Below are 57,671 nucleotides of genomic sequence, written 5' to 3' on the forward strand. Positions count from 1 at the left end.
CTGGTGGCGCCGCTTGACGAACGGCAGGGCGCCCTCGAAGGCGGTGGTGTACGAGCGCTCGCGGCCGTAGCGGTTGCGGTAGCGCACGTCGATCTGGGTGCGGTGGCCGTTGAGGACGGCCTTCTTGGCGCGCTGCGGCAGTCCGGCCCACGGGATGTCCGTACGGAATCCGAGGGCGTCGGCGAGCGCGCCGACCAGGCGGCCGAAGTACTCCTTGCTGTGGCCGTGCGACCAGGGGTGGACGGCACCCTCGTCGAGGGACTTCTCCTCGTCCGGGACGATCAGCTCGGGGTCGACCTCCATGCGCGTACCGATGCCGGTGCAGTCCGGGCAGGCGCCGAAGGGCGAGTTGAAGGAGAACGAGCGGGGCTCCAGCTCCTCGAACGACAGGTCGTCGTACGGGCAGTACAGGTGCTCCGAATACATCCGCTCGCGCTGCGGGTCGTCCTCGTCCAGGTCGACGAAGTCCAGGATGACCATGCCGCCGGACAGACCGAGCGCGGTCTCGACGGAGTCGGTCAGCCGCCGCTTGGCGCTGTCCTTGACGGTCAGGCGGTCGATGACCACCTCGATCGTGTGCTTCTCCTGCTTCTTGAGCTTCGGCGGGTCGGAGAGCTGGATCGTCTCCCCGTCGACGCGAGCGCGGCTGTAGCCCTTGGTCTGGAGGTCGGAGAAGAGGTCGACGAACTCCCCCTTGCGCTCGCGCGCCAGCGGGGCCAGCACCTGGAAGCGGCTGCCCTCGGGCAGCTCCAGGACCTTGTCGACGATGGCCTGCGGTGACTGCCGGGCGATCGGGCGCCCGCACTCGGGGCAGTGCGGCTTGCCGATGCGGGCGAACAGCAGGCGGAGGTAGTCGTAGACCTCGGTGATCGTGCCGACCGTGGAGCGCGGGTTGCGCGAGGTCGACTTCTGGTCGATCGAGACCGCGGGGGACAGGCCCTCGATGAAGTCCACATCGGGCTTGTCCATCTGCCCGAGGAACTGCCGTGCGTAGGAGGAGAGCGACTCGACATAGCGACGCTGCCCCTCGGCGAAGATCGTGTCGAAGGCGAGCGAGGACTTGCCCGACCCGGAGAGCCCCGTGAAGACGATGAGGGAGTCCCGGGGGAGGTCGAGCGAGACGTTGCGCAGGTTGTGCTCGCGAGCGCCACGGACGATGAGACGGTCGGCCACGCCGGTCGGCACCTTTCTGGAGAGAGGGGCAGGAGGCCGCGACTCAGCCGGCACGGCCCGTTTCGACGGCGGCCGGGCGGCCCGGTCGTCCGGGCGCCGAGCCGGTGGGCACGGAAGCTGAGCGGAGCCCCCGCCCCAGGGTATGGGGGCCGCCGCGGCGATGTCTTATTGATGCCACACACGAGCCTATAGCACGCGCATTCGAATTACGGTCGTCATCGACCCGCTTCACCCGAACGTGTGGCCGCTTCTTGTCAACACTCGGCGACCCGGCTCTCTTCCTGCCGATCATCGACAGGCCCCACCCACCTTCACCCACGCCTCTCCGGCGCCCCCGGTTCCCTCTCTCACCGGGGCCGCCGGGGCGGAAATCGGCACCGGGGGCGACGGTGTCCGAAGTCACGGCCGGGGCAGCCGCGTCCGGGTTCCGGGCAGCCCCCTCGCCCTCCCCGCTGATCGCCCGCCCTACACCACGCGCGACAGCACTTCGAACGCATGCCGCAGCAGCTCCCCCTCTTCCGCGGCGATCTCCTCGACCGGGACACCGGCGAGCTGCCGGCGGATGACCGTCGCGTACACGGAGCGGTACGCGGCCACGGTCAGCGCCGCGGCCAGCCTCGGCCGGTACTCGTCCGGCCCGGCTTCCCCGGCCTCCGCGAACAGCCCGGTGAGCGTGGCCTCGAACTCCTCCATGGCCTCGCGCCCGCGGGCCAGCAGGGCCGGCGACTCCACCAGCACCTGCCACCAGTGGCGGTCCCAGAACCCCACACCGGCGAGCGGGTGCCCCTGTTCCAGCAGGCCGAGCGCGAGGCGGTGCAGCGCCTCCAGCGGCCCGACGCCCGCGTCCCGCTCGCGTACGGCCCGCGTGACCAGCTCGAAGATCTCGGGGACCCGGTCGAGGAAGAGGTCTTCCTTACGGGGGAAGTAGTTGAAGACCGTCATCGTCGAGACCTCGGCGGCGCGGGCGATCTCGGCGACGGTCACCTGGTCGAAGCCGCGCTCGACGAAGAGCCGGGTGGCCTCGCCGGAGATCCGCTCGCGGGTCCGGATCTTCTTCAGCTCCCGCAGGGAGAGCCCGTCACCGTCCGCGACCGCCCGGCCGCCGCCGCTCCGTCCGCCGTTGTCCGCACCATCAGCCATGACCAGAATTTTAGCCGAAACAAAATTTTAGTGACTACAATCTGCTGCATGGATCTGAACCACACCAGGGGAACCGGTTCCCGGACGGACGTGCTGATCGCCGGCGCCGGACCCGTCGGCCTGATGCTCGCCTGCGAACTCGCCTTGCGCTCGGTGCGGGTGACCGTGCTGGAGCGCCTGGCCGAAAGGGACGAGACGATCAAGGCGGGGGGCATCAACACGCCCTGCGCGGAGGCCTTCTACCGCCGCGGGCTGCTGCCCGTGCTCGCCGATGTCCAGAAGGAGGCCATGGGCCGGTTCCACTCCTACATGCGGCAGCGGACGGCGGCCGGGGCGAGCGCCGTCCGCCCGGCGCCGAAGTTCGCCGGGCACTTCGCGGGCATCATGCTGCACCGCGACGCCCTGGACGAGTCCGATCCCGACCTGCACCGCGCCGGACCGGCCGGTGAGGTCGGGTTCGTACCGCAGCAGGCGCTGGAACGGCTGCTCGCCGAACGCGCCGCCGAACTCGGCGTCGACGTGCGCCGGGGCGTGGAACTGACCGGCTTCGACACGGCCGCGGACGGGGTGACGGCGCACGTCCGCGCGGTCGCGGGGGCCGATGACGCGGACGGCGGGACGCTGCGCGCCGGCTGGCTGGTGGGCTGCGACGGCGGGCGCAGTACGGTTCGCAGGATCGCCGGGTTCCCCTTCCCCGGCACCGAACCGGAGATCACCGGCCGGCAGGCGCTGGTGGAGATGACCGGTACCGAACAGCTCGGCATGGGCTGGAACGAGACGGAGCACGGGATCTACACCCACGGCCCGCTCCCCGGCCGCATCCTCACCGTCGAGTTCGACGGTCCGCCCACGGACCGCGACGCCCCCATCACCCTGGACGAGCTGCAGACCAGCCTGCGCAAGGTCTCGGGGGCCGACGTCACGGTCACCGAGGTGCACACCGCCACCCGCTTCACCGACAACGCCCGGCAGGTCCCCGAATACCGCCGCGGCCGCGTCCTGCTGGCCGGTGACGCGGCGCACGTGCACTCGCCGTTCGGCGGCCAGGGGCTCAACCTGGGCATCGGGGACGCGATGAACCTGGGCTGGAAGCTGGCCGCGACGATCCACGGCCACGCCCCGGAGGGGCTGCTGGACACCTACACCGCCGAGCGGCACCCGATCGGCGCGTGGGTGCTGGAGTGGACCCGCGCCCAGATCGCGCTGATGCGGCCGCAGCCGCACGCCCGCGCGCTGCGCAAGGTGGTCACCGAACTGTCCGGCACGGTCACCGGCACCACGTACTTCGCCAAGAAGATCTCCGGGGTGTGGCAGCGTTACGACCTGCCCGGCAACCACCCGCTGACCGGCCGCAGCGCCCCCGACCTGGAACTCGCCGACGGCACCCGCCTCGGCGGCCACCTCCACGACGGACGCGGGCTGCTGCTCGTCCTCACCGACGACCCGGAGACGGCCGGGCGGGCCACGGAGCACGCCGCCGGGTACGAAGGACGGGTGCGCGTGATGACGGGCCGCTGCCCGAGCCGACCGGACCTGGCCGGGCTGCTGGTGCGGCCGGACGGGTTCACGGCTTGGGCGGCCGGTACGGACGCAGGGCTGGACGGGGCCGGGGTAGCGCCCACGGCCTGGAACGGACAGGCCGGAGAAGCTGCCACGGTCCGGAGCGGCGAGGCCGCTGCGGACACGGCGCGGAGCGCGGAGGCGGCCTGCGGGGATGCCGCCCGTGCCCGTACGGGCGCCGTGGCGACCGCCACCCGAACGGCAGCGGCAGCCACCTGCACGGAGGACGAACTGACCGCACTCGGCGAGGCCTTGCGCCGCTGGTTCGGCGCTCCTGACGGGTCGGCCGGGTAACGGCCGCGGCCCCGACCGTCCCCCTCACGGGGCCGGTCGGGACCGCCTCACGCCCCGTACGCCGCCCGCGTACGCCCGGATCCGTGCGGGCCGACTCCCGCAGACGCCAAGGCGGCGCTAGCTTCGGACCATGACCGACAACGTGCCCGACTCCGCGCCGGGTTTCGCACAGGACACCGCCTCCGTCCGCGAGGCGACCGACCGACTGCTCGTCGACGTGGGCAAGTTGGACGACGAGGCGATCGGAGAACCGTCACTGCTGCCCGACTGGACCCGCGGCCACCTGCTCGCCCATGTCGCGCGCAACGCCGATGCCCTGGTCAACCTGCTGACCTGGGCGCGTACCGGCGTCCGTACCCCGATGTACACGAGCGCCGAGGCCCGGGACGCCGACATCGCCGAAGGCGCCGACCGGCCGCTCGCCGTGCACCTGGACGACCTGCGGTCCAGCGCCGAGCGCTTCGACGCGGCGGCGGCGGCGCTGCCGCCCGCCCGCCACCGGTTCGAGCTGGAGATGCGCAACGGCGTCCTCGAACGCGCCGACCGGCTGCCGTTCCGCCGGCTGGCCGAGGTCGAACTGCACCGTATCGACCTGGGCGTCGGGTACGGCATCGAGCAGCTTCCGGCCGCCTTCGTCGACGCCGAACTGGCCTTCCTGACGGGCAAGAAGTTCGCGGGGCACGTCGACGTACCGGCCGTGGAACTGCGCACCCCCGACGGGCGGCGGTGGCGCACCGGCCATACGGACCACACGGGCGCGGTCACGGAGGACACGGGTGACGTGCCGTACCTGGTGGTGTCCGGGTCCCCCGCCGAACTGGTCGGCTGGCTCACCGGACGGGCCAAAGGCACCGGACTCGACACCCGGGGCGGCCCCCTTCCGGCCCTCCCCCCGCTTTAGGGTGGCCTCATGAGCTACACGGGAGCAGTGAAGGTCGGCGGACCGGCCGACGTGCACGAGCTGGCCGACCTGATGATCTCCAAGGTCGCGGTCGGCCCGATGGACAACAACGCCTATCTGCTGCGCTGCCGCGCGACCGGCGAGCAGTTGCTGATCGACGCCGCGGCCGAGCCGCACACCCTCCTCAGCCTGATCGGTGACAGCGGTATCGCCTCCGTGGTGACCACCCATCGGCACGGTGACCACTGGGGTGCGCTGCGCGAGGTCGTGGACGCGACGGGCGCCCGTACGTACGCGGGCCGGTACGACGCCGAGGGCATCCCCGTACCGACCGACGTGCCCGTCGAGGACGGCGACACCATCGCTGTCGGCGAGGTCCGGCTGACCGCTCGCCACCTGGTGGGCCACACCCCCGGCAGCATCGCCCTGGTCTACGACGACCCGCACGGGCACCCGCACGTCTTCACCGGCGACTGCCTCTTCCCGGGCGGCGTCGGCAACACGTGGGGCGACCCGGAGGCGTTCGCCGGCCTCCTCGACGACGTCTCGGCCAAGCTCTTCGACCGGCTGCCCGACGAGACCTGGGTCTACCCGGGGCACGGTTCGGACACCACGCTCGGCGCGGAGCGCCCGCACCTCGCGGAGTGGCGCGAACGCGGCTGGTGACGGACGGGGGCGGGCGCCGGGCGGGCGCCCCGCCGGCCCATGGGGGCGGCCGGGTCGCGGCCCGGCCGCCCTGGGCACCCTGGGCGCCCGTCAGCAGTTCACGTAGGACCCGCGCGCGTTGTTGTAGCCGCAGGTGTCGACGCGCGCGCCGGACGGCTTCTTGAGGGTCGCGGTGTCCTTGGTGTTGTTCCACACGTAGGCACGGCTGTTCTGGTAGCGGTGGGCCGCGGTGTCGCGTCCCTTGCCGGTGTGCACCGTCACGGTCTTCCCTGCGCCCAGGCTGTACGTACCGAAGGTGTACGTGTGCCCGGAGGCATCGGCCAGTTTCCAGCCCTTGAGGCCGACGGCACGCGAGGTGGAGTTCTTGATCTGCACCCACTCGGCGTTGAGGCTGGCGTTGGAGCCGTTGTCGCTGCCGGGGCTGTTGTAGTAGATCTTCGTCAGATGCACGGACCCGGCGGCGGACGCCGGTGCCGCCGTGATGAGTCCTCCGGCCGCGGTGGCTATCGCGAGTGCGGCTGCGGCCGCCTTGCTGAGATGACGCATGGTCCCCTCCCCGGGACAGTGCGCGCCGCGGAGGCCGTGCCCGGTCGGGCGTCGTCTCCGTCCGGGCGCGCGACCAACGATGCGCGCACTGTACGGGCTTGCGGGCCGCATTCGGGCGGTGTTCGGGGCGCGTTCGGGCCGCAAGGGGCATATGTGACGTACGCATATGCCCCGTAACGGGGCGGGAGGCCCCGCGGTGTACCCGCGGGACCTCCAGGAACGCGTCGGGGCGGGGCGGCCGCCCGTCAGGACGGCCGGTCAGACGTCCACGGCGTCTTTGGCATCTTCCTTCGCCCCGGCGGCCGCGGCCTCCGCGCGGGCCTGCTTCTTCGAGGCCCACAGGCTCGTGATCGTCGTGACGACGAGGACGGCGCAGATCACGCCGAGCGAGACCGGGATGCTGATCTCCGGGACGCTCACGCCCGACTCGTGCAGGGCGTGCAGCACGAGCTTCACACCGATGAAGCCGAGGATGACCGACAGGCCGTAGGAGAGGTGCACCAGCTTCTTCAGCAGCCCGCCGATGAGGAAGTACAACTGCCGCAGCCCCATCAGGGCGAAGGCGTTGGCGGTGAAGACGATGTACGGGTCCTGGGTGAGGCCGAAGATCGCGGGGATCGAGTCCAGCGCGAACAGCACGTCGGTGGTACCGATCGCCAGCATGACGATCAGCATCGGCGTCATCAGGCGCTTGCCGTTCTCGACGACGAACAGCTTGGTGCCGTGGTAACGGTCGGTCGACGGGAACCGCTTCTCGACCAGCTTCAGGAAACGATTCTCCTCGAACTCCTCGTCCTGCTCCTCCGCGCGGGCCTCCTTGATGAGCTTCCAGGCCGTCCAGATGAGGAACGCGCCGAAGATGTAGAAGATCCACGAGAAGTTGGCGATGATCGCGGCACCCGCGCCGATGAACCCGGCGCGCAGCACGAGGGCTATCAGCACACCGATCATCAGCACCCGCTGCTGGTAGATCGTCGGCACCGCGAACTTCGCCATGATCAGGACGAAGACGAAGAGGTTGTCGACGCTCAGCGACTTCTCGGTGATGAAGCCCGCGAAGAACTCGCCGGCCGGCTGCCCGCCGCCGAAGACCAGCAGGCCGAGGCCGAAGAGCGCGGCGAGGGCGATCCAGACGGCGGTCCAGACGCCGGCCTCCTTGATGGAGACCTCGTGCGGTTTGCGGCCGCCGATGAAGAAATCGGCGGTGATCAGGGCGCACAGACCAACGATGGTCAGCACCCACAGGGTCAGGGAAACGTCCACTGCTCCTCCGGCAGAGTCGTACGGCACTAACAGCGTCGTCGCTGCCGGAGGTCTCTTCCACCCGAGAGCGCTGATACCGCGCTCCCCGAGATGGGCCGACGCCCCGGGATCTGGTCAGTGGTGATCCGTGATGACGGGTACGTCGCGCAGGAATACTCCCCTCCGCACTCATGAGCGTAAAGGAAAGGAAAGAGATAGTAAAGATTTGGATAAAAGCGCTGGTCAGACGGGGTGGCGCAGAGGGAGGGCGGGGGACGGGGGTGGCCGCGGGCGGCGCGAGGGGCGCGGACCCGGGCGGCTACGGAGAGGGCCGCGGGGCGGGCCGACGCCCTGGTACGGGCGCCTGCCCGGCCCGGCGGCACTCAGCGCTCGCGGGACCGGGTGTGCCTCTGCGAACGGCGGGCCTCGGCCACGTCGGCCAGGACCTTGCGCAACACCTGGCTGCCGTCCGGCACGCGCGACGGCTCGTACGTCCAGGCGTGCCCCACCCACGGGTCGGCGAGGTGCGCGTCCGGCACCGGCGTCATGCGCAGCAGCGAACGCCACAGCGGGTCCAGGACCGATCCGTACTCCCGCGCCTCGGCCCGGTCGGCGATCATCAGCAGGTGCACGCCGACCGACGGGCCCTCGTCCGCCAGGTAGCGGAGCTGGTTGACGGCGCGGTCGTCGAAGCCGTGCGGGAAGTCGTGGACGATCAGCAACTGTTCGGCGGTGTCCAGGTCCGGCGGCAGCGCTTCCGCCGCCTGATTGCGGACCGCCATCTGTACGAGGTCCACGCGGCGGGTCAGTTCGCCGAGCACCGCGGTCACGCCCTGCGCCCCGGCGGCCGGGGGCTCGCGGAGCGCGCCCGTCTCCAGCAGCGGCGCCAGGGCGGGCGCCGCCGAGCCGCCCGGGTCGATGACGTGGACGGTCAGTTCGCCGGCCGGGTGGGCGGCCAGCAGGCGGGCGGCGAGCGTGACGGCCGTCTCAACTGCCAGGCGCCGCACCTCGGCCGCGTCGAACGGCTCGCCGCCGTCCGGGCCGCCGTCGAGAGCGCCGAGCCCGAAGGCGTTCGCGAACGCGTCGTCGGCGCTCCCCGCACCGGCGAACGTCTGCGGCTGCCCGCTGTCGATCCACAGACCGCGGTCCATCGGCAGCCGTACGAGCATGGGGATGCGCAGGTCAGGGCACTCCGGCAGGCGCAGGTCACCGAGCCGCACCGCCGTCGGGTACTCCTCCGGGGGCCGATGGCCCTGCCAGACCGGACTGCTCCAGGAGGCGAAGGCCGGAGGCAGGGCGGGCTCGACGACCTCGGCCTCGGCGGTGAGCTGGGCGAGGTCGCGGTCGAGCACCTCGCGGGCCTGGGCCGCGAGACGGGCGTGCTTGTCGTGCGCGGCGGCATGCGCGGCGTCGGCGGCCGCTCCCACACGGTGGCGGGGATCGGCGTTGACGGCGTCCAGTTCCTTCGCCAGGCGGGACTGGGCGAAGTCCATGGCGCTGCGGTAGGCGGCGACCGTCCGCGCCAGGTCCTCGAACATGCCCCAGACCTGGTTGTAGAGCCGCTCTTCGAAGGTCCGGCCGGCAGCGTCACCGGCGACGGGGGCGTCGGGTTGTGCCTCACCGGGGGTGGGGGTTCGGGGGGCGGGCGCGGTGGAGGCGGTGGGAGCGTCCTGGCTCGGCTTCGGGGGTGAGGGGCGGCGCTTCGGGTGCCGGTAGTCGATGGGGTCGCTGTTGGTGGTGGTACGGGGGCCGGGGGTGGTGCCCGGGCGGTCGGTGTCCAGACGGTCGGTGTCCGGGCCGACAGCACCTGGGCGCGCAGCGTCCGGAGGGCGGGGGTCCGAGCCGTCGGCGCCTGGCCGGGTGCCCTCCAGGTGGTCGGCGGACGGGGCCGCGGCCGCGGCCTGGCCGGATGTCGGTACGCCGGGGACGGGCGCGCCGGGGGCCGGGACCGAGCGCGCGTGGCCGCCGCGTACCGCTTCCTGGATCTCGGTGGCCAGTTCGGCGGCCATCGGCAGGCCCTGGTCCTGGAGCAGCGCCGCGAGCCCGGCCGCGTACCCCTGCCCCACGGCCCGCACCTTCCAGGCACCCTGCCTGCGGTACAACTCCACCGCCACCACGGCGGTTTCGGCGCTGAGGTCTACGAGCGTGTAGGTGGCCAGCTCCGTACCGTCGAGGCCCGTCACGGCGACGAACGGAGCCGCCGCCGCGCCGAAGGACGCCGGGCCGCCGATGCCGACCGGCAACGCGAGCAGCACGCCAGCCCGGTGCACGGCGGCGGGCAGGGCGTCCAGATCCACCGCGATCCGGTGCTCGGCGGCGGCCTGCCGGGGCACCTCGACGCCCTCGCGACGGGGCGCACCAGGATGGGCGACCGCTTCGGCGCCCGCGAGGCCGCCCTGTTCGTCGGCGAGCGTCACCCCCGCGACGACGGGCCCGCCCGCCGCGATCCTGATCTCCAAACGGGTCCGGTCCAGTGGATGGTTCTGCCCGCGGACAAGCTCGGCCGTCATCGTCGTTCCCCCGAAGTGTCGTGCGCCCCGTGCTCACCGACGAGGCCGGATGCGTGGTGCCTGGTGCGTGCTTACAGGTACGGCAGTATCGCCGGGACCACGTCCTTGAACGTACGGCCGTTGGACGGCTCGCCGATCGCGGTCATCTGCCAGCCGCTGCCGGAGCGGTGCACCTTGCTCATGATCTGCGCGGTGTAGTCACCGCCGCCGGTGAGGGTGTAGCGGGCGAGTTCCTGGCCGGTGGTCTCGTCGACCAGGCGGCAGAAGGCGTCCTGCACCTCGGCGAAGGACTGCCCGGTGAAGGAGTTCACGGTGAACACGATCTGGTCGATGTGCACCGGCACCCGCGACAGGTCGACGAGGATCGCCTCGTCGTCCCCGCCCTGCCCCGCGCCGCCGACCACGTTGTCGCCGGTGTGCCGCACGGACCCGTCGTCGCTGACGAGGTGCTGGAAGAAGACGACGTCCATCGGCTGCTTGTCGGCGAACAGCACCGCCGAGGCGTCGAGGTCGATCTCCCGGGTGCGCGATCCGAACAGGCCGCGGCGGGGCGCCGAACGCCAGCCCAGCCCCATCCGTACGGCGGTCAGCGTCCCCCCGTCGGACTTCGCCAGACTGATGCCCTGCCCCTTGGACAAGTTGACCGACACTGCCGTCCCCTCTCGCTCTGTTCACCCCGTTGCCGCCTCCCCGACGGCCTCCCCCGACCCTATGCACGGCCGGGCCCCCGGCCCGCATCCACCCCGCTCTTTGTGGCGTTCCTGCAACACAGCCATACCTACGGCCTGCACCAGAGCTACGGCCTGCGCCACGGCCACGCCCCGAAGCCCCCGCGCAGAAACTCCTCGACGACAGGGGGCCCCTCCGGCCACGGGGCCGGCGGCAGCCCTGCCCCGACCCGACGGCCCCTCACACGACCGGGGTGGGCCGGCCCGGCCTCCGTGCAACCGGGCAGGTCGCCCCTGCGTACGGCCGGAGCGGAGCGGCGGGAAGGCCGGGGCGGGCGGCCCTTCGTACGGCTGGGGCGAGGTGGGGCGGCCGTACGGCCGGGGCGGGCGGCCCTTCGTACGGCTGGATGGGGTGGGCCTTCGTACGGCCGGGGAGGCCCCGGCGGGGCGGCCGAACAGCCAGGGCGGGCGGCCCTTCGTACGGCCGGAATGGGGCGGCCCCTCGTACGGCCGAGGCGGGCGGCGGGGCGGCCCCTCCGTACGCCAGGGCGGAGTGGGCCACCCATCAGCCCACCCCGGCTCCTCCCCTCAGCGCAGCCCCGCTTCCTTCATCTGCCGTAGTTCCTTCTTCAGTTCGCCCACCTCGTCGCGCAGCCGGGCGGCCACCTCGAACTGGAGCTCCGCGGCAGCGGCCCGCATCCGGTCGGTCATTTCCTCGATCAGCTCGGCCAGTTCGGTGGCGGGCCGGTCGGTGGGCGTGGCGCTGCCCTTCGCCGCCTTGCCGCCCTTGGCCGTCTTCCCGCCCAGCGCGGGCACCGGCGCCTTGCCCTTGGCGTCCTTGCCTTCGGCCGCCTTGCGGTAGCCGGTGCCCAGCAGCTCCTGGGTGTCGATCTCCTCGCGCGCGAGGGTCGCGACGATGTCGCCGATCTTCTTGCGGAGCGGCTGCGGGTCGATGCCCTTTTCCTTGTTGTACGCGAGCTGCTTCTCCCGGCGGCGGTTGGTCTCGTCGATGGCCCTCCGCATCGCCGGGGTGATCTTGTCCGCGTACATGTGGACCTGGCCGGAGACGTTACGTGCGGCGCGGCCGATGGTCTGGATCAGGGACGTGCCCGACCGGAGGAAGCCCTCCTTGTCGGCGTCCAGGATCGCCACCAGTGACACCTCGGGCAGGTCGAGGCCCTCCCGCAGCAGGTTGATGCCGACCAGGACGTCGTATTCGCCGGCCCGCAGCTCCCGCAGCAGCTCCACGCGCCGCAGGGTGTCCACGTCGCTGTGCAGATAGCGGACCTGGATGCCCAGCTCGACGAAGTAGTCCGTGAGGTCCTCGGCCATCTTCTTGGTGAGGGTGGTGACCAGGACCCGCTCGTCCTTCTCCGTACGCATACGGATCTCGTGCACCAGGTCGTCGATCTGGCCCTCGGTCGACTTGACGATCACCTCGGGGTCGACCAGGCCCGTCGGGCGGATGATCTGCTCCACATAGCCGTCGGAGCGCGACAGTTCGTACGAGCCGGGCGTCGCCGACAGGTAGACGGTCTGGCCGACGCGCCCCAGGAACTCCTCCCACTTCAGCGGGCGGTTGTCGAGGGCGGACGGCAGCCGGAAACCGTGCTCGACCAGGGTGCGCTTACGGGAGGCGTCGCCTTCGTACATCGCGCCGATCTGCGGCACGGTGACGTGCGACTCGTCGATGACGAGGAGGAAGTCGTCCGGGAAGTAGTCCAGGAGGGTGTTCGGCGCGGTGCCGGGGGCGCGGTCGTCCATGTGCATCGAGTAGTTCTCGATGCCGGAGCACGAGCCGACCTGGCGCATCATCTCGATGTCGTAGGTGGTGCGCATCCGCAGCCGCTGGGCCTCCAGGTGCTTGCCCTGCTTCTCCATCGTGGCGAGGCTCTCGGCCAGCTCCGCCTCGATGCCGGCGATGGCCTTCTCCATACGCTCGGGGCCGGCGACGTAGTGGCTGGCCGGGAAGACGTACAGATGCTCGTCCTCGCTGATGACCTCGCCGGTCAGCGGGTGGAGCGTGGACAGCGCCTCGATCTCGTCGCCGAACATCTCGATGCGGACGGCCAGCTCCTCGTAGACCGGGAAGATCTCGATGGTGTCGCCGCGGACGCGGAACGTGCCACGGGTGAAGGCCACGTCGTTACGGGTGTACTGGATGTCGACGAAGCGGCGCAGCAACTGGTCGCGGTCGATCTCGTCCCCGACCTTGAGCGGCACCATGCGGTCCACGTACTCCTGGGGCGTACCCAGGCCGTAGATGCAGGAGACCGAGGCGACCACGATCACGTCACGCCGCGTGAGCAGGGAGTTCGTCGCGGAGTGGCGCAGCCGCTCGACCTCCTCGTTGATCGAGGAGTCCTTCTCGATGTAGGTGTCCGACTGCGGGACGTACGCCTCGGGCTGGTAGTAGTCGTAGTACGAGACGAAGTACTCGACGGCGTTGTTGGGCAGCAGCTCGCGGAACTCGTTGGCGAGCTGCGCCGCGAGGGTCTTGTTGGGCGCCATGACGAGGGTGGGGCGCTGCAGCTTCTCGATCATCCACGCGGTGGTCGCCGACTTGCCGGTACCGGTCGCGCCGAGCAGGACGACGTCCTTCTCACCACCGCTGACGCGCTGCGCCAGCTCGGCGATGGCCGCCGGCTGGTCGCCGCTGGGCTGATAGGGGCTGACGACCTCGAAAGGCGCCACCGTGCGTTCGATCTTGGAAACGGGCCGCATGGAAACAACCGTACGTCGCCCCACTGACAACCGGCCGGAAAACGCTCCGACCAGCGGCTCCGTCGACGGGAGCGGTGGAGCGCGGCGACCGGCGCGGGCCCGGGCGGCGGCCGGCAATGCCGGGGCGTGGTGGGCGCAAGACCGGAACCGGTCACCCGGGCCGGGCGGGCCGTTCTCCCGGCCGACGGGCCCGGAGGCCGGGACTCCGCCCCCCGCGCCGGGCCCGTCACGTACGGCTGTTGCGTGCTCTGTGCGGAGATCACCGAGCCGAGGCGTTCAAACTCAGGGCACCGGACCCTTCTCGTTCAATTTCTGTCCATCAGACGCCTGTCTTCCGGTACACCCCAACTGCGACCCTCTGCGCGTCCCACCCCGAATCCGCCGCGTTTCCCGTAAGGGTGCCGGTTCCGCTCCCGGTCGCACCGAGGCCGGGTACGGCAGCCGGGTACCCGGCTCCGGCCCGGCCCGCCCCGGCGGGCCCCGGTTCGCGCCCGCCGTCACGTCGTCACCAGGAGTCCGTATGCGTATCCGTCCTGTCGCCACTGTCGCCGGTGTGCTCGTGGGTCTGGCCGCGTCCCTGCTCCCCACCACCGGTGCCCGGGCCACCGACGGCCACCACAGAGTGCTGACCATCGCTCACCGGGGCGCCTCCGCCTACGCGCCCGAGAACACCCTCGCCGCCGTCGACGCGGCGGCCGGCCTCGGCTTCACCTGGGTGGAGAACGACGTCCAGCGCACCAAGGACGGCGAGCTGGTCATCGTGCACGACACCTCGCTCGCCCGGACGACCGACGCGGAGCAGGTCTTCCCCGACCGTGCGCCCTGGAACGTCGCCGACTTCACGCTCAAGGAAATCGAGCAGTTGGACGCCGGGAGCTGGTTCGGCCCGAAGTTCGCCGGCGAGCGCGTCCCGACGCTGGAGGACTACATGGACACGGTCGAGGACAACGACCAGAAACTGCTGCTGGAGATCAAGGCACCCGAGCTCTATCCCGGCATCGAGCGGCAGATCCTGAAGGAGCTGCGCGAGGACGGCTGGCTGGACCGCCACCACGTCAAGCACCGGCTGATCGTGCAGAGCTTCAGCGCCGAGTCGGTGAAGAAGGTGCACGGCCTGCGCTCCGACGTCAAGACGGGCTTCCTGGGGACGCCCAGCGTCGCCGAGCTGCCCGCGTACGCGGCCTTCGCCGACCAGATCAATCCTCAGTACAAGTCGATCAGCACCGGGTACGTCGCGTCCGTGCACCAGGTCAAGGGCCCGCACGGCCGGCCGCTGGAGGTCTTCACCTGGACCGTCGACGACGCCGCCAACGCGGTCAAGGCCGCCCGACAGGGCGTGAACGGCATCATCAGCAACAAGCCGGACGTCGTCCGCGACGCCCTGGAGAACAGCGGCCACTAGGCAGCGAGCGCGGGTCCAGCCACTGCCGCTGCCCCTGGACACGGTTCCGGGGGCGTTGTCAGTGGCAGGCCATAGGCTGCTGCCGTGATGAACGCAGAGCGTGATCAGCGGGCCGAAGAGGCCGTCCGGGCCGGTCAGCCGGAGCCGTCCGGACCGGACGAGCTGCCCGCGCGACGGGAGCCGCTCGGGCGGAAGGAGCCCCGCGACTGGGCCTGGCGCGTGCTGGACAGCCCCATCGGCCCGCTGCTGCTCGCGGCGACCCGTGAAGGACTGGCGCTGGTCGGCTTCCACGCCGACGAGCGGACCACCCGCCGGACGCTGAGCCGTCTCCGGCAGGCGTTCGGCCGGGAGCCCCTTCCGGAGATACCCCACCTGACCACGGCGTCCGACGAGCTGGCCCGGTATTTCGACGGCGCGCTGCAGGCCTTCGGTGTCCCCCTGGACTGGTCCCTGTCCTCGGGCTTCAACGAGCGGGTGCTGCGCGCGCTGGCCGCCCACGTCGCGTACGGCACGGTGGTCGGCTACCAGGATCTGGCCGACCGGGTCGGCGAGCCGGGAGCCGCCCGCGCGGTGGGCGCGGCCATGGGTTCCAACCCGCTCCCGGTCGTCGTGCCCTGCCATCGGGTGATCGCCAGCGACGGCGGCATCGGCGGTTTCGGCGGCGGCCTGGAGACCAAACGCCGGCTGCTGGCCCTGGAGGGCGTCCTCCCGCAGCCCCTCTTCTGAACTCTCGGGGGCGGCCAGACCCCCCGGAGGCGGCCAGACCCCCCGGAGGCGGCCAGACCCCTCGGCAGCGGCCTGAACCGTCGGAGGCGGCCTCGCGACGCCCCCGCTCCATAAGAGCTGACAGCCGGGCCCTCGCCCCCCGTCTTCCCACCCGTACCTCCAGTTACTCCGCCCCTCCGATCCGCCAACCCGCCCATGCGCCACTCCGCCGATCCGCCGATTTTCCTCCGGCCCTTCACACGAAAGACGCGTATCTGCCATGTCCCGTCAGGTAGCCCTGCTTCGCGGCATCAACGTGGGAGGCCACAAGAAGTTCCCCATGGCGCAGCAGCGCGCGCTGTTCGCGTCGCTGGGCCACACGGACGTGACCGTCCTCCTGCAGACCGGCAACATCGTCTTCGCCGACCCGGGCACACCGCCCGCGCAGACCGCGCGCCGTATCGAGGCCCGGATCGCCGACGACCTGGGCTTTGCCGTCCCCGTGCTGGTCCGGACGCGCGACGAGCTGGCCGCCACGGTCGCGGCCAATCCTTTCCCGCAGGCGGTGGCGGAGCCGAAGACCTTGCACGTGACGTTCCTGTCCGACGCCCCCACCGACACGGCCCCGCTGGAGGCGCTGGACTCCGACGCGTACGCCCCGGACCAGTTCCGGCTGGTCGGCCGTGAGCTGTACCTGTGGTGTCCGAACGGAATCGGCCGCTCCAGACTCGCCGAAGCGGTCTCCCGCGCGCGGCTCGGCGTGACGGCCACGGCCCGCAACTGGAACACGGTGACCAAGCTGCTGGCCCTGGCCGACGCCGGACGCTAAGGGGCCGCGCGGGCCCTCCTGGTCAGTGGAGAGACGTGTCGGCCGCGCCGGTCGCGAAGCGGATGAACCGTACCCGCAGGCCGGACCGCTGCGGCGAGCAGCAGAACGGCCCGGCGAACGCCTTCGCGTCCCGGGCGAGGGGCGCCAGCCGCACCATGCGCCACGGCTCCTGCTCACGCCGCGCCCGTACGGTCAGCGCGTCCCCGCTGCGGCTCGCGCGCACCGTGACCTCACGCCCCGCCCAGGCCGGTACGGGCGCCAGCGACCAGTCCGACCACTCCCGGGTGACCACCGCGCCCAACTGGGGAACGCCGTCGCTCATTTCCACCCCCGCCTTGACCCAGGTGCGCTCGTCCACCCGCACCAGCACCCCGGCCTGGTCGTACAGTTCGTCGAAAGCGGCGATGAAGGACACCTCGACGGCCGAGTCCGCGGGGAAGGCCGTCAGCAGCGCGTGGCCGGTGTCCCGGACGAAGCCGTAACCGGTCCGCCGCCAGAAGTCGCTTCCCTCGGCACTCGTGACGACCAACGGCCCGCCGCCCGACGGTCCCGGCTCACGCACCACTTCCGGTGGTGGGTTCAGCCACCGCGCCGCGTCCGTGTCCCAGTCGATGTCCTCCATGTGCCGCGGCCTCCCGGATTCCCGCCCGTCATGGTCGTCGGCCCACGCTATCCGGCGCCGTCCTCGGCCGTGCCGGGTTGTCAGCGACGGGCCGGCCCGTCGCGGCAACGGCAACGGCAACGGCAACGGCAACGGCAACCGGGACCGCCGGGTCAGCCGGCTCCGTTCCAGGCCGGGCGGTTCGGATCGTCCGCCTTCACGACGACATCGGCGGCCTCCTCGGGCCGCACCTCGTCCTCGTACCGCGCGAAAGCGGGCAGCGTCCACCGCTCGTCCTGCGGAGTGCGGCGGGCCAGCGCGGCGGGCGACAGCTTCAGGTGGACCGACAGGTCGAAGGGGAACCAGTGCCCGAACAGCAGCGGGCCGTGCATCAGCAGTACGCCGCCCGGCGGCAGTTCGACATACGGGCTGCGAGTGGCCCGGTCAGCCCGGGGGTCCCACAGGTCCGGCAGCACCCGGCCCGTACCGCCCGGATCGAGCGGCGTGAACACCTCCCGCCAGAGCGCCTGCCGGTCGAACCACTCGTCGTAGTACGCGTCGGGGTCTTGCTTCCCGTACTCCAGGCGGAGGGAGGCGGGGCGCAGGAAGCCGTCGGACGCGACGACGTGTACGGGCCTGCCGCGCAGCCGCAGCGCTTCGGCGAGCTGTCCGGCGACGTCCGCGGTGCGGGCGACCGGCGCTCCGTCGACGGCGACGCGCGGCCACAGGCCGCCGTCCGCCGGCACTGTCGCGCCGATGCGCTCGGCGAGCGCGTCGGTCAGCCGGTCCCAGGTGATCGCTTCGAGCCGCACGTCTTCATTCTGCCGGGCGCCCCGGACGGGCGGGCACACCGGCTAGGGTGACCGGTCAAACCAGGAGTGAAGGGTGAGGCGTGTGGGGGAAGCGGTCGCGGACGGGCCGAGGTGGCTGCGGGTTCCGGTCGGCCCGGAGGCGGCGCAGTGGTCCACCCGGGCCGGAACCGCGCGCGTCCTGTTCGTGGTGCACAACGTCACCTCCGCCACCCGGCTCCTGGACGTGCTCCCGCTGTTCGACGCCGACCCCCGCGTCCAGTGCCTGGCCACCTGTACCGGCTCCTCGCCGTACCTGCACGGCGTACCGGAACTGCTGGCGGACGCGGGGCTGCCCGTGCTGCCCTGGGACCAGGCCGTGGAGACCCCGGTGGACCTGGCGGTCAGTGCCAGCTACGGAGGTGAACTGGAGCGAGTAAAAGGCAAGTTGGCCATCCTGTCGCACGGCATTGGCTATAATAAAAGGCTTTCTACACCGGACACCGGACACCGGACACCGGACACCGGACACCGGACACCGGACACCGGGAGCCGGGAGCCGGGGGCGGGGCCGGATGCCGTGCGGGCGCCGGTTTTCGGGCTCTCGCCGGAGTGGCTGCTGCGGGACGGCGAGCCCATCGCGACGGCGACCGTGCTGTCCCACCCCGAGCAGCTCGCACGCCTGCGCTACGCCTGCCCGCCCGCGGCCCGTACGGCCGTACTCGCCGGTGACCCCTGCTTCGACCGCCTGCTGTCCGCGCTCCCGCACCGCGACAGCTTCCGCCGCACGCTCGGCGTGTCCGCCGGCCAGCGCCTCGTCGTCGTCAACTCCACGTGGGGCCCCCGCTCCCTGTTCGGCGACGCCAACGACGTCCTGCCCTGGCTCCTGGAGAGCCTCACCCGCGAGCTGCCCGTGGACTCCTACCGCCGCTGCGCCGTCCTGCATCCGAACATCTGGCACGGACACGGCCCCGGTCAGGTGCGTGCCTGGCTGCGCCACGCCGAACGGGCCGGGCTGACCGTCGTACCTCCGCTCGGGCCGTGGCGGCAGGTCCTGGCGGCAGCCGACGCCGTCATAGGCGATCACGGCAGCGTGACGTACTACGCGGCCGCCATCGGTACGCCCGTACTGCTCGGCGCGTTCCCGGAAGAGGACCTCGACCCGGCGTCGCCCGTCGCCGAACTGGGCCGTATGGCTCCCCGGCTGCGCCCGTACGAACCGCTGCCCCGCCAGCTCGACGCGTTGCTGGCCCGCCACCACCCCGACCGGTACGCCCAGCTCACCGCTCTGGCCAGTTCTTCTCCGGGCGCCTCGGCCGCCCTGCTCCGGCGCACGTTCTACGGCCTCATGGGCCTCGCCGAGCCCGGCCCTCCGGCATACCTGCCGCGTCTGCTCGACCCCGCGTACGGGGGCCGGGCCTCCGAGATCCCGTCCGCCGCCCCTCTTCTGGCTCCCCTCCACGTCCTGACCCACGTACGCGACCGTCGCCCCGCCGCGCCTCCCCGGATAGCCGTCACCCGCCACGCGGACGGCCTCGGCACGGCGGCGTACCCGGAACCGGCCCCGAACCCGTCCGCGGATCCGGCCGCCGACCACCCCTCGCCCCAGGCCGCCGCTCACACCGCCGTCCACGAGGACACCCCGGATCCGACCCGGCTCGCCCTCGCCGATCTGGTGCTTCACGACTCCCGGACCGAACCCGAGGCGTGGACGCGGGCGGCGATGCGCCGCCACCCGCACTGCGCCATGGCCGCGTGTGTCACCGCGCCGGACACCTGCCTCGTCCGCATACCGGACGGCCGTCTCGTCACCCTCACCGCGGCGCCCGGCGCGGACGGCCACCGCGACCTGTGTGATCCGGCCGTCTACGCCTCTGCCCTCTACGCCTGGTACGAGCGCGGCAAGCCCATCGATGAGCTTCTCGGCGGCCTGGTCGTGGTGACGGGCCGCACCGACCACCACCTTCAGGTGACGATCACTCCTCCTCCCTGACCTCTCCGCACGAAGCCGCCCTCCCCCGGGCCGCTCCCACCCGTTCGAGCCGTGCCCGTACGGCACCGGTCCTGGGCGAGCCCGTCCTCTCGTGGCCGTCGAGCGCAGCCCGCAGATACCTGATCTCGTCCGCGGTGTCCCCGGCCCGGCCAGCCCGGTCGGCGCGCAGCTCCGCCAGGTCCGCCTGCTGGACGACCGAGCCTTCCGCCGCCATGACCGACGCGGCCCGGACGAGCGGCTCGTCGGCCTCCTCGACACGCCCGGCGTCGAGCAGGGCCCGCCCGAGGCTCATCAGGACCCTTGCCTCGTTGTACGGATCGGGCAGCGCGCGTATCAGCTCCTGAGCGTGCCGCAGTTGCCCGATCGCCTCCTCATGGCGGCCCATGCCCTGAAGCGACCGCCCCAGGTGGTGTTCGAGCAGCGCCAGCGCACGCGGGTCACCGACCTGCCGGGCCAGCTCCCTGGCCGACCGGAAGCACTGGGCGGCTTCGCCCCACCGTTCTTGCTTCAGATGCAGCAGCCCCAAGGACTCCACCGCCGTCGCCGCACCCCGTATGTGACCGGCACGCCGGTCGGCCGCGGCCGCTCCCTCGAACTGCTCCTGTGCCTGCCCGTACTCCGCCAGCCCCAGGTAGGCGAAGCCGAGTTGGGCGCGCATCCGCCCCTCGGCCTCGGGGCACTCCTCCGCGCTGCGGACAGCGGCCTCGACGCCGAGCCGGTGAGTGGCGACCCACTGCTGGTGGAACCCGAGCCGTAGGTGCAGCCCCCACATGGCCTCGCACAACTGCCACGTCAGGTCGTCGAGCCCGTGATCCGCCGCGGCTCGTACCGCCTCGGCCAGGTTCTCCCGTTCGTCCCGCAGCCAGGCCAGCGCGCCGAGGCCGTTCTCGAAGGCGGCGGGCCGGCCCGTCGACCGCGGGTACGCGGGGCCCAGATGCCAGCGGCCCGGCAGCACACAGGCGTCGGCCGCGGCCGCGGCACGTACGTACCAGAGCAGCGTCCGGCGGACAGCCGCCGCGGCTCCCGCGATGCCGTCCTGTGTCAGCGCGCGCCGTTCCGCATACTGCCGCCACAGGTCGTGAAACCGGTAACGCGCCTGGTCAGAAGCGTCGGCTCGGCCTGCGGCCCCGGCTTCGGCCGTCCCCTCACCACCGGCCACGTACTCCAGCAGCCGCGCGTCGGCCAGTTCGGCGAGCGCGGTACTCGCCGCATCCTCGGGGACTCCCGCCGCGGCCGCGGCGGCGCCCGGCGTCACATGCCGCCACGGTCGCAGGCTCGCCAGCCGGAACAGCCGGGCCGCGGTCTCCGAGAGGCTCCCGTACGAGGCGTCCATCGCGCGACGCATCGGGGCATCCGACGCGGTGGGCAGCTCGTCGGACGGAACATCGATCGGCGGGTCGGTCGATACGTCGGTCGGCGCGTCCTCGCCATGCGGCGTACGCGATGGCTCGCCAGAGGGGCGCCGCCCGGTACCCGCCGCACCCCGGCCGCCTTCCCCGGCCCCATCTCTCCCGGGCCCGTCACCCTCGTGTGGGCCGCTGTCGCCCCCATGGGCGCTGTTGTCGCCCCCGTCGGCGGCGTGGGCGCTGATCCGTCCGCTGTCGTCCTCGTCGCTCGCGCCCAGCTCGCGCTCCAGCAGTTCCCAGTCAGGCTGTGGCCTGCCCGCGGCGCGTGCCCCGACCGCGCACAGCGCGAGCGGCATTCCGCCGCACCGCCGCGCCACCGCCTCGACTCCCGGTCCCGTACCGCCCAGCCGGGCGAGCAACCCCACGGCGTCGGGCGTGCGCAGCGGCCCGAGCCGTATGACGTGCGCGCCGTACTCGATCGCCAGGCGGCCCAGGTCGGTTCGGCTGGTCACGATCGTCAGAGAGGCCGGGGACGCGGCCAGCAGCGGCCGTACCTGGGCGGCCGAATGTGCGTCGTCCAGCACCGTGAGGATGCGCTTTCCCGCCGTCACGCTGCGGAACGTGCTCTCCTGGACGTCGGGCTCCACCGGTATCCAGGCGCGGTGGACACCGAGGTCGCGCAGGAAGCGCAACAGCACTTCGGATGGGCCGGCCGCCGTCGCGGCGGACGCCCCGCGCAGGTCCGCGTACAGCTCGCCCTGCTCGAAGCGCCCGCGCAGCGCGGCGGCCAGGCGCAGAGCGGTGGCCGTCTTGCCCACGCCGCCCGGGCCCCACAGGACGACCACGAGAGGCGCGCCGATGTCCCCCGTGCCTTCGGCGCCGCCTGTCGGCAGCGCCTCGTCCAATAAGCGCGTCACCTCGGCCAGTACCGCGTCGCGGTTGACGAAATGGCGGGTCCCCGGGGGCAGCGTACGGGGCACCGGCGCGCCCGGCATGATCACCGGTGCGGCCTCCTGGATCGTCAGCGAGCCGATGGTCCGGGCCTGTACGGCGGCTCCGTACACCGTGCCGCTGATGACGTTGCGCACACCGAAAGCCGCCCGGCCGGACACGGCCGGATCGGTGGTGTCCGAATCGGCGATGGGCGAATCAGCGATCGGCGAATCGGCGGCAGCCGGATCGGGCGCGGAGGAAGGGTCGGGGCCGCCGGGCCCCAGGTCAGCCACGGGCGGGCCCTTCCCCGAGGCCGCTACCACGGGCGTCCAGCCTGTTGACCACGCCGGCCTGAATGGTCGTCCCGCTGTGCGTCCCGCCGCTGATGGTGTTGTGCACCTCTCTCACCTCGACCCTGACGCCCTCGTCCGGCCGCAGCTCCGCCAGCAGCCGCCGCAGTTCCTCGGCCGCCGCCGGGTCGTCGCGCAACGCCCGCCGCAGCCTCACCCGCCACTCGGCAGTCACATCGGCCGCGCCGTCCTCGTCGCCGTTGCGCTGCGCGGCCACCAGCTCCGCTCGCGATACCTCCAACTCCCCTACGAGGGCTTCCTCCTCGCCCCCGCCCCGGCGCCGCGCGAAGAACTCCGCCACCCGCTGCCGCGCCTGTGTCCATCCCTCGGTCACCATCTGCTGCACCAGCGCCGTCGCTCCCGCCGCCGCGAGTGTCGCCAACTCCGCGTCCATCGGTCCCCCTTGTCCCGCCGTACGAGATGTACGGACGTGCGTCGCTGCCACGGTAGGGGATGACGTCCCCCGCCCGGCCAGGCCGGATGGAGTCCTCCGACGGCTCTCGTCCGCCTCTCCGACTCCTTGTTCCCCAAAGCTACTTGACCTCACTGACAGTCACCGCCGTTCGCTCCGCTCATCACCCCCGAAAGGAGCCGTTGAGCGAGAGCCAGGGGCGTGGTAGCGGGGCCGGACGAGCTGACGCTGGTGCGGTGTCCGGCGAGGCGTTCGACGGACGCGGTACCGGTCTCGGATTCGAGTGCGGGGGCGTAACCGGCGCCGCGGAGCACTTCGAGTGTCTCAGCGGGCGGTCGGGCACTGACGAGGACCGTGGGAGCGATGGTGCGCAGGCCGAGGGTCTGAAGGGCGCGGTGGGCGGCGAGTTCGCGGATCAGTGCCTCGTCGTCGGAACGGATGCAGCAGGCGGTGGGCAGTACGCGCATCCGGCCGTGGGCCCGGGCGGCGTCCTGGACCAGATAGGTCAGAGGCTGCGGCAGAGGGCCAGCCGCCGACACCTCGGCGAGGGCGGCTAGCAGGTCCGCGGCTCCACGTCCGGTGTCGAGGGCCCGGCGTACGGAAGCCGGGGTGAACCGCCAGGTCACTGCATGGCCCTCGGATTCGCGGTCGGCGGCCGAGGACAACAGGTCGGCGAGGACCGCGGACGGGGGCCCCGGCACGACGGCCGTCAGGTCGGCCTGGAAGTGGGCCTGTTCGACGGGCGGCGGAAGGAGCTCCCGGAGGGCGGCGCGGAGCACTCCGGGGTCCGCCGGAGACGCCGCGAGCAGGGCATGTCCCAGCGGGGTCAAAGCGCCGTGTGCGGTGAGCGCGAGAAAGGCCGCCTCGTCGAGGAGGTGGGCGGCGCGGTCCTCGGCCAACGGCTCGCCGACCACGGCCAGCGGACGGTGCCAGGCCGCGGCGTCGAGGAGAGCCGGCAGGTCGGGCCGACGGTCCGGCATCTCGGACGGCCGGGCCGAAAGGGGCGTACCCGTCGACAACCGTGCGGGCCGCACACCGGCCGGGGCGGTGGCCAGTGCTTTGAGGAGGGCGTGCCGCAGGGCCGGAGCATGCCGGTCTTCGCCGCGTACCAGGGCGGTGGGGGTCTCACCGAAGGGCGTGTACGTGGGGATGGCCCAGAGGGTGGCCCAGGCGGTGAGGACCGGGGCCAGCCGCTCACCGGGCGCCATGGCCAGCCACGCGTCGTACGCCCCGGTGGGCACTGCCGTGATACCGGCAGGGGTCCGGGTCAACGCGATGAGGTCGGCGGCGAGCACGAGGTCGAGCAGGAGCCGGGCGCGGGGCTCGGTCGTCCCCGCCGCCTTGGCCAAGCGCTTGATCTCGCGCAGCGCCAGGCCACCGGTCTTGCGGAGGGCCGCGGGCTGGGCGGCGAGCGCGGCGAGCAGCCGGTCCAGGGTGGCGGCGAGGGTGGACGCGGCGGCCTGGGACTCGTTCCGGAGCGCGGCCGCGGCGGAGGCGACCGCTTCGGGTGCGGCGGCACCGGGCGCGCCGGTCACGGGCGCGCCGGTCACGCCGGTGTCCGCCGCGGCAGCTTCCCGTGCGGCGGGTACCCGGGCGGTGGATACCGATGCGGCGGTTCCCTGGGCAGTGGAAACCGACGCGCTGGCCCCCGAGGCGGTGGAAACCGACGCGGCGGTTCCCGGAGCCGGAAGATGCGGGGCGACCGGGGTGAAGGTCCCCAGGTCATGGGCGGCCAGGAGTTGCGGCGTACGTGGCGGCACGACGATGGCACCGTCCTCGGTGGGGGCGGCGAGTCCGTCCGCGTAGAGGAGTTCCAGGGCGGCGGTGACGGCGTCGCGGGCCGGGCCGGGAGCGGTGGCACCGAGGGCCCGGTAGGCGTCGTCCGGCGGGACCGGTTCGGTGGCCAGGTCCGGGAACGAGAGCCGGTGCGCCATCAGCGACTGGTAGTCGGCTCCGGCGGCGGGGGCCGCGGGGACGGGGGCGGCGCTGCGGGCCAGGTCCTGGCTGATGCGGGCGGTGGTGGCGAGGAGGTGGAGGCGGGGGTGGTCGAGGTGGAGGACGGTGTGGTGGAGGGTTTCGTACGACCACAGGGCACCGGCCAGCTCGCGGAGCCTGGTGGGCGCGGGCCTGCGGGAGAGCGGTTCCGCATGGCGGGCGAGCAGGGCGGCCAGCTCTTCGGGGGTGCGCTGTGCGAGGGAGCGGGTGAGTGTGTCGAGACCTTCCACGGCTCCGAGGTTAGTCATGGTCCGAGCAGCGCGGTCAGGGCCCCTACGGGGTCGGCGTCGGCGCGGCCGGTGGGCCACCAGTCCTCGGTGCCGGGGTCGGATTCGTACGGGTACCAGCGGTTGTCGCGGCCGAAGCGGAGCTGGATGCCGCGGGCGGGGTCGGAGAGGTGGTTGTACCGGGGCTTGAGGGCGGGCAGGTCGGCGGCGATCAGGGCGCTGCGGGCGCGGTCGAAGTCACCGGCCGGCGGATTCCAGGTGGTGTCGAGCAGCGTCAGTCCTTCGAGGCCGCCCTGTCGCCAGGCCGCGACGGCGCGGGCCACGTCCGTGACGGTGCGGCCGGTGGCCGCGGCGAGGTCGCGGTAGAGGGCGCGGGTGGTCGAGGTCAGGCCGGCGGTGGGGTGGGCGGTGGCGGCCAGCCGGATGCCGTCCTGCCAAGGCGTGAGGGCGGGGAACGGGGACCGGCCGGACGTCTGGGGTAGCCCCCGCCCGGCCGGGCGGGACACCGGGGAGCGGGGGCCGCCGGCCTGTGGTTCCGGGCCGATGGCCGGTATGGAGCTGAGGTAGGCGTGGGCTCGGGCGGTGGCGTCGGTGGCGAGGAATTCGAGGGCGCCCGCGTCCAGCGGAAGGCCGTCGGCGTCCGGGAGGGCAGGAGCGTGCCCCGGGTGTGGCGGCAGGGGCATGGGTGGCGGAAGGGGCGGCAGCAGCCGGTCGGCGAGGGCTGCACGGGCGAGCACACCGCGCGGCGGGCGAAAGTTTCCGGCCGGACCCGACAGCGCGTACTCCGCCTTCGTACTATCGCTCGACCTGCCCGCCTCGGAGGCCGCCGAACTCGCCGGCGCAGCGGCGGTCCTCGCCGCCCTGGCCGCGGCAGCCGCCGCCCGTGCGTCGGCGCGAGGACCGCTGCGGGCGTCGGCCGACGGGCCGGCAGCCGTGTCGGGCGGCGCGAGTTGAGCGCTGCGGGATTCACGGGCGGTCAGTGTCGCGTTTCGGCGTGACAGCTCGTCGAGCAGCTCGCGTTCGCCGCGGCCGCGCAGGAGGAGCAACACGAACGGATCGGCGTCCAGCAGCCGCGCCACCTGGAAGCAGACGGCGGCGGCGTGCTTGCAGGGATTGCCGTGGTCGGGGCAGGAGCAGCGCGGTACGAGGTCGCCCGGGCCGGGCAGCAGCCGTACGCCCGCTTCGGCGACGGCCTTCGGCAGCTTCTTGGCCAGGAGGGCGGTGAGCTGAGCCGGATCGGCGGCGACCGATTCCAGGAAGGCGGTCCACTCGTCGCCGGCGAGCTGCTGGAGGCGGATGACGACGTTGTACGGGCGCGGCCTGCTGCCCCGTACGGAGGCGGCGATGCGCCCGGGGGTGATGTTGATGGTGTCAACGTTGCCGTCCCGCGCGTAGGTACGGCCGCGGGCGAGGCGGGCGGTGTCCAGGGCCGAGGTCTCCAGTGCGTCCAGCCAGGCGCTTCCCCACCACGACTCGGCGAACAGCCCCCGGGCGCCGGAACGCTGCGGCAGCGGCGGGAACGTACGCGAACGGTCGGAGCGGTCCATGGCCCCCGCCCGCCCGTCCTGCCCGGGGCCGCGGCCGGGGCGGGCGGCCGGGGACGCGGCGTTGCCCGGCGGCGGGAAGCGGTCGGCGCCGTCTCCGGGGAAGGGGTGGGGGCGGGGGCTCATCCGGCCCTCCTCAGGGAGACGAGGTCGGCGAGCTGGGCGTCGGTCAGTTCGGTGAGGGCGGTCTCGCCCCCGGAGAGGACCGCGTCCGCGAGGGCCCGCTTGGCGGTGAGCAGTTCCGCGATGTTGTCCTCGACCGTCCCCTCGGCGATGAGCCGGTGGACCTGGACGGGCTGGGTCTGGCCGATGCGGTAGGCGCGGTCGGTGGCCTGTTCCTCGACCGCAGGGTTCCACCACCGGTCGTAGTGGATCACGTGGCCCGCCCGGGTGAGGTTGAGTCCGGTGCCGGCGGCTTTCAGGGAAAGCAGGAACACCAGTGTGCGGCCCGACTGGAACCGGTCGACCATCTCCTCGCGGAGCTTGACGGGCGTACCGCCGTGCAGAAGGGCGTTGCCGATGCCGCGCGCGGTCAGGTGCTTCTCCAGCAGCCGCGCCATCTCCACGTACTGCGTGAAGATCAGCGTCGCGCCGCCCTCCGCGAGGATCGTGTCGAGCAGTTCGTCCAGCAGCTCCAGCTTCCCCGATCGGGCCGCCAGGCCGGGCGCGGCCTCCTTCAGGTACTGCGCGGGGTGGTTGCAGATCTGTTTGAGGGCGGTCAGCAGCTTCATCACGAGTCCGCGGCGGGCGATGCCCTCGGCCGCTTCGATACGGGCCAGGGTCTCGCGGACGACCGCCTCGTACAGCGCGGCCTGCTCACGGCCCAGCGCCACCGGGTGGTCCGTCTCGGTCTTGGGCGGCAGCTCGGGGGCGATACCGGGGTCGGACTTCTTACGGCGCAGGATGAACGGGCGGACCAGCCGGGCGAGGCGCTCGGCGGCTTCCGGGTCCTCACCACCTTCGACCTCGCGGGCGTACAGGGCGCGGAAGGTCTTCAGGGAGCCGAGGAGGCCGGGGGTGGTCCAGTCGAGGAGGGTCCACAACTCGGACAGGTTGTTCTCCACAGGGGTGCCGGTGAGAGCGATGCGCGCCGGGGCCTTGATGCCGCGCAGTGCCTTGCCCGTGGAGGACCGCGGGTTCTTCACGTGCTGCGCCTCGTCCGCGACGACCCACGCCCAGGGGCGGGCGGCCAGTGCGGTGGCACTGGAACGCATCGTGCCGTACGTGGTCAGGACGAAGCCGCTGTCCAGGTCGTCCAGGCTGCGGCCGGTGCCGTGGAAGCGACGCACCGGGACGCCGGGGGCGAAGCGCTCGATCTCGCGCTGCCAGTTGCCGAGCAGGGAAGCCGGGCAGACCACGAGGACGGGGGCGGCGGGCCGTTGGTGGAGGTGAAGGGCGATGACCGTGATCGTCTTGCCGAGGCCCATGTCGTCGGCGAGACAGCCGCCGAGCCCGAGGGACGTCATCCGGTCCAGCCAGGCCAGACCGCGGAGCTGGTAGTCGCGCAGGGTCGCGTTCAGCCCGGCGGGCTGCGGTGGGACGGGCGCTTCCCGCGTCAGACGGGAGCGCAGGGCGGCGAGGGCGCCCAGGGGCACCACCTCGACCTCCTCGCCGTCCACCTCGGTGGTGCCGTTCAGCGTCGCCGCCAGGGCGTCGACCGGGTCCAGATAGCCCAGTTCGCGTTTGCGGGCCTTGCGGACGAGCGCCGGATCGACCAGCACCCACTGGTCGCGCAGCCGCACCACGGGCCGGTGGGCCTCCGCGAGGGTGTCCATCTCCGCCTCGGAGAGCGGCAGGCCGTCCAGAGCCACCTGCCAGCGGAACTGCAGCAACTTCTCCGTGTCGAAAAAACCGAATCCGTCGGCCGCCGAGCCGGGAGCCGGGCGGATCACGGCAGCCGCGGTCAGCCCTCTGGCCAGCTCCTTCGGCCAGTGCACGGCGATGCCGGCGGCGGCCAGGCGGGGCGCCGCGTCACCCAGCACCTCGTACAGCTCCTCCTCGGTCAACGGGAGGACGTCGGGCACCGGCCGTGCCAGGAAGCGGGACAGCGGGGGCCAGACGCGGGCGGCCCGGCGCAAGGCCAGGAGGGTGTCGACACGGGCGCGCGGGCCGAAGTGATCGGAGCCTTCGCCCTCCCACAGGTGTACGGCGTCGGTGACGAGGGTGGGGTCGGTGAGGCTGTGCACCTGAAGCACGGCCGCAGCGGCACTGCGCTCTTCCGCCGCGGCACGGTCCGGGGCGGTCTCACCGGAGGTGCCACCCGCTTCCTCGTCCGCGGGCTCCTCCCGCATGTCGAAGAGCCCGTGGGCGGCCAGATCGAGCCGCAATGACAGCCGCACCCCGGCATCGGCCCCGGCCGCCACTTCGGCAGCCCAGTCCCGTGCGGCCGGCAGATACTGCGGCTCGGTCGCCGCGAAGGGCGCGCCCGTCAGGTGCGCCGCCGCGGGCGTACGGGGCAGCGCGTCCGCCACCGCGTCCACAAGAGCCCTGACCAGCAGCACCGGATCGTGGACCTGGAGAGGACTGGTGTCGGGCAGCGGAACGGCGTACGCCTCGGGCGGCATGGCGGCGGCGACCGCCCGCAGGTGCGCGACATCCTCGGGCTCCAGCGGTCCGGCGCGCCAGGCGTCGTTGTCCTGCGCGGTCAGCCCGGGCAGGAGCCGGCCACGGGCGGTCAGATGGAGAGCATGGAGAACGGCCGCGCCCCAGCAGGCCGCGGCGGGCTGAGCGGACGGGTCGTGCCGGGCGCGGGCCAGCAGCGGCACCGCCTCGGCCAGGGAAAGCAGCACCGCGGGGACCGCACGTCTGCGGGCACCGTTGCCGTGCCGACGCGCGACCGTGAGCTCGACGGCTCCCGCCGCGCCGGTCGTGATCGCCGGGTTATCCGTCCCCGCCGCGCCGACCATGACCGCCGAGTCACCCGTTGCCGAGTCAACCGTGCCCGCGGCGTCCGCCGTTCCCGGCTCCGCCACCCCGACGTGGGCGCCCGCGGATTCCTCTCGCCCAGCCGTGGGCGTACTCGGGAGAGGGCCACCGTCCGGGCGCCAGAAAGCGAACCGGCCCGCCCGGGGCGGCTCGGCAGGCAGGAAGACCACGGCACAGCGGACGAACGCGGAATCGTCCGCACTCCCCCGCTCTTCCCACCCCGCCCGGCCCGCGGCATTCCCGGCGGACGGCAGGTCGGCCGCGGGCACCCACTGCCCTGCCGCCCCGCTGCTCTCCGCCATACCGCTGCCTTTCCCTCGCGCCCGTCGCGCTCGTCGCGCCTGCCTCGTCGGCGCCGCTGTACCCGTCCTCGTCCCGGCACCTGCCGTTCGCCGCTCGCGTCTCGGCTGTCCCGCGCCCCGACCCGCGAGTTTACGGTCGTCCACGCCCACCCCTCCCTTCCGCAGCCGGCCGGTGACGGTGACGGACCGGAGCCGCAAGCGCGCCCGCAGCACCGCGACCGAGCCCCGGAACCGCTCGAACCACGTGAGATCGATGGAAGCAGACGGCACTGACAACGACCCCGCCGGCAAGCGCCGGGGCGAAGTTATCCACAGGCCGCGAGAGAAATCCCACGGCCGGCTCGCGATCGGCTACCGTCGATTCCGTCGTCACGCACAGTGACGAAAAAGCCACGGCGCGAGGAGCAGCCATGCACCGTCCGACCCTCACCGTGACCCGACCGACAGCCGAGCAGACCACCGCCGCGGACGCCTTCCGCACAGGCGACCATCTCGTGATCCAGGCCGGCGCCGGCACGGGCAAGACCACGACGCTCGCGATGCTCGCCCACCGCCCACCGCCGCGCGGTCACCCACCGTGCGGACAGGGCCGCTACATCGCTTTCAACAAGGCCATCGCGCACGACGCCTCCCACCGCTTCCCCCGCCACGTCACCTGCAGTACGGCCCACGCGCTCGCGTACGCGTCCGTCGGCAAGAACTACCAGGCCCGGCTGAACGCGCCACGCCAGGCGGGCTGGCGCATCGGCGCCGCCCTGGGCATCGACACCGACATGGCCGTACGCATCGGTGCCCGCCGGATCGGCAACAGGGCACTGTCGTACTCGGCCCTGCGCACCGTGACCCGGTTCTGCCGGTCCGCCGATCCGGATCTCACGGACCAGCATGTGCCACGGCTGCGCGGAGCCGAGGCGGACGTGCTGCACGAGCAGTTGACGGAGATCGTCCTGCCGTTCGCCCGCAAGGCCTGGGCGGACCTCCAGCACCCCGAGCGGGGCAGCGTGCGCTTCGAGCACGATCACTACCTGAAGATGTGGGCTCTGAGCGAGCCGAAGATCACGGCGGACTTCCTCCTCCTGGACGAGGCCCAGGACACCAACCCCGTGGTCGAGCAGATCTTCACCGCGCAGCGCGCGCACGCCCAGTTGGTCATGGTCGGGGACTCCGCACAGGCCATCTACGGCTGGCGCGGTGCGCGCGACGTGATGAGCACCTTCGACGGCAGACAGCTCGCCCTCTCCCGTTCCTTCCGTTTCGGCCCCGCGCTGGCCGTGGAGGCCAACCGCTGGCTGGCCATCGTCGGCGCCCCGATCCGGCTCGACGGCTCACCATGGCTGGCCACGGAGCTGGGAAAGGTCCCGAGACCCGACGCGGTCCTGTGCCGGACCAACGCCGGAGCGATGGTGGAGGTCATACGGCAGCTCGAAAAGGGCCGCCGGGTGGCGCTGACGGGTGGCGGCGGGGCGCTGGCCGCGCTGGCGCAGTCCGCGCACGACCTCAGGTCGGGTCGCCGCCCGTCCCACCCCGAGCTGATGCTCTTCGAGACGTGGGAGGAACTGCGGGAGTACGCGGAGTGCGACCCGTCCGGGCGAGACCTCCAGCCCTTGATCGAACTGGTCGACGAGCACGGCACCGAGGCCGTGCTGCAAGCGCTGGACCGCTTGTCGGAGGAAGAAGCAGCCGAGGTCACGGTCTCGACGGCCCACCGGTCCAAGGGACGGGAGTGGCCGACGGTCCGGATCGCGGACGACTTCACCGGCCCCGACGACCTCGACGAGCGAGACGCGGACGGAGAGCCGCTCCCCGGCCCCATCGATCTCGCGGAGGCACGCCTGGCCTACGTGGCGGTCACACGGGCCCGGACCCGTCTCGACATCGGCGGCCTGACCTGGCTGAACAGCCACCCGGCCGGCGACCCCCGCCCGGACCTGCCTGGGGACTCACCGTAAGCGCCGCACATCAGGTGCCGGGCGAGGCTGCAATCAGATGAGAAGGCGAGACCACGGGCGACATGACGCGAACCACGGATCGGGAGGACCCTGGGAGGAGAGACGCGACGCAGCAACGTGACACAGACGGCCTCTGCGCACGATCGGCGCTCGGCACCGGATGCAGGCTCAGTGGTGGCCGAGACAAGGGTCAGCCGAGCACGTGGCCCATACGGCAAACGTGGCAGACGCGGCACATATTGCTCACCTGGCACATACGGCACATGTAACGCGGAAAGCACGGATAAGGAACGTCGACGACAGGCGAACGGCTTGCGAGGAGCGATGCGTGGTGAGTGGTGATGCGTACCGGTAATGAGCCTCTTCAGGCGCGCAGTCCGCTGAGGATGCGCCGTGGACTGGCGCTGTGGGGGATGGTGTGGGCCGCGGCAGGCACGGTGGCGTTCGTGCTGGCCGGCAGGCCGGGGTGGGCGGCAGCGTGCGCGGTGGTGACCGCACTCGCCGCGATGGACCTGGCGATGGTGATACGGCACATCCACCAAGGCCCGCACTACCAGCCGGGGAAGGACGTACCACCGTACGAACCGGACCACGGCTCACACGACCACGGCTCACACGATCACGACCAACACGCCGGACCACCGCGCCACCGCCCGGCTGACCTCGGCTGGACAGGCCCCGGGCCGGGTGGACGCGACACAGGCAGACGAGGTCGGGACCAGCCTGGTGCGGGCGGGAACGAGGACGACGGAGAAGGAGGTGACGGCGGGCGAATAGACGGCGGCCGCTAGAAGCGGACCCGGCGAGATGCGGAAGGCGGAAGATCGAACGCGGCGAAAGGAAACGTGCTGGGGAGGGCGATCAAGACGACGCTCATGCGTCTCTCATGCCGCGGCCTCTCACACCTCTTCGGAGCCTGTCGGGGGTTCGAAGCGGGCGGCTTCGATGAAGTCGGGACGGGGGTCGAGAGCCGCGGCCAGACGGAAGTGGCGCTGGGCTTCCTCCGGGCGGTTGGCCCGCTGAAGGGTGCGGGCCAAGGCGAAGTGGGCGAAGGCGTTGTCCGGCTCGCGTTCCAGGACGATCTGGAATTCGAGTTCGGCCGGGCGGAGTTGGGCGGCGAGGAAGAAGGCGCGGGCGCGCAGCAGACGGGCCGCGGTGTTCTCCGGGTGAGCGGCGATGACCGGGTCCAGGAGTTGCACAGCGCCACGCGGGTCTCGAGCCGCCAGCAACTGCTCGGCGGCCCGGAAGTCGATGACGTTCGTCTCGGGGCTGCGTTCGGCCACGGCCGTCTCCTCTCCCGTATCACGGGCTCTCAGTCGCGCGTCTCCTGCACAACGAGCCCATCAGTCGCATGTCGCTCGCCGCTTCGGTACGGGCAGGCCCATGCGTCACCCGCTCTGCGGGCGTTACGTGCGGCACAACAAGCGCGTTGCCCCTCGCATTCCCCTGTCGGCCGGCCCGCAACCGGGCGTCAAGTGTTCGCACGTCCCGGCTCGGTGCCGAGTGCCCGTTTCCCAGGGCGCGTCGCCGAGTGCGTGACGCCGGGTGTGGGTGCGGGGCGTCAGGGCGTCAGGGCGTCAGGGCGTCAGGGCGTCAGGGCGTCAGGGCGTCAGGGAACTCTGCCCGGGAGTGTGTCCGAGGGTGCCGGTGTTGGCCTCCCCCGTTGTCCCGGCGTGGACCCCGTTGTCCCGGCGCGGACCTACCATCGCCACGGCGCGGCCCCCCCCCATTGCCACGACGTGGACCTCATTGCCCGGCGCAGTTCCCCGTTGCCACGATGTGGACCCCGTTGGGCCCATATCCTCGCCCGGTTCCGACCACAGCCCAGGAGCCCCGTGCCGGTATCAAGAGCCCATGAGCCCCGTGCCGGTGTCAAGCACCTGCGCAAGGGCTCCCTCAGCTCGTCCGTTCGCGCAGGTGCTGCCATACCTTGCGTACCTGGGGTTCCAGGGCGTCCAGCGGGCCGTCGTTGTCGATGACGAGGTCGGCGATCGCGAGGCGCTTCTCGCGTGCCGCCTGTGCTTCCATGCGGGCCTTCGCCTCGCTCTCGGCCATGCCGCGCAGCCGTACCAGTCGGTCGAGCTGGGTGGATGGCGTGGCGTCGACCACGATGACCAGGTCGTACAGCGGCGCGAGGCCGTTCTCGGTGAGCAGCGGGACGTCGTGCACGACCACCGCGTCCGGACCGGCCGCTGCTTCCAGTTCGGCTGATCGTGCGCCCACCAGCGGGTGCACGATCGCGTTCAGTGCCTGAAGTTTCTTCGGGTCGTTGAAGACGATCGCACCCAGTTTGGGCCGGTCCAGGGTGCCGTCCGCGGTCAGCACGTCCTCGCCGAATTCCGCGGTCACGGCGACGAGTCCGGGCGTGCCCGGTTCGACCACCTCGCGTGCGATCTTGTCGGCATCCACGATCACCGCGCCGTACGACGCGAGCAGCCGCGACACCTCACTCTTGCCCGCGCCGATACCGCCCGTAAGCCCCACCTTCACCATGGGGCCCACGCTATACGGCCTGGTCTGCTCCGGCCATGGCCATGGGCCACCGGTCGGTGGTGACCCATGACCATGGCCGGAGGCCTCAGGCGCCGCCCTCGCCCTCGCGTTCCGCCAGGAAGCGCTCCAGTTCCCGGCCGATCTCGTCCGCTGACGGCAGGTCCATCGGCTCGGCGACCAGGTTGCCCCGGCTCTCCGCTCCGGCCATCGCGTCGTACTGGTGCTCAAGGCCGCTGACCAGCGCGACCAGTTCCTCGTCGCCCTCGGAGATCTGCCGCTCGATTTCCTCCTGCGTGCGCAGTGCCTCCGTACGCAGCGAGTGCGCCGCGGTCGGCAGCACCAGCCCGGTGGCGGCCGTCACGGCTTCCAGCACGGTCAGCGCCGCGTCCGGGTACGGAGATCGGGCCACGTAGTGCGGTACGTGCGCGGCCACGCCCAGCACGTCGTGTCCGGCCTCCGCGAGCCGGAACTCGATGAGCGACTCGGCGCTGCCCGGCACCTGGGCCTCGTCGAAGAAGCTGGCGTGGCCGGGCATGAGGTCGGTGCGGTTGCCGTGCGGCGTGATGCCCACGGGGCGGGTGTGGGGGACGCCCATGGGGATGCCGTGGAAGTTGACCGCCAGCCGTACGCCGAGCCGCTCCACCATCTGTCGCACGGCGGCGGCGAAGCGCTCCCACTCCACGTCCGGTTCCGGGCCGGACAGCAGCAGGAACGGTGCGCCGGTGGCGTCCTCGACGAGCCGCAGTTCGATGCTCGGGGTCTCGTACGCGGTCCAGCGGTGGCGCTGGAAGGTGAGCAGCGGCCTGCGGGCGCGGTAGTCGACGAGCCGGTCGTGGTCGAAGCGGGCGACGACCCGGTGGGTGAGGCCGCCCAGCAGTCGCTCCACGATCTGGTCGCCGGTTTCACCGGCGTCGATGTAGCCGTCGAAGTGGTACAGCAGCACCAGCCCCGCGGAGTCCCGGGCGGTGATCGCCTCTACCGCCGCGAGCCCGCTCGGCTCCCATTCGTACAAACCCTGGGGATCCAACACAGTGACCGCTCCTCCTCGATGTCCGTCCCCCAGAACGTCGTACGTGCCCCCGGCATTCCCGCTCCCCTGCGCGTGCACTGCGGACCGGCGCCCTGTGCCCGGGTGAGACACACCCGCGGACGCACGGAAGCAGATACGCACAGACGCACGAAGGTTCATATCGGTGAACTCCGGAACCGCTGCCCTCGGGCCCCGACCGGGCTCCCGCACGATCCCCAACGACACCCGAACCGACCCAGTGGCCCCCATCCCAATGCTCCTTACGCCCCCAATAACCCAATGACTCCGGCGAGCCCGACGAGCCCAAACGAAGCCCCGGACACCACACCCCCAGCATCAGCCGCGCACTCTCTCCAATTCCCCTGCGACCGCACTCGCCTCTCCCCCAACGCCCACCCCAACACCCCTCCCCTCACCCCCAGTTGACCTCGCATCGATAAGTGCTACCTTCACCACCATTCCCTGTTCATGGTGACGTTCTCCGTTCACGTACAGGAAGGAACATCGATGCGTAAGCGATCTGCTCCGCCGATTCCCGTCGCTCCCGCAGCCGCGCTCCTCGGTGTCGGCGCTCTGCTCGCGGCCTCCGCGACGGCGTACGGGAGTTCTCCGGGGCCCGCCCCGGCCGTTGCCCGCACCATCGACGTCTCCACGGCCGCCCAGCTCGAAAGCGCGCTGTCGGCGGCCGAGGGCGGCGACACCATCCGGCTCGCGGACGGCACGTACAGGGGCAACTTCAAGGCCACCACTCCGGCCGGCGCCGCGGAGCGGATCACTCTCGCCGGCTCCGCCAAGGCCGTTCTTCGTGCGAGCGGCGGTTACGGGCTGCACCTGAACGGCGCCTCGTACTGGACGGTACGGGGCATTACCGTCACCGGCGGCCACAAGGGCATTGTGACGGACGCGGCGAACGGCGTGGTCCTCGACTCCGTCACCGTGCACGGCCTGGACATGGAGGGTGTGCACTTCCGGAAGTCCAGCAAGGACGGCGTCATCAAGAACTCGCGGATCCACGACACCGGGCGGGACGGCAGCGGGATGGGCGAGGGAGTGTACGTGGGCAGTGCGGGCGGCACCGGGGACAAGAGCGACAACGTGCAGATCCTGCACAACACCATCGGGCCCGGCGTCGGCGGCGAGAACATCGACATCAAGGAGGGCACCACCGGCGCGAAGATCATCGGCAACACCTTCGACGGCAGCGGGCTGACCGGCGCCCACTACGACGACTCATGGGCCGACATCAAGGGGAACAAGGTGCTGGTGGAGAACAACACCGGCAAATACACCCGTAACAACGGTTACGAGACACACAGCCAGCAGCCGGGCTGGGGCTGCGGCACGATCTTCCGCGGCAACCGGTCCGACCTGAGCGGAGCGTCGGGCCCGAACCGCTACGGCTTCCACATCACCAACCACAACGCGTCCACGTGCCCGGTGACGATCTCGGGCGACAACAAGGTCACCGGCGGACGCGGAATCGCCACCCCGGGCGTCCCGGTCGGACAGGCGCCCGAGCGGCCACGCCCGGGCGGGCCCCAGACGCCCCAGCCCCAGCCCCAGCCAGGCAGGTAGCCCCCACAGGCCCGGCCGGAGAGACGCCCCACGCTCCGGTAGGAGCGCCCCCGGCGAACGCGCGAGAACGCCACCCAAGGACAGCCGCGAGCACGACCGCGAGCACGACCGCGAAGCCCCTTCCCCCGACACCCGCCACGAACGCCTGCACACACGACGAAGGCCCGCCCCCACCAAGGGGAGCGGGCCTTCTGTGTCCTACCGGCCGGTATCGGGATACCGGTTAGCGCCTACCGTCTGACGCGTTCAGCTCTGGCCGCCGGCCAGCTTCTCGCGGAGCGCGGCCAGGGCCTCGTCCGACGCCAGGGCGCCGGAGTTGTCCGCCGACTCCGAGGAGTAGGAGCCACCGGAGACGTTGCCGCCGCCGGCGTTGCCCGAGCCGCTCGCGGCCGGAGCCGCCGCGCCCTCGGCCGCAGCCTGCTCGTCGGCCTCGCGGGACTTGATGACCTGGGCCTGGTGCTGCTCGAAGCGCTGCTGCGCCTCGGCGTACTGGGTCTCCCAGGCCTCGCGCTGGGCCTCGTAACCCTCCAGCCAGTCGTTGGTCTCCGGGTCGAAGCCCTCGGGGTAGATGTAGTTGCCCTGGTCGTCGTAGGACGCGGCCATGCCGTACAGGGTCGGGTCGAACTCGACCGCCGTCGGGTCGGCACCGAAGGACTCGTTGGCCTGCTTCAGCGACAGCGAGATCCGGCGACGCTCCAGGTCGATGTCGATGACCTTGACGAAGATCTCGTCGTTGACCTGGACGACCTGCTCCGGGATCTCCACGTGGCGCTCGGCCAGCTCGGAGATGTGGACCAGGCCCTCGATGCCCTCGTCGACGCGCACGAACGCACCGAACGGAACGAGCTTGGTGACCTTACCCGGGACGACCTGACCGATCTGGTGGGTCCGGGCGAACTGCTGCCACGGGTCTTCCTGGGTCGCCTTGAGCGACAGGGACACGCGCTCGCGGTCCATGTCGACGTCCAGGACCTCGACCGTGACCTCCTGGCCGACCTCGACGACCTCGGACGGGTGGTCGATGTGCTTCCAGGACAGCTCGGAGACGTGGACCAGGCCGTCGACGCCACCCAGGTCCACGAAGGCACCGAAGTTGACGATGGAGGAGACGACGCCGGAGCGCACCTGACCCTTCTGGAGGGTGGTGAGGAAGGTCTGGCGGACCTCGCTCTGGGTCTGCTCCAGCCAGGCACGGCGGGACAGGACCACGTTGTTGCGGTTCTTGTCCAGCTCGATGATCTTGGCCTCGAGCTCCTTGCCCACGTAGGGCTGCAGGTCGCGCACGCGGCGCATCTCGACCAGGGAGGCCGGCAGGAAGCCACGGAGGCCGATGTCGAGGATGAGACCACCCTTGACGACCTCGATGACGGTACCGGTGACGATCCCGTCCTCTTCCTTGATCTTCTCGATGGTGCCCCAGGCACGCTCGTACTGGGCGCGCTTCTTCGAGAGGATCAGGCGGCCTTCCTTGTCCTCCTTCTGGAGAACAAGGGCCTCGATCTCGTCACCGACGGCGACGACCTCGTTGGGGTCGACGTCGTGCTTGATCGAGAGCTCGCGGCTCGGGATAACGCCTTCGGTCTTGTAACCGATGTCGAGCAGGACCTCGTCCCGGTCGACCTTCACGATGACGCCGTCGACGATGTCGCCGTCGTTGAAGTACTTGATCGTCTCGTCGATCGCGGCGAGGAAGGCTTCCTCGTTACCGATGTCGTTGACCGCAACCTGCGGGGTGGTGGCGGTGGTCTCGGTGCTGCTCGTCATGTGGGAAAGGGCTCCGGTACGGACATTGAAGTCGTAGGTACTGCTACGCCGGGAGCCTGTATCGCTTCTGCATAAGACCGGACAGCGTCAGAGACGCTTGAACGCGACACTTCTAACCAACCGAAGCACCGGCAGCGTCCCGAAAACCGAGGGGACATACATACAGATGCGAGCGCGACCTGCTCCGTCTGAGGTGCGCAGGCCCGCAGCGCAACTTGTAGCATACGGGGGCAGCCGGACACGGTCAATGCGCGAAGGCGCACACCCGGGGCGGAACGCCCCATAACCGGCACACGCCATGTTCCGCGAGGCCGACGAGGCCCCTCGGCCACCGGCGGCCACAAGCTCAGCGAAGAGTACGACGACGGGCGCAATGATCCAAGAGTACGAGCCGGAGGCGACGCGACGTGCCGCCTCGGACACGGAGAGCAGCCGGGCCAGCCGCGGCTGGTGGGACCGGAACGCGGACGAGTACCAGAACGACCACGGAGCGTTCCTGGGGGACGACCGGTTCGTCTGGGGCCCCGAGGGGCTGGACGAGGCGGAGGCCGGGCTGCTGGGGCCCGCATCGGAACTGAAGGGGCGGCGCGTCCTGGAGATCGGGGCCGGCGCGGCCCAGTGTTCGCGCTGGCTGGCGGCGCAGGGCGCCCACCCGGTGGCGCTCGACCTCTCGCACCGGCAGCTCCAGCACGCCCTGCGGATCGGCACGGGTGCGGAACCCGCCGGTCCGGGGGCGGCTCCGGGCGTGTCGGCGCAGCTCGGTCTGGTCGAGGCGGACGCCGGTGCGCTGCCCTTCCGCGACGCCTCCTTCGACCTCGCGTGCTCCGCGTACGGGGCGGTCCCCTTCGTCGCCGCCCCGGTCCGCGTGATGCGGGAGGTACGGCGGGTGCTGCGGCCGGGCGGGCGCTGGGTGTTCTCGGTGACCCACCCCATCCGCTGGGCCTTCCCGGACGAGCCGGGCCCGGAGGGGCTGAGCGTCGGCGCGTCGTACTTCGACCGCACGCCCTATGTCGAGCAGGACGAGACGGGCCGGGCCGTGTACGTGGAGCACCACCGGACGCTGGGCGACCGGGTACGGGACGTGGCCGCCGCGGGCTTCCGGCTGGTGGACCTGGTCGAGCCGGAGTGGCCGGAGTGGAACGTCCAGGAGTGGGGCGGCTGGTCGCCGCTGCGCGGGAACCTGATCCCCGGTACGGCAATCTTCGTCTGCGTAGCGGACTGACGGGGCGGGTTCGCGACCGGGGCGGCTGCGTCGCGGACTGACGGGGCGGGTGCGGGGCGGAGGGCTGCCGACCGACCGCGCGGGCACGACGGGCGCCGCAGATCCGGCCCGCAGGCCCCTGGCCCGTGCGCTCGCCCCACCCGCAGGCCCGCGCCCCACCCGCAGGCCCGTTGAACCGCATCCCCGCCCCGGCCCACAGGCCCCTGAACCGTGTGCCCGCCCCGCCCCCTGTGCCTGCCCGTCCGGGAAACTGGTGGCGTGATCCGCCACGACGCCCTCGCCCAGCTCCCTGTACGTACCGCCCTGCCCGCGCTGGAGCAAGCGCTGGACGCGTACGGCGCGGCGGTGCTCTGCGCGCCGCCGGGCACCGGCAAGACGACCTTGGTGCCGCCGACCCTGGCCGGTCTGACCGGACCGGACGGTCCTGCGGGTGGCCGCCCCCGCCGTGTGCTCGTCGCGGAGCCGCGCCGGATCGCGGCCCGGGCGGCCGCCCGGCGGATGGCCTGGCTGCTGGGTGAGCAGGTGGGCGACCGGGTCGGCTTCACCGTGCGCGGCGAGCGCAGGGCCGGCCCTCGTACGGTCGTCGAGGTCGTGACCACCGGTGTGCTGGTGCAGCGGTTGCAGCGGGACCCCGAGCTGTCGGGCGTCGATGTCGTGATGCTCGACGAGTGCCACGAGCGGCATCTGGACGCCGACACCGCCGCCGCCTTCCTCCTCGACGTACGGGCTACGCTCCGCCCGGAGCTGCGGCTGATCGCGGCCTCGGCGACGACGGACGCGGCGGGCTGGGCCGGCCTGCTGGGCGGCGGCCACGACGCTGCGGACAAGGAGGGGGCCGCCCCGGTGGTGGAGGCCGCCGGGGTCTCGCATCCCGTGGAGGTCGTCTGGGCGCCGCCGGAGCGGCCGGTGCGGCCCGCGCACGGTATGCGGGTCGATCCGGCGCTGCTCGGGCATGTCGCGGCGACGGTGCGGCGGGCGTTGCGCGAGCGGTCGGGGGACGTGCTCTGCTTCCTGCCCGGGGTCGGCGAGATCGCTCGGGTGGCGGGGCAGTTGGGCGATGTCGCGGCCGACGGCACCGAGGTGTTGCAGGTGCACGGGCGGGCGCCGGCCGCCGTCCAGGACGCGGTGCTGTCGGGGGGCTCGGGCCGGCGGCGGATCGTCCTGGCGACTTCGGTGGCCGAGTCGAGCCTGACGGTGCCGGGCGTGCGGGTGGTCGTGGACTGCGGGCTGGCGCGGGAGCCCCGTACCGACCACGCGCGGGGGCTGAGCGCGCTGACGACCGTACGGGCCTCTCAGGCGTCGGCCCGGCAGCGGGCGGGGCGGGCCGGGCGTGAGGCGCCGGGGGCGGTCTACCGCTGCTGGTCCGAGGGTGAGGACGGGCGGCTGCCGCGCTTCCCGGCGCCGGAGATCAAGGTCGCCGACCTCACCGCGTTCGCGTTGCAGGCCGCCTGCTGGGGCGATCCGGACGCGACGGGCCTCGCCCTGCTCGACGCGCCGCCCGCCGGTGCGCTGGCCGCCGCGCGCGAGGTGCTGACGGCGATCGGCGCGGTGGACGCGGCCGGCCGGGTCACGGACCGTGGCGTACGGATGTCCCGGCTCGGCCTGCATCCGCGCCTGGCGCGCGCCCTGCTGGACGGCGCGCGCCGGGTCGGTGAGCGCCGTGCCGCCGAGGTGGTCGCGTTGCTGAGTGAGGAGCCACCGCGGGAGTACGGGGACGATCTGGCCGCCGCGTGGCGTACGGCCCGGCGGGGGCAGGACGCGTACGGCGCCCGCTGGCGCCAGGAGGCCCGTCGGCTCGCCGCGGCGGTGACGGGCTCACGCGAGCGGCCCGAGGCCCGTACGGGCGCGGGGCCGCGGACGCGTACGGACGAGCCCCCCGAGGCGCCCACGAACGAGGGAGCCGGGACACGTGCGGACGAGGGGCCCTCGGCGCGGCGTGCGAAGGAACGGCCCGAGGCACGGCGTACGGACGAGGGCCCCAAGGCGCGGCGTACGAACGAGCGGCCCCAGGCACGTGCGCACGCGGTTCCGGCGGCCGGGCCGGTCCCGGGTGCCGACGGCGACGACGCGGCCGCCGGGCTGGTGGCCGCCCTCGCGTTCCCCGAGCGGGTGGCGCGGGCCCGTGGGGCGGGTGCGTTCCTGATGGCGTCCGGGACCGGCGCCGAGCTGGCGGACGGCTCGCGGCTGCGCAGCGCGCCGTGGCTTGCGGTGGCGGTGGCCGACCGGCCGGTGGCGGCGGCGTCCGCGCGGGTGCGGCTGGCGGCCGTGATCGACGAGGACACCGCGCGGGCGGCGGCCGGGGCGCTGTACTCGGCGGGCGAGGAGGTCCGCTGGGCCGACGGGGACGTGGTGGCCCGTTCCGTCGAACGGCTCGGCGCCGTCGAACTGGTGGCCCGCCCGCTCCGCTCCCCCGACCCCGCCCTCGTACGGCGGGCGCTGGAGGACGGGCTGCGCGCGGACGGGCTCGGGCTGCTGCGGTGGACGGACGGCGCCCGGTCGGTGCGGCAGCGGATGGCCTTCCTGCACCGGGTGGTGGGCGGCGACTGGCCCGACGTGTCGGACGCGGCGCTGTCGGCGCGGTTCGACACATGGCTGGGCGTGGAGCTGGGCCGGGCGCGGCGGCGGGCCGACCTGGAGCGGATCGATGCGGGGCAGGCGCTGGCCCGGCTGCTGCCGTGGGCGAGCGGGGCGGCGGTCCGGTTCGACGAGCTGGCACCGGAGCGCATCGAGGTGCCGAGCGGGTCGCGGATCCGGGTGGACTACGGCGGTGAGCAGCCCGTGCTGGCCGTCAAGCTCCAGGAGCTGTTCGGCTGGCAGGAATCCCCCCGGGTGGCGGGCGGCCGGGTGCCCGTACTCGTCCATCTGCTGTCCCCCGCCGGGCGGCCGGCCGCCGTCACGGCCGATCTGGCGTCCTTCTGGAAGGACGGTTACCGGTCCGTACGGGCCGAGTTGCGCGGCCGGTACCCGAAGCATCCCTGGCCGGAGGACCCGTCCGGCGCCCGGCCGACCCGGCACACGACGGCCCGCCTCAAGCGGGACTGACGGGCGCCGGCTCCGGCTCCCGTGCCTCCGGAGTGCCGCCGGGGCCCGGGCGGCGGCCGCGGGCCTCCAGGACGAGGCTCAGGGTGAGGAGTACGGCGCCGAGGGCGAGGAAGCCCCAGGGCAGGTGGCTGGTGAGGAGCAGGACGAGCCGGCGCTGGGTGGTCACGAGGTCGACCGTGGCGGTCACGTAGTCCGGCCGCATCTTGACGTGTCCGGAGAAGGCGGTGACCTTGCCGCCGCCGGGGACGAGACTGCCGCCGCGCAGCTCCTCCCGGTGGAGCTCCTCCCCGTTGACGGGGGCGCCGGTGACCGGATCCACCCAGAACATCCGCTTGGTGCTGTACCAGCGGCTGGTGCCGGCCTTCTCGACGGCCTGCGGGGTGATGCCCTGGACCGGCAGCTTCTTCGGGAGCGGGACCTTGGTCCAGGGGATGGTCTGCTCGAAGTAGTAGACGTCCAGGCCGCGGAAGGTGCGGGTGCCCTTGTAGTGGATGGGGGCGGAGGTGCGGGTCTGCGCGTCGAAGTAGTCGTAGTCGCGCGGCTCCGTGAGGAAGGGCCACTTGAACTCGATGCCGGTGCGCCGTACGGGGTCCCCGTCCACCATCTCGCCGGTGGCGTGCACGGGGTCCTGGGTGTGGGCGTCGAAGATGTAGCGCTCGGGAATTCGGGAGACCATCTTTCCGTCGGGGCCCACGACGTAGGAGAGCGCGTCCCAGACCACGACGTCACGGCCGGCGGTCCGCTCGATGCGCTCGGACTCCTCGACGTTGCCCTTGAGCGTCTGCACGATCGAGACCTTGGGGACCTGGCGGGCCTTCATCGTGCCGTAGTCGAGGAGGATGGCGGGCTTCGCCTCCAGGACCATGTCCTGGTACTGGTTCGGCGGGATCTTGGCGAGCCGCGGAAAGGCGTACCAGCGCAGCAGCGGGGACAGCGCGGCGAAGAAGACGGCGAAGGCGAGCAGGACCAGGCTGGCTTTGCGTCGCATGGCGGTGGCGCCCTCCCTCTCAGGGGTGTGGGGGGACCGTGGTGCGCAGCGGTTCGGGTGAGGTCTCGCCGCTGGGCGCGCCGATCGCCGTCAGGGCGAGGACCAGGGCGAAGGCGGCGGCCAGTCCGGTCGCGGCGGCGATCAGTGCGCGCATGGTCGGCCTCCCGGGGAGCCGCGGTACGGGGCGCCCTGGGCCGGGCGCGTGCCGGGTCGCGAACTCCGGTGAGCTGATAGGGCGTCAGGTGCGGGGGCACCGTAGCAACGGGCGGCGCGGATGAGAACACGTCGCGCCACGGCCGCCTCCCGAGACCACGACGGCCACCGCCGTCCGGCTCGGCGGGAGCGGGACGGCGGTGGCTTCGCAGCGCGGCGGTTACGCCGTGACGGTCAGCTTCACGGTCAGCACCGCGCCGTCGGCGGTGGTCAGGCGCAGCAGGAACGTGCCCGCGTGCTGGTCGGTGCGGATCTCCGGCAGCTTGAGCAGGCCGTCCGCGCCGGTCTTGAAGGTGAGGCTGCGGACCGGCTTGTCCGCGCCCTTGCCCCTGCTCCCGCCCTCATCCGAACCCGCGCCCACACCTGCGCCGGTGCCCTTGTCCTTGTCCTTGTCGGCAACCGGGCCGGTGCCGGCGCCCTTACCCTCGTCCGCACCCGCACCCGCACCCGCGAAGTACGGGCCCTTGTCGTTCTCCACGGGCTGCTTCGGGTCGTCGGTGACCATCGTCGCGGTCACCGCGACACCCGCCGCGATCTTCCCCTGATAGGTGGCCTTGACCTCGACGGCGCCCGCGGCGAAGGAGGTGCCGGCCTCGGCCGTCAGCTCGGCCTCGGAGGTGCGGGCCAGCGCGTCGGCCCGGGGCTCGGGCGCAGGCTTGGCCTCGACGGTGGCGCGGACGTCGGCCGCGGGGATCCGGCGGCCCACCGCGGTCGCCCGGACGGTGAAGCTGCCGGCCCGGTCGCCCGCGCCGAGCCTCGGCGCGGTGGCGATGCCGTCGGCGCCGGTCCGGACGGTGACGTGGTCGGTCTTGCCCGCGAACCGGGCACCGGTCTCACCGATGATGCGGAACTCGACGGGTACGCCCGCGACCGGCTTGCCGTCGGCGTTCTTCGCCCGTACGCGCACCGGCTCGGCGAAGTCCTCGCCCTCGGCGGCCGTGAGGTCCTTCGTGCCGACCCGCTCCAGGGCGGTGACCGGCGCGGGCTTCGTCGGCGGCTTGGTGGGCGGTGTGGTCGGGGGCGTGGTCGGCGGGTCGGCGGGCTTGGAGGTGCCGGGGTCGGCGGGCGGGGTCGTCGGCTTGCTGCCGCCGCCCGGCTTGCCGCCGGCGGGCTTGCCGGGCGTGGTGGTCCTGCCGCCGTCGCCCTGGCCGGTGCCGGGCCGGGGGCCGGGCGCGGTCGTACGGCCCGGCTTGGGCCCGGCGCCCGCGGAGACGTCCCTGCCGCTGCCCGCGCCACCGCGGTGCACCGGCAGCAGGCCCTTGCCGTCCGGAACCTCGTGGGTGCCCTTGCGGTAGAACGCGAGCCAGGACAGGACCGTGTTCAGGTACTTCTGCGACGGGTTGTAGCCGAGGACCGCCCTGTCCAGGTCGCGCTGGACGGACAGGTCGCGGTTGTTGGCGCAGAGGTAGCGGCCGGCGCCGAGGGCGGCGTCGTAGATGTTGTTGGGGTCCTTCTTGCCGTCGCCGTTGCCGTCGGCGCCCCAGCCGGTGCCGTCGGGGCCGCCCGTGGCCCAGGTCGAGGGGATGAACTGCATCGGGCCCACCGCGCGGTCGTGCGTGGTGTCGCCGTCGAAGGCGCCGTGGTCGGTGTCGGTGATCCGCGCGAAGCCGTCGCCGTTGAGCTGCGGGCCGGTGATGCGCTGCACGGTGGTGCCCTCGGCGTCCACGGCGCCGCCGCGGGCGTGGCCGGATTCCACCTTGCCGATGGCGGCGAGCAGTTGCCAGGGCAGCCGGCAGCCGGGGTCCGACTGGGCGACGCGCGCCTCGGCCTTCTTGTACGCGTCCAGGACGGTGGCGGGGATGCCCGCCTCGGCCGGGCCGGAGGCGGCCGGGCCGCCGGTGCCGGGCGAACCGCCGGGTTTGACCGGGCTGTTCAGGGGCGGCAGGTCGGTGTAGTAGGGCGAGCCGCCGTCGATGGGGGTGTCGCCCGCGGGTGCGGGGTCCTCGGCGCTGTTCGCGGTGCGGCTCTCGGCCGCTCCCGGCGCCTGGGACGCGGTCAGGGCGGCCAGCGCGAGCGCTGCCACCGCCGTCGAGGCCGCTCCTTTGCGGAGCCGCCGCCCGAATGTGGCTGCCATCTGTGCCCGTCCCCTCCGCGTTGATCCACCGCGCGCACGGCGCCGTGCAGCGCTCCCCGGCGCTCCCAACTCACGTGACACTACGACAACTTCCGGCGAGCATCCACTGCTCCCAACGCCAGACATACTGATCCTAAACGATCAGGGAGTCAGTCATGCCGTTCACACTCAGCCACGCTGCCGCGGTACTCCCGGCCCTGCGCCGGACCGGGACGGCACGTGGGCCGCTGGCCGCCTCGGCTCTCGTCGCCGGATCGTTCGCGCCGGACGTGACGTACTACGCGGACAGCGTGCTGCCCGGCGCGATGCTCTTCGGCGACTTCACGCACGGGGTGCCGGGCGTGCTCACGGTGGACGCGCTGATCACCGCCCTGCTCGTCGGCGGCTGGCTGCTGCTGCGCGAACCGCTGGTGGCGCTGCTGCCGGCGGCCCGGCGCGGCAGGGTGTACGCGGTGCTGCGCGGCCGCCCCTGGCCCAGGGGCGGCGGACCGCTCGCGGCGCTCGTCGCGTGGTTCTACGTCTCGGCGGTGCTGGGCGCGCTGACCCACATCGTCTGGGACGCGTTCACGCATCCGGGCCGCTGGGGGACGCGGCTGTTCCCCGTCCTCAACGAGGTCGCCGGCGGCCGGCCGCTCTGCATGTACGTGCAGTACGGCACCTCGGCGCTGGCCCTGGGGGTGCTGGGCTGGTTCCTGTGGACGGCGCTGCTGCGGGCACCGGACGCTCCGGTTCCGGCGGGGCTGCCGGTGCTGAGCGGTGGGCGGCGGCTGCTCGGCGGGGCGCTGCTCGCGCTGTGCCCGCTCGGCGGCGCCGCGCACCGTACGCTGCGGGCCCGCGCCGCATTCGGGGACCTGGCGGTGACGTGGTTCGACTACGTACCGACCGTGCTCTTCGGGGCGGGCGCGGGCCTGGCGCTCGGGCTGCTGCTGTACGCGGTGGCGGTACGGCTCCTGCACCGCCGCACCTCCGCGGCTGCGGACGACCGCGCGGCCGCATACGAGCACACCGGCGCACGGCCGTAGCCGGTCCTCCGCGCGACCGGGTGGCCGTGAAGCCGTAGCCGGACCTCCACATGGCCAGGCGGCCGTGGGGCGCACGGCCGGGCGGCCGTGGGGCGCCGCGTACGCATCCGTACGCGGCGCCGCCCGGCCGTACACGCCCGGCTCAGTGTGCCGCCGACTCCCAGTCGCCGCCGGAGCCGACCGACACGTCCAGCGGAGCACGCAGCTCCACGGCGCCCGCCATCTCCCGCCGCACCAGCTCCTCGACCTGCTTGCGCTCGCCGGGCGCGACCTCCACCACGATTTCGTCGTGCACCTGGAGCAGCATCCGGGAGGTGAGGCCGGCCGCCCGCATCGCCTCGTCGACCCGCAGCATCGCCACCTTGACGATGTCGGCGGCGGTGCCCTGGATGGGGGCGTTCAGCGCCATCCGCTCGGCCATCTCGCGGCGCTGGCGGTTGTCGCTGTTCAGATCGGGGAGATAGCGGCGTCGACCCATGATCGTCTCGGTGTAACCGGTGGCGCGGGCCTTGTCGACGACGTCCTGGAGGTAGTCGCGCACCCCGCCGAACCGCTCGAAGAAATTGTCCATCAGGCGGCGGGCCTCGTCGGGCTGGATGCCGAGCTGCTGGGAGAGGCCGAACGCCGACAGACCGTACGCCAGGCCGTAGGACATCGCCTTGATCTTGCGGCGCATCTCCGGGTCGACCTCGGACTTGGCGACCGAGAAGACCTGCGAGGCGACGGTGGTGTGCAGGTCCTCGCCGGAGGTGAACGCCTCGATCAGGCCCTCGTCCTCGGAGAGGTGGGCCATCACGCGCAGCTCGATCTGGCTGTAATCGGCGGTCAGCAGGGACTCGTACCCCTCGCCGACCACGAAGCCGCGGCGGATCGCGCGGCCCTCGTCCGTACGGACCGGGATGTTCTGGAGGTTCGGCTCGGTGGAGGAGAGGCGGCCGGTGGCGGCGACGGTCTGGTTGAAGGTGGTGTGGATACGGCCGTCCGCCGCGATCGTCTTGATCAGGCCCTCGACCGTGGTGCGCAGCTTGGACTGCTCCCGGTGGCGCAGCATGATCACCGGGAGTTCGTTCTCGGTCTGCGCGGCGAGCCAGGCCAGGGCGTCGGCGTCGGTGGTGTAACCGGTCTTGGTCTTCTTCGTCTTCGGCAGGCCCAGCTCGCCGAAGAGGACCTCCTGGAGCTGCTTGGGCGAGCCGAGGTTGAACTCGTGGCCCGCCGCGGCGTGTGCCTCCTGCACGGCCTGCTGGACGGCGGCGGCGAACTGCTGCTCGATGCGCTCCAGCCAGCCCCGGTCGGCGGCGATGCCGGCCCGCTCCATCCGGGCCAGCAGCACACTGGTGGGCAGCTCCAGGTCGCGCAGCAGACCGGCCGCACCGACCTCGTCGAGCTTGGTGGTCATGGCGGCGCCGAGATCCAGGACCGTACGGGCCTGGCTCATCAGGGCGTCCGCCTGGGCCCGGTCGTCGGCACCGAAGGCGAGCTGCCCGTCGCCCTCGGCCGCCGGGGCCAGGTCGCGGCCCAGGTACTCGATGGACAGGGCGTCCAGGGCGAACGAGCGGCGACCCGGCTTGACCAGGTAGGCGGCGAGGGCGGTGTCCATCGTGACCCCGTCGATGCGCCAGCCGTGCTCGCCGAAGACCCGCATCAGGCCCTTGACGTTGTGCATGACCTTGTGGCTCGCCGGGTCGGCGCTCCAGGCGGCGAAGGCCCGCTCGTCGGCCTCGTCCAGCTCGGTGGGGTCGAACCAGACGGCCGGCCCCTCGGCGGTGGCCAGGGCGACCTCGGCGACGCTGCCGCTGCCCACGGTCCAGGTGTCGACCGTGGAGACGCCCAGCAGCTTCGCGCCGTGCTCGGCCAGCCACGGGGCCAGCTCACCGGCGCCGGCGACCGTGCCGTCGATCTCCACCTCGGCGGGCGCGGGCCCGGCGTCCTCGGCCTCCGCCGCACCCGGGTCGGCGGCCAGCAGACGCTCGCGCAGCCCCTGGTTGCGGATCTCCAGCGCCTCCAGGAAGACGGTCAGCGCCTTGCGGTCGTAGGCCGCGCGCACCAGCTCGGCGGGGCCGCAGGGCAGCTCCACGTCGCGCACCATCTCGGTCAGGACGCGGTTGAGCTTGACCGCCTCCAGGTGGTCGCGGAAATTCTGCCCGGCCTTGCCCTTGACCTCCTCGGCGCGCTCCACCAGCTCCGCGAACGAGCCGAACTGGTTGATCCACTTCGCGGCGGTCTTCTCGCCGACGCCGGGGATGCCGGGGAGGTTGTCGGACGGGTCGCCGCGCAGCGCCGCGAAGTCCGGGTACTGGGCGGGGGTCAGGCCGTACTTCTCCTGGACCTTCTCCGGGGTGTAGCGGGTCAGCTCGGAGACGCCCTTGGTCGGGTACAGCACCGTGACGTCGTCGCTGACCAGTTGGAAGGAGTCGCGGTCGCCGGTGACGATGGAGACCTCGAAGCCCTGGGCGGTGGCCTGGGTGGCGAGCGTGGCGATGACGTCGTCGGCCTCGAAGCCGTCCACGGCGAAGCGCTTGACGTGCATCGCGTCCAGCATCTCGCCGATCAGCTCGACCTGGCCCCGGAACTCGTCGGGGGTCTTGGAGCGGTTCGCCTTGTACTCGGGGAACTCCTCGGAGCGCCAGGTCTTGCGCGAGACGTCGAAGGCCACCGCGAAGTGCGTGGGGGCTTCGTCACGCAGGGTGTTCGCGAGCATCGACGCGAAGCCGTAGATCGCATTGGTCGGTTGCCCGGTGGCGGTGGTGAAATTCTCCACGGGCAGGGCGAAGAACGCCCGGTACGCCATGGAATGCCCGTCCATCAGGAGCAGCCGGGGACGGCCGCCCCCCACCGCTTCGGTGCCGGTCGCTTCGCTCTTCTTCGCTGCCTTTGCTGCCACATCCCCGATCCTGCCACGCCCCACTGACAATCCCCGCCGCGACGACCGCGGCGCCGCCGCTGTCAGCCGTCCGTGACAGGATTCTGTATACGGCACCGATGGCCGCCCGGCGGTGTCAGCGGCGCCGTACCCTCACCAGCACTCGGCTCAAGGGAGAGCGCCATGGCAGGCAAGCCGCCCGCGTCGGACCCCATCCAGGACTCACCCGAGGTCACGGCGCCCGAGCACTACGCCGTCGGCCTGCCGGCCATCGGACACGCGCTGCGCGTGTCCCAGCAGCAGATGGGCGTGCGCCGCACGGCCCTGACCCTGCTCCGCGTCAACCAGAAGGACGGCTTCGACTGCCCCGGCTGCGCCTGGCCCGAGCCCGAGCACCGGCACGCGGCCGAGTTCTGCGAGAACGGCGCCAAGGCCGTGGCCGAGGAGGCCACGCTGCGCCGCGTCACCCCCGACTTCTTCGCCGCCCACCCCGTCTCCGACCTCGCGGGACGCAGCGGCTACTGGCTCGGCCAGCAGGGCCGCCTGACCCAGCCCATGTATCTGGCCGAGGGCGCCGACCGGTACGTACCCGTGCCCTGGGAGCGGGCCTTCGACATCATCGGCGAGGAGCTGGCCGCGCTCGGCTCCCCCGACGAGGCCGTCTTCTACACCTCCGGCCGGACGAGCAACGAGGCCGCCTTCCTCTACCAGCTCTTCGCCCGCGAATTCGGCACGAACAACCTGCCCGACTGCTCCAACATGTGCCACGAGTCCTCCGGCTCCGCGCTCACGGAGACCATCGGCATCGGCAAGGGCAGCGTCCTGCTGGAGGATTTGTACAAGGCCGACCTGATCATCGTGGCCGGGCAGAACCCGGGCACCAACCACCCCCGGATGCTCTCCGCGCTGGAGCAGGCCAAGGCCGGCGGCGCGAAGATCATCTCGATCAACCCGCTGCCCGAGGCGGGCCTGGAACGCTTCAAGAACCCGCAGACCCCGCGCGGCCTCGCCGGGCGTGGCACCGCCCTGACCGACCTCTTCCTCCAGGTGCGCCTCGGCGGCGACCAGGCCCTCTTCCGTACGCTCAACCGCCTCGTCCTGGAGACCGAGGGCGCCGTCGACACCGAGTTCATCGCCGAGCACACACATGGCTTCGAAGCGTTCGCCACGGCAGCGCGCGCGGACACCGACTGGGAAGAGACGCTCGCCGCCACCGGCCTGACCCGCCAGGAGATCGAGCGCGCGCTGGACATGGTCCTGAAGTCGCGCCGCACGATCGTCTGCTGGGCCATGGGCCTGACCCAGCACAAGCACTCCGTCCCCACCATCCAGGAAGTCGTCAACTTCCTGCTGCTGCGCGGCAACATCGGCCGCCCCGGCGCCGGCGTGTGCCCCGTACGCGGCCACAGCAACGTGCAGGGCGACCGCACCATGGGCATCTTCGAACGCCCCGCCCCCGCCTTCCTGGACGCCCTGGAGAAGGAGTTCGGCTTCACCCCGCCGCGCGAGCACGGCCTGGACGTCGTACGGGCCATCCGCGCCCTGCGCGACGGCGACGCCAAGGTCTTCTTCGCGATGGGCGGCAACTTCGTCTCCGCCACCCCCGACACGGACGTCACCGAGGCCGCAGTCCGCCGCGCCCGGCTGACCGTCCACGTCTCCACCAAGCTCAACCGCTCGCACGTGGTCACCGGCGCCCGCGCCCTGATCCTGCCCACCCTGGGCCGCACGGAGCGCGACGTCCAGGCGGGCGGCGAGCAGTTCGTGACCGTCGAGGACTCCATGGGCATGGTGCACGCCTCCCGCGGCCGCCTGGCGCCCGCGAGCCCGCACCTGCTCTCCGAGCCCGCCATCGTCGCCCGCCTCGCCCGCCGTGTCCTCGGACCGGACAGCCGCACGCCCTGGGAGGACTTCGAGAAGGACTACGGCACGGTCCGGGACCGGATCGCCCGCGTCATCCCCGGCTTCGAGGACTTCAACACCAAGGTGGCCCGCCCCGGCGGCTTCGCCCTCCCGCACGCCCCGCGCGACAGCCGCAGCTTCCCCACGGCCACCGGCAAGGCCAACTTCACGGCCGCGCCCGTCGAGTACCCGAAGCTCCCCGAGGGCCGGCTGCTCCTCCAGACGCTGCGTTCGCACGACCAGTACAACACCACGATCTACGGCCTCGACGACCGCTACCGAGGCATCAAGAACGGCCGTCGCGTCGTCCTGGTCAACCCCGAGGACGCCCGCGCGCTGGGCGTCGCCGACGGCTCGTACACCGACCTGGTCAGCGAGTGGACCGACGGTACGGAGCGGCGCGCGCCCGGCTTCCGCGTCGTCCACTACCCGACGGCGCGCGGCTGCGCGGCGGCGTACTACCCGGAGACCAACGTCCTGGTGCCGCTCGACCACACCGCCGACACCAGCAACACCCCCGCCTCGAAGTCGCTGGTCGTACGCCTGGAACCGGTGGCGCCGCAGACGTGACCGGGCGGCACGGACGGTGGCCCCGGGCCGGGCGGCGGCCCCGGCCCGGGCCACCGCTGCGTAGCCTGATAAGAACGTGCACGACTCAACGACCGGCGTCCGACCGGCGCCGCTCCGGTGCGCCGCGGTCGACGCCACCGGCACACGAACGGAGCCGCAGGACATGGGCGAGCAGCGCGCGACCACGTTTCCGCAGGAGATCATCGACCAGTGGGCCGGGCTCGGCCTGGACCTCGCCGCGCTGTTCTCCGCCGGTCATCTCGGTACGCGCATGAGCGTGCAGGTCCTGGAGGCCGCGCCGGAGCGGATCGTCGGCACCATGCCCGTCGAGGGCAACACCCAGCCGTACGGGCTGCTGCACGGCGGCGCCTCCGCGGTGCTCGCCGAGACCCTCGGTTCGGTCGGCGCGATGCTGCACGGCGGCCCCACGAAGGTGGCGGTCGGCGTCGACCTGAACTGCACCCACCACCGCGGCGCCCGCTCCGGCCTGGTCACCGGCGTCGCCACGCCCCTGCACCGGGGCCGCTCGTCCGCCACGTACGAGATCGCCATCTCCGACGAGGACGGCAAGCGGGTCTGCAGCGCCCGGCTGACCTGCATGCTGCGTGACGCGGACGCGTCGGCGTACCGCGGCTGAGCCCGGCGCCGCGCCCGCGGCGCGCGGCGCTCACGGTGGCACGGCGGCCCCGTTCCCAGCCCGGGGAGCGGGGCCGTCGGCCGTACGTTCCCGGGTAAGCGCCCGCTCCGCGTCGCCCCCCGCGCGGATCACGCGTCCCCCGCTCCGCACCGCGCGCCCCCGCGCCCCGTTACGCTCCGTGACGTCTGCCGTCGACACCACCGCCGCCGGGTCCCCTCTGGTGCACCGGCCGCCCACCCGCCCCGCGCGCCACATCCGGTATGCGGACGCCCGAACCATGATCAGCCCCAAATCCCCCATGGGAAGTGCGAGTTCACGCTCCGCCCGGCGTCCGCGCCGAATGTAAGGAGCATGAGGGCAAAACGCTCATCGACGGTCATAACAAGAGCGTCACATCCTGGTCAGCGCCGCTGTCAGGCCACCGGGCACCGCTCTAGAGTCACCGCCAGTCACCGCGCCGCCGGGCGCGCGTTGCGAGCACGGACCCTGTACCACCCGTACAGCCCGGCGCGCGAAACGGTCGTGCGACGCGCCCGACCGCGCCAGGGAAAGGACTGATCGTGCGTCACCGTTCCTTGCTCATACTCACCACCGCGGTCACCGCAGGCGCCCTCACCCTCTCCGCATGCGGCTCCCGCGGCGACGACAAGAAGGGCGGCGAGGGGACGAAGACCACCGTGACCCTCGGGCTCGACGCCCCCATCACCGGCGAGCTCTCCGCCCTGGGACTGGGCATCCGCAACTCCGCCCAGCTCGCCGTCGACAACGCCAACAAGACCGGCGAGGTCAAGGGCATCGGGTTCGAGCTCGAAGCGCTCGACGACAAGGCGCAGGCCAACGTCGGCCAGCAGAACGCCACCAAGCTCGCCGGCGACAAGGACGTCCTGGGCATCGTCGGCCCGCTGAACTCCAGCGTCGCCCAGTCCATGCAGCAGGTCGCCCAGCAGAACGGGGTGGCCCTGATCTCCCCGGCCAACACCACCCCGGACCTCACCCAGGGCAAGGACTGGAAGCAGAACAAGCGCGTACGGCAGTTCTCCACCTACTTCCGCACCGCCACCACCGACGAGGTGCAGGGCGCCTTCGACGGCCAGTTCGCCTGGGAGAAGGCCAAGTTCAAGAACGCCTACGTCATCGACGACCAGAAGACCTACGGAGCGGGCCTCGCCGCCTCCTTCAAGGCGCAGTTCACCAAACTGGGCGGCAAGGTCGTCGGCTCCGAGCACGTCAACCCGGAGGACCGCGACTTCAAGGCCGTCGTCGCCAAGGTCAAGGCCGCCAAGCCGGACGTGGTCTTCTACGGCGGCGAGTACCCCGCCTCAGGACCGCTGAGCCAGCAGCTCAAGGACGGTGGCGTCAACGTCCCCCTGATGGGCGGCGACGGCATGTACAGCGCCGAATACATCAAGCTCAACAAGAAGGCGCAGGGCGACTACGCGTCCTCCGTCGGCAAGCCCGTCGAACAGCTCGACTCCGCCAAGAAGTTCATCGACGACTACCGGGCCGCCGGCTACAAGGACCGCTACGAGGCGTACGGCGGCTCCGCCTACGACGCCACCTGGGCCCTGATCCAGGCCGTCAAGAAGGTCGTCGGGGACAACGGCGGCAAACTGCCCGAGGACGCGCGCAAGAAGGTCGTCGACGCCCTGAACCAGGTCTCCTTCGACGGCGTCACCGGCCATGTCTCCTTCGACAAGTACGGCGACACCACCAACACCATGATCACCGCCTACCAGGTCGACCGGGGCAAGTGGGTCGCCCGCTTCAGCGCGGAATTCAAGAAGTTCGACAAGGCCGGCACGGGCTGACCCGGCCGAGCCGACCCGTACCGCCGAGACCGGCGGGCCCGGACCACCCCGGTCGGCCCGCCGGACCCCGCCACTCCCCACCGGCCAGTGCCCCCGGGCCGCGCCGCACCCTCCGGCGCCGCCCCGGCACACGGGCTGCCGCCACCGCCCGTACCGTCTTCCCACCCCACGGAGGCCCTGCGGTGAACGAACTGCCGCAACAACTGGCCAACGGACTCATCCTCGGCGCGATGTACGGACTCATCGCGATCGGCTACACGATGGTCTACGGCATCGTCCAGCTCATCAACTTCGCACACGGCGAGATCTTCATGGTCGGCGGTTTCGGCGCGCTCACCGTCCACCTCGCCCTGCCGTCCGGCATGTCCCTGCTCCTCGCGCTGCCCCTGATGCTCCTCGGAGCCGTCGTCGTCGCCGTCCTCGTCGGCGTGGCAGCGGAACGTTTCGCCTACCGGCCGCTGCGCGGCGCGCCCCGCCTCGCGCCCCTGATCACCGCCATCGGCCTGTCCATCGCCCTCCAGCAGGCCGTCTGGAAGTGGTACCCCGAAGGCAACAAGGCCCGCGTCTTCCCCCAGTTCAAGGGCGGCTCCCTCGACATCCTGGGCGCCACCGTCCAGCGCGGCGACCTCTTCGTCATCGCCGCCGCCCCCGTCTGCATGATCGCCCTCGGCTTCTTCGTCGCCCGCACCCGCAGCGGCCGCGCCATGCAGGCCACCGCCCAGGACCCGGACACCGCCAAGCTCATGGGCGTCAACACCGACCGGATCATCGTGCTGGCCTTCGCCATCGGCGCCGCCTTCGCGGGCGTCGCCGCCGTCGCCTACGGGCTGCGCACCGGCGAAGTGCAGTTCCGGATGGGCTTCATCCTCGGCCTCAAGGCCTTCACCGCGGCCGTCCTCGGCGGCATCGGCAACATCTACGGCGCCATGCTCGGCGGCCTCGTCCTCGGCGTCGCCGAAGCCCTCGCCACCGGCTACGTCGAGGAGATACCCGGCATGCAGCAGTTCGGCGGCGGAGCCTGGAAGGACGTCTGGGCCTTCGTCCTCCTCATCCTCGTCCTCCTCCTGAGGCCCCAGGGCCTGCTCGGCGAGCGCGTCGCGGATCGGGCGTGAGAGCGATGACCATCACACCCGCCGACGGCGGCAACGGCACCACCGGGAAAACGGCCGGCACCATTCCGGCACGGCACCACCCCGGCGTCCTCCCCCTCCCCGAACGCGGCGCCCGCCTCACCACCGCGGCCGCCGCCCTCGCCACCGCCGTCTCCACCGCCCTGCCCTGGACCTGGAGCAGCGACTTCCCCGGCGACCTCACCTACTACGGCTCCCCCGCCGGCCTCCAGCTCATCACCCTCGCCGGCGGCGTCCTCACCCTCCTGTTCGCCCTCGCCGGCCTCGGCGTCCGCGGCCTCGGCCGGCTCACCCCCGCCGGCCGCACCGCCCCCGTCCTGTTCGCCGCCCTCGCCACCCTCGCCGCCACCTGGTTCACCCTCGGCGCCATCGCCGTACACCTCGGCGGCCTGGTCAACCTCGAAGCGGGCGGCTACATCGCGGGCGCCACCGCCCTCGCCACGTTCCTCGGCGCCCTCGGCCTGCCCGCCGACCGCACCGTCCCCGCGGACCGTCAGGAGGGCCCGGCGCCCGGCGCCTGGCAGCGCTTCACGGGCGCCCTGGCCCCCGTACCCCTGCGCCCACCCACGCGGCCGCTGCCCTCCTGGGGCGAGGTCCTGGTCATCGCCGCGGCCTTCGGCGCCGGGCTCTACGTCTTCACGTACGGCATCGACGCGGAGGACGGCCCGCCCTTCGTCGGCTACCTGATCTTCGTCGCGCTCGCCGTCCCCGCCCTGCACCGCGCCGGACTCATCGGCCGACTCACCGCGATCACCACCCGGCACCGCGGCGTCGCGCTCGCCGCTGCCTTCATCGCCGCGGCCTGCTTCCCGTTCACCCAGGACACCGACCAGTACACGATCATCGGTGCCAACATCCTCATCTTCGCCACCGTCGCCCTCGGCCTGAACGTCGTCGTCGGCCTCGCCGGTCTCCTCGACCTCGGATACGTGGCCTTCCTCGGTGTCGGTGCCTACGCGGCCGCCCTCGTCTCCGGCAGCCCGGAATCCGCCCTCGGCCTGCACTTCCCGTTCTGGGCCGCGCTGCTGACCGGCGCCGCCGCCTCGCTCGTCTTCGGCGTCCTGATCGGCGCCCCGACCCTGCGCCTGCGCGGCGACTACCTCGCCATCGTCACCCTCGGCTTCGGCGAGATCTTCCGCATCGCCATGCTCAACCTCAACGGCACCACCGGACCCGACGTCACCAACGGCGCCATGGGCATCCCCAACATCCCCAACCTGGAGATCTTCGGCTTCAACTTCGGCGAACCCCACGAGATCCTCGGCTTCACCATCGCCACCTACGGCAACTACTACCTCCTGATGATCCTCGTCACCGCCTTCGTCGTCCTGGTCTTCCGCCGCGCCGCCGCCTCCCGCATCGGCCGCGCCTGGATCGCCATCCGCGAGGACGAGACCGCCGCCGTCGCCATGGGCGTCAACAGCTTCCGGCTGCGCCTGCTCGCCTTCGCCCTCGGCGCCGCCCTCGCCGGACTCGCCGGAACCGTACACGTCCACGTCGTCACCACCGCCACCCCCGAACAGTTCCAGTTCGCCGGCCCCACCCCGCCCAACTCCGCGTTCCTCCTCGCCGCCGTCATCCTCGGCGGCATGGGCACCCTCAGCGGCCCGCTCGTC

General features: G+C 72.4%; 40 protein-coding genes (2 of these 40 running past the window's edge). 18 read left to right on the forward strand and 22 right to left on the reverse strand.

The window, feature by feature from the left end:
* Both uvrA and ACH4EB_RS00270 read right to left on the reverse strand, forming a co-directional pair.
* Positions 1–1,173, reverse strand: partial view of an excinuclease ABC subunit UvrA gene (uvrA, locus tag ACH4EB_RS00265; protein ID WP_398344981.1) — the start only. Its footprint begins 1,902 nt before the window's first position; only the first 1,173 of its 3,075 coding nucleotides appear in the window; it begins with the start codon at positions 1,171–1,173; its stop codon lies off the left edge, out of view.
* A 465-nt stretch (positions 1,174–1,638) separates the two neighbouring features.
* Complete coding sequence (locus tag ACH4EB_RS00270; RefSeq protein ID WP_398344982.1) at positions 1,639–2,313, reverse strand: TetR/AcrR family transcriptional regulator; 675 nt, start codon at positions 2,311–2,313, stop codon at positions 1,639–1,641.
* A 48-nt stretch (positions 2,314–2,361) separates the two neighbouring features.
* On the opposite strand from ACH4EB_RS00270, the gene ACH4EB_RS00275 reads away from it, so the two are divergent.
* From ACH4EB_RS00275 to ACH4EB_RS00285, 3 genes are all read left to right on the forward strand, one after another.
* Complete coding sequence (locus tag ACH4EB_RS00275; RefSeq protein ID WP_398344983.1) at positions 2,362–4,167, forward strand: FAD-dependent monooxygenase; 1,806 nt, start codon at positions 2,362–2,364, stop codon at positions 4,165–4,167.
* A gap of 130 nt (positions 4,168–4,297) precedes the next feature.
* Complete coding sequence (locus tag ACH4EB_RS00280) at positions 4,298–5,068, forward strand: maleylpyruvate isomerase family mycothiol-dependent enzyme (protein ID WP_398344984.1); 771 nt, start codon at positions 4,298–4,300, stop codon at positions 5,066–5,068.
* A gap of 9 nt (positions 5,069–5,077) precedes the next feature.
* On the forward strand, positions 5,078–5,734 hold the full coding sequence (locus tag ACH4EB_RS00285) for an MBL fold metallo-hydrolase (protein WP_398344985.1): 657 nt from the start codon (positions 5,078–5,080) through the stop codon (positions 5,732–5,734).
* Between the two features lie 90 nt (positions 5,735–5,824).
* Here the strand turns inward: ACH4EB_RS00285 and ACH4EB_RS00290 are convergent, their stop codons facing one another.
* From ACH4EB_RS00290 to uvrB, 5 genes are all read right to left on the reverse strand, one after another.
* Positions 5,825–6,280, reverse strand: coding sequence for a lamin tail domain-containing protein (locus ACH4EB_RS00290; protein ID WP_398344986.1), 456 nt, complete (start codon positions 6,278–6,280; stop codon positions 5,825–5,827).
* A gap of 258 nt (positions 6,281–6,538) precedes the next feature.
* The gene (locus tag ACH4EB_RS00295; RefSeq protein WP_398344987.1) at positions 6,539–7,543 is read right to left on the reverse strand and encodes a TerC family protein; all 1,005 of its coding nucleotides are present in this window, start codon (positions 7,541–7,543) and stop codon (positions 6,539–6,541) included.
* A gap of 362 nt (positions 7,544–7,905) precedes the next feature.
* On the reverse strand, positions 7,906–10,032 hold the full coding sequence (locus tag ACH4EB_RS00300) for a TerD family protein (RefSeq protein WP_398344988.1): 2,127 nt from the start codon (positions 10,030–10,032) through the stop codon (positions 7,906–7,908).
* Between the two features lie 71 nt (positions 10,033–10,103).
* Positions 10,104–10,682 carry a TerD family protein gene (locus tag ACH4EB_RS00305; protein WP_398344989.1) on the reverse strand — a complete coding sequence of 193 codons (579 nt, stop codon included), beginning with the start codon at positions 10,680–10,682 and terminating at the stop codon, positions 10,104–10,106.
* A gap of 606 nt (positions 10,683–11,288) precedes the next feature.
* The gene (gene uvrB, locus ACH4EB_RS00310) at positions 11,289–13,424 is read right to left on the reverse strand and encodes an excinuclease ABC subunit UvrB (RefSeq protein ID WP_398344990.1); all 2,136 of its coding nucleotides are present in this window, start codon (positions 13,422–13,424) and stop codon (positions 11,289–11,291) included.
* 520 nt (positions 13,425–13,944) lie between these two features.
* Between uvrB and ACH4EB_RS00315 the strand changes: the two genes are divergently transcribed.
* The 3 genes from ACH4EB_RS00315 (at position 13,945) to ACH4EB_RS00325 (ending at position 16,360) form a co-directional block, all read left to right on the forward strand.
* Positions 13,945–14,826 carry a glycerophosphodiester phosphodiesterase gene (locus tag ACH4EB_RS00315; RefSeq protein WP_398344991.1) on the forward strand — a complete coding sequence of 294 codons (882 nt, stop codon included), beginning with the start codon at positions 13,945–13,947 and terminating at the stop codon, positions 14,824–14,826.
* 87 nt (positions 14,827–14,913) lie between these two features.
* Positions 14,914–15,552, forward strand: coding sequence for a methylated-DNA--[protein]-cysteine S-methyltransferase (locus ACH4EB_RS00320; RefSeq protein ID WP_398345703.1), 639 nt, complete (start codon positions 14,914–14,916; stop codon positions 15,550–15,552).
* 259 nt (positions 15,553–15,811) lie between these two features.
* The gene (locus tag ACH4EB_RS00325; RefSeq protein ID WP_398344992.1) at positions 15,812–16,360 is read left to right on the forward strand and encodes a DUF1697 domain-containing protein; all 549 of its coding nucleotides are present in this window, start codon (positions 15,812–15,814) and stop codon (positions 16,358–16,360) included.
* A gap of 22 nt (positions 16,361–16,382) precedes the next feature.
* On the opposite strand, the gene ACH4EB_RS00330 is transcribed toward ACH4EB_RS00325, so the two are convergent.
* Entirely contained in the window at positions 16,383–16,982 is a 600-nt protein-coding gene (locus tag ACH4EB_RS00330; RefSeq protein ID WP_398344993.1) for a DUF1349 domain-containing protein, read from the reverse strand.
* 152 nt (positions 16,983–17,134) lie between these two features.
* A complete protein-coding gene (locus ACH4EB_RS00335) occupies positions 17,135–17,773 on the reverse strand; it encodes a uridine kinase (RefSeq protein WP_398344994.1) in 639 nt (212 codons plus the stop codon).
* 73 nt (positions 17,774–17,846) lie between these two features.
* On the opposite strand from ACH4EB_RS00335, the gene ACH4EB_RS00340 reads away from it, so the two are divergent.
* Positions 17,847–19,742 carry a hypothetical protein gene (locus ACH4EB_RS00340; protein WP_398344995.1) on the forward strand — a complete coding sequence of 632 codons (1,896 nt, stop codon included), beginning with the start codon at positions 17,847–17,849 and terminating at the stop codon, positions 19,740–19,742.
* On the opposite strand, the gene ACH4EB_RS00345 is transcribed toward ACH4EB_RS00340, so the two are convergent.
* The 5 genes from ACH4EB_RS00345 to ACH4EB_RS00365 all read right to left on the reverse strand — a co-directional run bounded on the left by ACH4EB_RS00345 (position 19,726) and on the right by ACH4EB_RS00365 (position 29,776).
* On the reverse strand, positions 19,726–22,314 hold the full coding sequence (locus ACH4EB_RS00345) for a tetratricopeptide repeat protein (RefSeq protein WP_398344996.1): 2,589 nt from the start codon (positions 22,312–22,314) through the stop codon (positions 19,726–19,728). The genes ACH4EB_RS00340 and ACH4EB_RS00345 overlap by 17 nt on opposite strands.
* Positions 22,307–22,765: a hypothetical protein gene (locus ACH4EB_RS00350; protein ID WP_398344998.1), complete on the reverse strand. Its 459-nt coding sequence runs from the start codon at positions 22,763–22,765 to the stop codon at positions 22,307–22,309. Before ACH4EB_RS00350 ends, ACH4EB_RS00345 begins: the two co-directional genes overlap by 8 nt.
* A 149-nt stretch (positions 22,766–22,914) precedes the next feature.
* Positions 22,915–25,026: a helicase-associated domain-containing protein gene (locus ACH4EB_RS00355; protein ID WP_398344999.1), complete on the reverse strand. Its 2,112-nt coding sequence runs from the start codon at positions 25,024–25,026 to the stop codon at positions 22,915–22,917.
* Positions 25,023–26,675, reverse strand: coding sequence for an SWIM zinc finger family protein (locus ACH4EB_RS00360; protein WP_398345000.1), 1,653 nt, complete (start codon positions 26,673–26,675; stop codon positions 25,023–25,025). Before ACH4EB_RS00360 ends, ACH4EB_RS00355 begins: the two co-directional genes overlap by 4 nt.
* Positions 26,672–29,776, reverse strand: a complete 3,105-nt coding sequence (locus ACH4EB_RS00365) for an SNF2-related protein (RefSeq protein ID WP_398345001.1) — start codon at positions 29,774–29,776, stop codon at positions 26,672–26,674. Before ACH4EB_RS00365 ends, ACH4EB_RS00360 begins: the two co-directional genes overlap by 4 nt.
* 410 nt (positions 29,777–30,186) lie before the next feature.
* On the opposite strand from ACH4EB_RS00365, the gene ACH4EB_RS00370 reads away from it, so the two are divergent.
* Both ACH4EB_RS00370 and ACH4EB_RS00375 read left to right on the forward strand, forming a co-directional pair.
* Positions 30,187–31,725, forward strand: a complete 1,539-nt coding sequence (locus ACH4EB_RS00370; protein WP_398345002.1) for a UvrD-helicase domain-containing protein — start codon at positions 30,187–30,189, stop codon at positions 31,723–31,725.
* A gap of 386 nt (positions 31,726–32,111) precedes the next feature.
* Positions 32,112–32,516 carry a DUF6343 family protein gene (locus ACH4EB_RS00375; RefSeq protein ID WP_398345003.1) on the forward strand — a complete coding sequence of 135 codons (405 nt, stop codon included), beginning with the start codon at positions 32,112–32,114 and terminating at the stop codon, positions 32,514–32,516.
* A gap of 108 nt (positions 32,517–32,624) precedes the next feature.
* Here the strand turns inward: ACH4EB_RS00375 and ACH4EB_RS00380 are convergent, their stop codons facing one another.
* From ACH4EB_RS00380 to ACH4EB_RS00390, 3 genes are all read right to left on the reverse strand, one after another.
* Complete coding sequence (locus tag ACH4EB_RS00380; RefSeq protein ID WP_398345004.1) at positions 32,625–33,008, reverse strand: tetratricopeptide repeat protein; 384 nt, start codon at positions 33,006–33,008, stop codon at positions 32,625–32,627.
* 613 nt (positions 33,009–33,621) lie between these two features.
* Positions 33,622–34,218: a dephospho-CoA kinase gene (coaE, locus tag ACH4EB_RS00385; RefSeq protein ID WP_398345005.1), complete on the reverse strand. Its 597-nt coding sequence runs from the start codon at positions 34,216–34,218 to the stop codon at positions 33,622–33,624.
* Positions 34,219–34,303: 85 nt separating this feature from the next.
* Positions 34,304–35,248, reverse strand: coding sequence for a proteasome assembly chaperone family protein (locus tag ACH4EB_RS00390; RefSeq protein WP_398345006.1), 945 nt, complete (start codon positions 35,246–35,248; stop codon positions 34,304–34,306).
* A 507-nt stretch (positions 35,249–35,755) separates the two neighbouring features.
* Between ACH4EB_RS00390 and ACH4EB_RS00395 the strand changes: the two genes are divergently transcribed.
* Positions 35,756–36,823 carry a nitrous oxide reductase family maturation protein NosD gene (locus ACH4EB_RS00395; protein WP_398345007.1) on the forward strand — a complete coding sequence of 356 codons (1,068 nt, stop codon included), beginning with the start codon at positions 35,756–35,758 and terminating at the stop codon, positions 36,821–36,823.
* Between the two features lie 246 nt (positions 36,824–37,069).
* Here ACH4EB_RS00395 and rpsA read toward each other — a convergent pair whose 3' ends face one another.
* Entirely contained in the window at positions 37,070–38,587 is a 1,518-nt protein-coding gene (gene rpsA, locus ACH4EB_RS00400) for a 30S ribosomal protein S1 (RefSeq protein WP_398345008.1), read from the reverse strand.
* Positions 38,588–38,960: 373 nt separating this feature from the next.
* Between rpsA and ACH4EB_RS00405 the strand changes: the two genes are divergently transcribed.
* Together ACH4EB_RS00405 and ACH4EB_RS00410 are read left to right on the forward strand one after the other, a co-directional pair.
* Complete coding sequence (locus tag ACH4EB_RS00405) at positions 38,961–39,809, forward strand: class I SAM-dependent methyltransferase (RefSeq protein WP_398345009.1); 849 nt, start codon at positions 38,961–38,963, stop codon at positions 39,807–39,809.
* 258 nt (positions 39,810–40,067) lie between these two features.
* Positions 40,068–42,851: an ATP-dependent RNA helicase gene (locus tag ACH4EB_RS00410; RefSeq protein WP_398345010.1), complete on the forward strand. Its 2,784-nt coding sequence runs from the start codon at positions 40,068–40,070 to the stop codon at positions 42,849–42,851.
* Here ACH4EB_RS00410 and ACH4EB_RS00415 read toward each other — a convergent pair.
* The 3 genes from ACH4EB_RS00415 to ACH4EB_RS00425 form a co-directional block, all read right to left on the reverse strand.
* Positions 42,838–43,839, reverse strand: coding sequence for a DUF3068 domain-containing protein (locus ACH4EB_RS00415; RefSeq protein ID WP_398345011.1), 1,002 nt, complete (start codon positions 43,837–43,839; stop codon positions 42,838–42,840). The two genes, ACH4EB_RS00410 and ACH4EB_RS00415, sit on opposite strands and share 14 nt — an antisense overlap.
* 19 nt (positions 43,840–43,858) lie before the next feature.
* Positions 43,859–43,993, reverse strand: coding sequence for an SPW_0924 family protein (locus ACH4EB_RS00420; RefSeq protein ID WP_398345012.1), 135 nt, complete (start codon positions 43,991–43,993; stop codon positions 43,859–43,861).
* Positions 43,994–44,212: 219 nt separating this feature from the next.
* Positions 44,213–46,126, reverse strand: coding sequence for a lytic transglycosylase (locus ACH4EB_RS00425; RefSeq protein ID WP_398345013.1), 1,914 nt, complete (start codon positions 46,124–46,126; stop codon positions 44,213–44,215).
* Positions 46,127–46,281: 155 nt separating this feature from the next.
* Between ACH4EB_RS00425 and ACH4EB_RS00430 the strand changes: the two genes are divergently transcribed.
* Positions 46,282–47,148 carry a DUF4184 family protein gene (locus ACH4EB_RS00430; protein ID WP_398345014.1) on the forward strand — a complete coding sequence of 289 codons (867 nt, stop codon included), beginning with the start codon at positions 46,282–46,284 and terminating at the stop codon, positions 47,146–47,148.
* Between the two features lie 142 nt (positions 47,149–47,290).
* On the opposite strand, the gene polA is transcribed toward ACH4EB_RS00430, so the two are convergent.
* Entirely contained in the window at positions 47,291–50,029 is a 2,739-nt protein-coding gene (polA, locus tag ACH4EB_RS00435) for a DNA polymerase I (protein ID WP_398345015.1), read from the reverse strand.
* 162 nt (positions 50,030–50,191) lie between these two features.
* Between polA and ACH4EB_RS00440 the strand changes: the two genes are divergently transcribed.
* The 5 genes from ACH4EB_RS00440 to ACH4EB_RS00460 form a co-directional block, all read left to right on the forward strand.
* Entirely contained in the window at positions 50,192–52,480 is a 2,289-nt protein-coding gene (locus tag ACH4EB_RS00440; RefSeq protein WP_398345016.1) for an FdhF/YdeP family oxidoreductase, read from the forward strand.
* 163 nt (positions 52,481–52,643) lie between these two features.
* Positions 52,644–53,117 carry a PaaI family thioesterase gene (locus ACH4EB_RS00445; protein WP_398345017.1) on the forward strand — a complete coding sequence of 158 codons (474 nt, stop codon included), beginning with the start codon at positions 52,644–52,646 and terminating at the stop codon, positions 53,115–53,117.
* A gap of 575 nt (positions 53,118–53,692) precedes the next feature.
* Positions 53,693–54,925, forward strand: coding sequence for a branched-chain amino acid ABC transporter substrate-binding protein (locus ACH4EB_RS00450; protein ID WP_398345704.1), 1,233 nt, complete (start codon positions 53,693–53,695; stop codon positions 54,923–54,925).
* A gap of 182 nt (positions 54,926–55,107) precedes the next feature.
* Entirely contained in the window at positions 55,108–56,037 is a 930-nt protein-coding gene (locus tag ACH4EB_RS00455) for a branched-chain amino acid ABC transporter permease (RefSeq protein WP_398345018.1), read from the forward strand.
* 5 nt (positions 56,038–56,042) lie between these two features.
* Positions 56,043–57,671: the 5' portion of a branched-chain amino acid ABC transporter permease gene (locus ACH4EB_RS00460; protein ID WP_398345019.1), read on the forward strand. 231 nt of this gene lie beyond the right edge of the window; the window shows 1,629 of its 1,860 coding nt (coding positions 1–1,629); it begins with the start codon at positions 56,043–56,045; its stop codon lies off the right edge, out of view.

This window comes from Streptomyces sp. NPDC018045 (genome assembly GCF_044327445.1).
In the GTDB taxonomy this organism is placed as follows: Bacteria; Actinomycetota; Actinomycetes; order Streptomycetales; family Streptomycetaceae; genus Streptomyces.

Bases quoted from the DNA above. Each gene is read 5' to 3' on its own strand.
- uvrB (WP_398344990.1), bottom strand. From the start codon at position 13,424: ATGCGGCCCGTTTCCAAGATCGAACGCACGGTGGCGCCTTTCGAGGTC.
- ACH4EB_RS00290 (WP_398344986.1), bottom strand. From the start codon at position 6,280: ATGCGTCATCTCAGCAAGGCGGCCGCAGCCGCACTCGCGATAGCCACC.
- ACH4EB_RS00320 (WP_398345703.1), top strand. From the start codon at position 14,914: ATGAACGCAGAGCGTGATCAGCGGGCCGAAGAGGCCGTCCGGGCCGGT.
- ACH4EB_RS00280 (WP_398344984.1), top strand. From the start codon at position 4,298: ATGACCGACAACGTGCCCGACTCCGCGCCGGGTTTCGCACAGGACACC.
- ACH4EB_RS00285 (WP_398344985.1), top strand. From the start codon at position 5,078: ATGAGCTACACGGGAGCAGTGAAGGTCGGCGGACCGGCCGACGTGCAC.
- ACH4EB_RS00425 (WP_398345013.1), bottom strand. From the start codon at position 46,126: ATGGCAGCCACATTCGGGCGGCGGCTCCGCAAAGGAGCGGCCTCGACG.
- ACH4EB_RS00395 (WP_398345007.1), top strand. From the start codon at position 35,756: ATGCGTAAGCGATCTGCTCCGCCGATTCCCGTCGCTCCCGCAGCCGCG.
- coaE (WP_398345005.1), bottom strand. From the start codon at position 34,218: ATGGTGAAGGTGGGGCTTACGGGCGGTATCGGCGCGGGCAAGAGTGAG.
- ACH4EB_RS00445 (WP_398345017.1), top strand. From the start codon at position 52,644: ATGGGCGAGCAGCGCGCGACCACGTTTCCGCAGGAGATCATCGACCAG.
- ACH4EB_RS00365 (WP_398345001.1), bottom strand. From the start codon at position 29,776: ATGGCGGAGAGCAGCGGGGCGGCAGGGCAGTGGGTGCCCGCGGCCGAC.
- ACH4EB_RS00330 (WP_398344993.1), bottom strand. From the start codon at position 16,982: ATGGAGGACATCGACTGGGACACGGACGCGGCGCGGTGGCTGAACCCA.
- ACH4EB_RS00325 (WP_398344992.1), top strand. From the start codon at position 15,812: ATGTCCCGTCAGGTAGCCCTGCTTCGCGGCATCAACGTGGGAGGCCAC.
- ACH4EB_RS00315 (WP_398344991.1), top strand. From the start codon at position 13,945: ATGCGTATCCGTCCTGTCGCCACTGTCGCCGGTGTGCTCGTGGGTCTG.
- ACH4EB_RS00420 (WP_398345012.1), bottom strand. From the start codon at position 43,993: ATGCGCGCACTGATCGCCGCCGCGACCGGACTGGCCGCCGCCTTCGCC.
- ACH4EB_RS00360 (WP_398345000.1), bottom strand. From the start codon at position 26,675: ATGAGCCCCCGCCCCCACCCCTTCCCCGGAGACGGCGCCGACCGCTTC.
- ACH4EB_RS00415 (WP_398345011.1), bottom strand. From the start codon at position 43,839: ATGCGACGCAAAGCCAGCCTGGTCCTGCTCGCCTTCGCCGTCTTCTTC.
- ACH4EB_RS00350 (WP_398344998.1), bottom strand. From the start codon at position 22,765: ATGGACGCGGAGTTGGCGACACTCGCGGCGGCGGGAGCGACGGCGCTG.
- ACH4EB_RS00300 (WP_398344988.1), bottom strand. From the start codon at position 10,032: ATGACGGCCGAGCTTGTCCGCGGGCAGAACCATCCACTGGACCGGACC.
- ACH4EB_RS00375 (WP_398345003.1), top strand. From the start codon at position 32,112: ATGCGCCGTGGACTGGCGCTGTGGGGGATGGTGTGGGCCGCGGCAGGC.
- ACH4EB_RS00405 (WP_398345009.1), top strand. From the start codon at position 38,961: ATGATCCAAGAGTACGAGCCGGAGGCGACGCGACGTGCCGCCTCGGAC.
- ACH4EB_RS00275 (WP_398344983.1), top strand. From the start codon at position 2,362: ATGGATCTGAACCACACCAGGGGAACCGGTTCCCGGACGGACGTGCTG.
- rpsA (WP_398345008.1), bottom strand. From the start codon at position 38,587: ATGACGAGCAGCACCGAGACCACCGCCACCACCCCGCAGGTTGCGGTC.
- ACH4EB_RS00355 (WP_398344999.1), bottom strand. From the start codon at position 25,026: ATGACTAACCTCGGAGCCGTGGAAGGTCTCGACACACTCACCCGCTCC.
- ACH4EB_RS00370 (WP_398345002.1), top strand. From the start codon at position 30,187: ATGCACCGTCCGACCCTCACCGTGACCCGACCGACAGCCGAGCAGACC.
- ACH4EB_RS00430 (WP_398345014.1), top strand. From the start codon at position 46,282: ATGCCGTTCACACTCAGCCACGCTGCCGCGGTACTCCCGGCCCTGCGC.
- ACH4EB_RS00270 (WP_398344982.1), bottom strand. From the start codon at position 2,313: ATGGCTGATGGTGCGGACAACGGCGGACGGAGCGGCGGCGGCCGGGCG.
- ACH4EB_RS00440 (WP_398345016.1), top strand. From the start codon at position 50,192: ATGGCAGGCAAGCCGCCCGCGTCGGACCCCATCCAGGACTCACCCGAG.